Source organism: Haloarcula sp. S1AR25-4 (assembly GCF_031624555.1).
GTDB lineage: Archaea > Halobacteriota > Halobacteria > Halobacteriales > Haloarculaceae > Haloarcula > Haloarcula pellucida.
Genome location: NZ_JAMQOR010000004.1, coordinates 1 through 57,671 on the forward strand (window position 1 = coordinate 1; position 57,671 = coordinate 57,671).

Here is a 57,671-nt window from a genome sequence, read left to right on the forward strand (position 1 = left end):
GTGCTCGTTCTCCCAAACGTCTTGGCTGTCCTCATCTAACGTCTCTCTGAGGAGGTTTGCGAGTTGCATGAGCACTTCTCGCTACGGCCTCCTCGCTTCTCAAACTCGCTCAACTAGACAGTGCCATGGCTCCGTTACCGTCGGCAGGCATCTTCGAGCAGGTCGAGCATCGCCGCCCAGACCGCCTCCGAGTGCTCGCTCTCGAACAGTCGCTGCCCGTGTGCGGCCCCGTCGACGGTCAGCAGTCGTTTGGGGTCGGACGCGTCGCTGTGGAGTTCGGTCGCGACGTCGACGAAGCGTTGCTCGTCGCCCTCGCTGACGACGAACAGTTTCTGGCCGGTCAGCGACTCGGCCCGTCCAGCGCCGCCGGCCCCGGACAGCGTCACGACGCCGTCGACGCGGGTCGGTCTCTCGGCGGCGGCACCGACGACGGCCGCCCCGCCCGTACTCGCACCGACGAGAACGACGGTCGACACGTCGCGTTCCGACCGCAGGAACTCGACGGCGGCCCTGACTGCGGCGACTCGTTGCTCGCCCTCGTCGATGGCGAGCGCCAGCCACCCGTTCGCGGCCAGTCGTTCGGCCTGTGGTCGCCAACTTCCGCGGTCGAGGTTGATTTGCGGGACGAGGACGACCCCACAGGACCCCGACCCGTAGAGGGTCCCCTCGACTGTCGTTCCACCGGACGTATCGAACGAAACGTCACGCGGGCCAGTAGTCGTCGTCTCTTCGGCCCCCGTCGGCGACGTGGTGGTGTCGGTCGAAGTCTGCGTGTCGGTCGGGGCGGCGTCGTTCGATGCGTCTGTCCGCGTACAGCCAGCGGTCACACCCGTCAGCGCGACGCCGGCCGCGGCGAGCAACTGACGGCGAGATGGCGACGTGTCCATGGCGTCGGTTCGGCCAGTGCGTGAATACTTATCCTGCCGATAATGCGTGAGCCACTCCGACCCGCGAACTGTGCCGCGGGGAAGTTGAGACCGATACTCATAACGTATACGCTCAGGTGTAGCACGTTGTTTATTTCACAGCGTCGCTCGAACAGCGTGCTCGAGAGCGTCTCGGCCGGGTTTCCGAAACAGCTCCCGACGTAGTTGGAACGCTCTGAGAGACTGTGTCAACTTGTCTTTGGAGACGCCACGGTGGGGCGAGAGTCACCGTCACATCAGCGACGCGTGGCTCTCGCAGGTGTCGACGTGCTCCTCGTCGTCAGCGTATTCGCCGCCGCCGTGGACGACGTATTCGCGGTCGAATGTGTCGTCATCAAGACGGCGGTTGAGAGCGTCGTCGACGTCGACGGCGGCGAGTTCGAGGCATCACATGGCGTCGAACCCGGCGAGAACCAGATCGTCGCCGCCGCGGACAAGGCGGACCTCGAAGCGGCCGGTACCCACCCACGCGGACGGGGGGAGGACCGGATACGGCCCGCGGAGCGTGAGAGGCGCCCACGGGCTAGTCGAACGTCTATCGGAGGGGTCAGCAAGGGCGTGCCTGTCCGCCCACCAGCGGGCGCGAGTAGGACCAGTCAGAAACTGTCAGACCTATGAGCGTGCTGAGGGAGATAGAGAGCGTCAGCGTTCGCAACGCCTGGACAGTCCCGGTGCGACGGCCTCCGCGAGCTCCCGGATCATGCAGGCGAGGCAGGAAATCCATCTAGCTTATGTAATTGGGAGATCACAACGCCGCGTGTGACCGGATCCGAGACGACCACGGCGAACGGAGAGACACGGACCCGTCGGCCAACCGGTTTGAACGGCAGCACGCTCCTCAAGTCGGGCACCGTAGTCGCGTTAACAGTTGCCCTGGCTATTGGCGCCGTATTTCGTTTCCCCGCCTCGGTCGTGGTTCTCTGGGACGCGGGCGGGGAACCGGTCGTCGTGCTGTCCACCCAGGTAGCTGTCGCTTCGGTTCTGGTGGGTCAGGTGAGCCTCCTCGGCGTATTCGCCATCGCGCCACGGGTTCCCACTATCGGTGAAAGGGTAGCCCCGTTCCGCGACGCCTATCAGTGGACTGCGTTCGCACTGGTGAGTCTCGGTTTGCTCGTCCTCGCGACAATCGTCGCGTGGAATAGCGGGTTGCAGTTCGGCGGTGGACAGTCCCTCTTGACGCGAGTCGGGGCGCTGGTCGCCGCCGTCCTGCTGTACAGCGGTGCGAAAGCGTTGCCGGCACTTGAACAGAACCGATTAGTAGGGATTCGGTCGCCGTGGACGATGGCCGACGAGACGGTCTGGAGCCAGACACACGAGCACGCAGTCCCGTTTTTCAAAACCGCTGCCGCCATCGCGGTCCTCGCAGCCGCCGCTCCATCGGAGATAGTCGCTCTCGCGCTCATCGTCGCCCCACTCCTCTCGGTACTCGGGTATCTGTACTACTATTCGTATCGTCTCTATGACGGCTGACTCGCAGTTCCCGGCGGCGCTCGCGCATCGGTACCCGGACATATATCCTGGGATAGTACAACCCAGAGCCAACGACTCTCTCGAAATATCGCCGAGGGGGACATACGGCGGAGACAACCCACAGCCGCGGCCAGCCGTGATTCGAGACCGTCAGGGTGTACTGGGCTGAGGTATCTACTGCATCATCAGTGTACCACACCGTCCGTGCGGGATACCTGTCCACCGGGTCACGGTGACGTGGCAAGAGACAGCGAGTCGATAGGTTCGGCCGATACCTGACTTGCTCACCAGCCGACGGTCGGGAACCAGAGCGTCGAAGGGGGGCGGGGAGTCCGCGGGGACGTTCTCACGTCGCCGGGAGGATGTCCTCGGCGTGGAACCGGGTCGTCACCCAGTACCCACAAATCGCGATCAGACACAGAATCAAGACGAGCGACGCCACCGAGAACAGGACCAGGTTCAGGTTGGGGAACAGATTGACGAGGACAGTCAACCCGAGACCGGGAACGATGCCGACGACGCTAAACAGCTCCTGAACGCCATCAGACAGGTTTCCACCGATCCCCATCGACCCGAGGATGACGACGAGGTTCGCCCAGATGGCCGTTGGTAGCGGGAGGAGAAACGCGGGAAGTAGTGTCGCGTTCAGCTGGGCGCCGAGCTCTGCGCCGATGGAGACGAGAACGGCGATCGGAATACCGAGTGCGACCAGGGCGAACGCAAACACCTGTAGCAAGGTGACGAGAGTCGTGGACAACAGCAGCGAGTTGAACACCTGTCGCTCGTGGTACGGAGAACTGAGCAAGAGTTCGAACTGGCCGCTAGAGATCAGTTTTCCCGCCATGCGCTGGCCGGTATTCACTCCCAGCACACTCGAGAACGTCGCGAGGAGGTACGGCCCCTGTATCAGGAACAGCGCCAACGCGAAAGCGTACTCGCTGTTTAGCTCTCCGAAGTAGAGTTCCACGAGTCGCTGGACGCTCTGTCTCGTCGTCGGCGTGACCGCTCCCGGAGAACTGATGCTCACCACTGTGATGCCGCCAAACACCACGGCCAGAAACAGTGGCATGGCGAACAGCTTTAGTCGCCGGGAGTTGAGCTGCTGCCACACCAGCGCCTCGGAAAGATCGATTATCTCGGTGGTGTCACTCATAGCTCGACTCGATGTTGTTGTACAGTGATTGAACTGAGTTCTCCATCATCTTCACCTCTCGAACGTTGATCCCGTCTCGTGCGAGTCTCGTGACGAGTTCGCTCATCTCTGTCTCCGGTCGCTTGGTGACGACAACGTACGAATCTTCGATCTCCGTTTCGTATCCCTGATTCTCGAGGGCCTGACGAGCCGCATCGGTGTCGACGGCCTCGAAACCGATGGTCGGGCGTTCGAAGGCGCGGTCCCGCACCTCTTCGATGCTTCCGTCGAACACCAGCTGGCCGTCACGCATGATCAGGAGACGTTCCGCCAAGTCGTCCGCCTCGTTCAGGTCGTGGGTCGAATAGATGACAGTCCGTGTGTTGCCCAGCTGATCGAGGTAGGAGCGGATATCCTGTGCGATCATCGGATCGAGTCCGGTCGTCGCTTCGTCGAGAAACAGCACTGATGGGTCCGGAAGTAGCGCTTGTCCAATCGATGCACGCTGGGACTGCCCTCGACTCAGCTCGCCCGCGTTACGGTCCAGGAGTTCCCGGAAATCGAATCGATCCGCCAACTGTGCGATCCGATCGGAGACGTCCTCGGTCGGTAGATTCTGTACCTTGCCCCAGAACCTGAGATTCTGCCGCACCGTCAACTCCGTGTTGAGGACCGGCCGATGGGGGAGATAGCTCACTTCGCGTTTCACGCTCGGTTCTTCGTACGGATTCTGCCCGTCGACCAGGACTGTGCCCTCGTTCGGCTGCAGAATCCCGCAGCCACAGCGAAACAGCGTCGTCTTCCCGCATCCGTTCGGGCCGAGAAGGACGTTGAAGCCACGATCCAACTCGAGATTCACGTCGTCGAGGACACGCAGCGACTTGTATCCCGCCGTCACCGAAGAGTAGGAGATACCGGTCATCTGTATCTTCCCCTGCTCAGACAACTGTTCGCCAGGGTGATAGGATAACCGGACGCGGGCGGTGAGCGATCGCCGGGCCTGGCTGGTCTGTCCCTTCGTCCGTGGGTCCGTGGTGTTGCACTCATCGTTTACGTATCTCGGATTCGGAGTGTGCCGAGTGTACCGTCATCGGAGACTGTGACGAAGAACTCCTTCGATCCGCTAGCGTCCGCGAGAGCTACCTGAATCACGCCTCGCTTTTTATACATGTTTTCGATACCTTCGAGCGCCTCGATATGTGTGGTCCATCCTGACTCGATATCGGTTACCGTGATCTGTTCTTTGAGTTCCGCAGTGAGCATATCGTACACCGTCTGGAACTCACCCTGTTCGAGCAGGTCGACGACATCCGTGACGATGTCGCGCTCCCTATCCGTGGGTTCCTGCTTTCGGTTGCGGAGCCTGCCGGTGAGAGACGACACTTTGGATTTTCCCAGACGCTTTGCGTCACCGAGAGAGTCCACCAGACCCACGTCTTTGTCTTTGAAGATGTACAGCCCCTTCGGGTCCCCGTTGGCGGTGAAAAAGAGCTGAACTTTGAACGGTTCGTCGCCGAAATTCCCGTACACCTCGACGGCCCGCTCCGACGGATCCATGTCGACGTCGTCCGGTAATTCCGGGTCGACGACGATCTCATCCACGCCCGCGAACTGACCGTGGACGTCCTCGGTCTTATCCCATGCCGACACGATCTGGGTCGCCGCCGCCTGGCCGAAACTCGTGAGACTGTCGCGCACTCCGGTGTCCAGAGCCGTAATGATATCCCTGGATTTTTTCTCCAGCACTTCACTCGGTAACTCGTTTCCGTCGTTGTCTGACATGAGTGATCTCCTTGCTTACAATATATTTATTTGATCTAATTTAATACTTTCAATCTCGCAAATATAAGTACGAGCAGTAGTAGCGGGCCACAGACAATCTTCGCCGCCCGTGTCGTGGGTACGTCCCAGACGGCCGATCCCATCTCGATCCAGTTCACTCCGGTCCAGAGCAGCGCTATGAGATGGAGGAGATTCGCGAATCTCACGACCGTGAGAGACTGGATTAGCGAGGAGCGTGCCTGAACGAGTTGCACAGATTCGGGGGCCGGAACCTGCGTGATAGCGAACAGCGTCGCAGCCGTTCCGAGGAGAGAACTGACGACGTACGGGAGCATTCCGACACCCGTCAACCAGATAGTTTCTCGTAAATCGACGTCGATGAAGCGCAATGTCGCGATCACGTAGAACGCGACACCGCTCCCGAGCCACACCGTGAGCGGTAACAGGACGGCAGTCACAGTCGAGATGAGATAGAGTTCCGTGGTCGATCCGGGAATGGCGGGTACAATCCACATGACACTCGCTATCGAACTGAAGAGATTCGATACAGCAGCCAGTAGTACGATCGCTGCTGGCGTCCAAAGCTGGTCCAGTTCCCGCCGCTCGGCGATCACTTTCAGATCGAACAGGAGATCGAGAACCAGCGGGACTATATCGTTATACTGTTTTCTTGACATTTGGCTGCGTTCCTGCGATTGTGGCCGAAAGTCGGGTGATAGCCGGGTCCGCGCTCAGGTTCTGACCTTGTCGTCGGTCTCGGTCACGTCGAGATCGTTGAGCTTTCGCATGATTTCATCCTTGTTATCGGCGAGGCGGGCGACGTTCTTTTCGGTCCGGTCGCTAAGGAACACGTCGTTTTTGATGAGTTCCGTCCGGTTTTCCTGGACATATTCGAGGAACTCGTCCCGGTACTCGCCGAGCAGATCGTGGCAGGCGTGACAGATTCCGGTGTGTTCGACTGCCGGATCGACGCCCATGCGATCAAGGAGCCGTTTCGGGCCGACTTCGTGTATGAGCCAGTAGACGAGATTGTCCTGGGAATTCTGAATCACGTTGACCAGCGAATCTTCTTTCAGGTTCCCCATCGTCAGGTCGGGGCGATAGAACTGCGCGTGGCCACAGCAGACTTTGACCGACCCGTCAGGGTGAATCGAGAAGGTGTTGACGACGTCGCGACATCCGATGTCGACGTCTTTGACCGCGGAGTACCTACTGGGGTCGAGTTGGATGCCCGAGCCCATCGGCGCGGCTGCGTCTTCGAGGGTGTGTAGCTTGCCTATTTCGCCGACCGGGCGACCGATCCGTTCTTCGATCGCTGCTTCCATCCGATCCAAGTCATACTCGGGGTCCTCGCTACCGATGATACAGGCCAAAGCAACGGCGCTGAGCTCATCGTACTCCAGAGACGCCTCAATCATGTTCACGATGTTCTCGAAGTCCATGTACTCCGTGTGGAAGTCGTCGTAGCTGGTGTTGATCTCGTCAAGGCCTGCGTCGACGAGATCCTGGAGCATATCGTGGGCGTTATCCATGTCGTGAGCCCACCAGGCATTCGTGACGATCCGGGTGTTGAGACCCGCTTCAGTACATCGTTCGATCCCTTCGAGGAGCTTGTCCTTGTGAAGCGTACATTCGCCGCCCGTAAAACACACTAACTGAAGCGTGTCGAGGGTCTCGAGTTCGTCGAACACGTCCTCTCGTAAGTCGTCCGGCATTTCGAATTTCGTTTCCGGACTGCTCCCCACGCTACAGTGGTCACAGGCGAAGTTGCATTGATAGTCGAGGAACACTGAAACTGACGTTGGAATCATTGATATTTTTGTCGCTAATTGAGCGGGTTTGAATAATATTTAGTGGATTGGGTACCGGTTCCGTCTAGTAGTGCCCGGTCACAGCAGTCGTGTTCACCGCGGCCGCCACCGTCGCGGCGACGCCTGCCGCGGCGGCGGCGACGGCGACGACGACGGCTGCGACACACGCTGCAACCGCGGTACATGCGACGTGGCCATCAACGACCGGCGTCTCGGCGTTGCTGGCTTCCGCCATCGAATCGATCTGGGAGTCGATCTCGATGAGCGCCTCGACATCGTCCTTGGACAGCGTGTAATCGTCCGCCTCTTCGGCGAGTTCCTCGATGGAGACGCTGTCGATGTCTTCAATGCCCTGCATGGTGAGAACTTCCTCGAAGTCGTTCGTGCAGAGGTCGGAGTAGGAGTCCAGGACCTCGTCCGAGATGGTCTCCTCGGTCACGAGTTCGGAGATCTCCTCTTCCTCGAAGAGTCCACTGAAGTAGACGGAGGAACTCACGAGTTCGGCCTTGACTGGATCGATCTCCGTCTTGAACTCGCTGTTGTGAGCGATGCTTTGCGAGTGGTCCACATTTTCCGCTGCGGTTACTGCCGTGGGCATACATTTCCATAGTGAAAAGACATAATTAAAAACATTGTGGGTGTGGATTTCAATCTGGCATATCTGATCGGCCCGGTAGCTGATAGCGAGAGGCATCGCGACGGGACCGCGACACCTCCCCGACGATATCCCGCGTATTGTCTACCCCATCTAGCGGGTGAGCACGGCTGTACCTCCGAACTCAGCGACCCACCATGCGAACCGCGCTACGCGTTTGAGAGCGGACTGTGAAGGGGAGAGAGTACGGGCCGTCTACTGACCATGCAAGCCGGCGAGAGTCCACGCTGACAGTCCCCGGCCGACACTGGGTTCGCCTAGCTGTGCGTCGACGAGCTCGGTGAGTTGCTACTGAGTGCATCTCGTCCCGTCTGGAGTGTGTGGTCACAACTCTCCCGGATGACTTCCCTCACCGAACCTGGGTAGTCTTCGGCGACTTCTATCACGTCGTCTAGTGTCGTTTCCACGTCGCCCTGGATCTCTGCTACCGTGGCTCGAGTATCCTCGTTGAGGTCCAGATGTGTCAGAAAACACTCGTAGGTACTGTGTTCCAGTAACGCTCGCGCGAGGACCCCGGCACCGATCCGTTCGGCAGTGTCGGTCCGCGTACGAAGGTGATCGTAGACCGCTCCCCCAGAGGAAGCATGGTACTCGACCGACAGACAGGAGCCGAGCCGCTCCAGATGCTGTTGTTTTCTGTCCGCGAGAACAGCGAACAGCTCCCGTGCCTGGTCGTCAGGTTCGCTGAATGTCCACTCGGAGTACAGAGACTTTGCCCCGTAGAGACCGTTGCAGGCCAACCCGATGGCCCCCCGCTCGTCGGATGGGGATTCGAGCAGTGGCAGTAGCCACTGCTCCGATCGATGCAAGTCAAACACCTCCTCGTTTCTCGTCCGTATCTCAGTTAACTTCATATTGAATTGAATGAACCTAATTATATATTATTTTTGTGGTTTGAGTACTGCAATAAATAAACGCGGTATCGCGCGGATCGAAACGTGGTGACGCGCTCGTGGTACCCTCCTCACGGGTCACAGCCCAAGAGCCAGTCGGCGGTCTCTTCTAGCACCGCTTCGGACACCTGTGTCGTCTCCCTGTCGCTGGCTGGTGTCAGGAGGTGGTCCAATCCTTCGTAGAGCGAGAACGTGACGTTCCGTCGGTCACCGAGCGCGGCCCGCCACTGTTCGAATTCGACGTCGGCACGGACCTGCCGGTCCTCGCGTCCCTGAACGAAAAGCATCGGAACGGAGAGCGCCGCGGCCGCCTCGCAGGCGTCGTATCCCCGCAGACTCTTCCAGAAAGTCACGGGGGCGCCGAACAGCTGCTCGTCCGGACGCATCGAACCGTTCTGGGCACGTTCGAATGTGTCACGGATTGGTGAGAGCGTCCTTGTCTGACCGTCATCGGGGACGAGAGCACCGATCTGGGACAGAACCAGTTCCGAGAGCGGCCGTGCGTTCGCTGCGAGACAGCAGATCGCGTCCGTGTTCCCGTCTTCGGAGGCGATTCTGGGCGCGAGCATGCCACCGAGGCTGTGTCCGACGACCCCGCAGGGACTGACGCCTTCGGCCCGGAGTCGGTCGAGCGCTGAGACCGCATCGTCGACGACTACCCGTTCTATCGTCGTCTCTCTGGGTTGCAGTTGTTCGACGAACGTCCGCTTGTCGTATCTGAGGGTCGCAATCCCGTGACTGGCGAGTCCGAGTCCGATGTCCCGGAGTGGGTACCGCGACCCGACGCGCCCGTCCCTGTCCGCTGGCCCTGACCCGTGTACCAGCACCACGCCCGGTGGCGACTCTGTCCCGCGTGGAACCGCCAAGGTTCCCGGGAGGTCTTTCCCCTCGCCGGGGACTGATACCGACCGTTCGTCGAAGGCCGACTGGTCTACGTACGACGGACAGGTCGCCGTCTGGTCGGTGTCCTGTTCGGAACTGATGTCAGAGAGCCACAATCCAGAGATACTGCTTTCATCCTCAAAGACGACGGTTACACGGTGTATCCCCTTGCGGTGGATCACCGGCACGACCAGCGCCTCGGTCCCCGACACGAGCTTCTGTTCCGGGTCCCCGATAGCGATGAGTCGCCCAAGCTCGTCAGTTTGCTCTCGCCACGCCTGTAACAGCTGAACCGCGGTGTATTCCTGCAGCAATTCGGGCGCGAACCGAGCGAACACGGACGTGGCCTGCCCGTTGGCGATGGTTTGGACGACTTCTCTCGCGATGTCCGCCTGCGTTGGGGGCGACACGCCCGTGTATTTCTTCCCCAAATATAAATACATTATTTAGTTAAAGAGTTGCAAAAATCCAACTCCGCCCAACACTGGTCCGGGTCGCAGACTGTGCCGTTCTCGTGTCGGTTGGCAACCGGCCTCTCCGAAACGCTCAGTGACAGAGACGAACTGCGTGTGGCCGATCAACCCCCGCTGAACTGTCGGACTGATGTCGGGCTGGGCTCGTGGTCCTAGACGTCTCGCCAGTCCTCGTCGAACGTGGCTCTGTAGAGGGTTGCAGGCCGCAACGACGACCGTCAAATTCGGACAACGAGACAGTATCGTCGGCGGAGATGGTAGATAGGCGAAGGTTTGAAGCAACGTCTCAGTCGTAGAGGGACACGATGGATACGGACGCAGACGGCGGGTCAGAGGTGTCGGGCGGGCAAGGAGGGAGCCGGGCGTGCCTCCGCCGGATACTGGCGGTGTTCGGCCTCGGATTGGCGGGTATCGTCGGGCTAGTCCTCTCGGTAATGTTGTCACCTGGTAGCCTCCCGTCCGTCGAGGGCGTCCCCCAGGCGATATCCCTCGTCGCTGTCGTCGTGCAACCGGCTATCCTCACCCTCGGCGCCGCCGCTATCGGTGCGCGTTTCACCTCGCGACTCGGCTTCAAATCCCACACCGTCTCGCGTATCGACGGCGCCCATCTGTCCGCAAGTCTCCGCAAAGAGGGCCGCGTTGCACTCCCCGCCGGGGTGGCCGCCAGCACGCTCATCGTCGCGCTCTCGCACCGGCTGTCATGGCGGCGCTCTGAGCGACGCGCTACGCAGGGGTCGGCGGGAGCGCTGAAGTGGATCCCGTGCCGCGCTATACCGAGGCCGATAAAAGAGAGACGGTCAGTCGACCGAGGGTCGCTTCGGAAGCGGCAGAATCCCGAGGCCGGGACAGTCGTCGGCCCACCAGACGAGCAGTGTCGTCCCGAGCAGTGCGACTTCCAGCGAGAGGAAGAGCAGTCCCCGGGGCGTCCCGAGGAAGAAGAGGAAGCGGACGAAGTAGTAGAGCGCGTTGTCGAGGAACCCGCCCTGCCCGGAACTCTGGATGGTCACGAGCGGCCACAGGTACGCCTCCAGTCGCAAGGGGTTCCCGACGACCACCTGATACACGGCGTCGGCGGGGATGTGAGCGAGGTAGGCGACACTGAACCCGGTCCCGACGGCCCTGTGGCCGAGTTTGCCGAGAAGTACCACGAGCGCGAGCGAGAGTGCCGTCGCGGTAAAGACGGAGTGTGCGACGGAGACGCCGCTCGGGAATATCTCGAACGTCCACGCGAGCGGTTTGTCGACGAGGTCGGGAAACAGCGCGCCGAACCCGACCGCGAGCGCCGGCAGCGTCCCCGGCGACTCGCCGTATCGGAGGTGGACGTATCCCGAGTACAGCAGGTAGCCGACGGCGACGTGTTCCCATGGCCACATCGTGGTCAGGTCCGGGTCGGTGTTCGCAGTGTAGTCGTCGGCGTCGAAGCGTCACGCGTCGCGTCGTCGTATCGAGTGGGTAGTGGCGTCATTGAACGTCAGGCGACCGTAATCGGCAATCGGAGCGACTGGTAGGCCGAATCCATCGTCGGGTCGGCGGGCGCCTCTCCGCGGTACAGGTAGACGACCATCCGCAGGTCGGATCCCCGCATAGAGGGCGACACCTCGAAGTTCACGGTGCGCGTCGCCGAGTGGTCGACAGTCACGGACTGTGCGGCCACGCGGTTGCTCTCTAGGACTTGCGCGTCCGCGCCGGTCCCGTTCGTTCGCTGGATGTGGGCCACCGCCTCGTACTGCATCTGTTCGTGTTCCTTATTGGTGACGTTGACCGAAAGAGTTCGCGTCTCGCCGGCGGCGAACTGGGCGGGATACATCGACTGCGTGTCACCAGTCACGTTGTCGGTGTTCACGTAGAACTCCGTGAACCCGTCTTGCTGTGGCGGGTTGACCGCGGCGTATCCGACGCTCGACACGAGAAGGAGCAGACTCACACCGAGCGCGACGTTGAACAGCCGACGTTTGCTGTCGGCTGTCCCGAAGGCGTTGCCCGCGTCGGAGTACGTGACGTTCGAGAGGAATTCGGATATCTGTGGGGTGTAGCGCCGCTCTGCCGGCAGCCGGTAGCGCCGTATCAGCCCGCCGACCGTCAGCGAGAGCGTGAGGCCGGTGGTTCCGAACAGCAGGGGATACAGCGTGATGCCCCACGGCGTGAAGTTAGCGGCGACGGCGACCAGCGGCACGATGAACAGCGTCGTGATGACGGCGAAGACGGTCCGTTCGAGCGCGTCGATGCCGTCCTTGGTCGGGAGCGGGTTGCGCAGACCGCGTTGGTTCTCATCGAAGGTCCGCACGGCAGAGTTCCCGACGGCCGGGTAGAGAAACGAGACGAACGCGTACCCGGGTAAGACAGTTACGAGCGGAACGATGACGGCTGTCCGGAGTGCCCCGGTCACGCCGAACGCGACCGTCAGCACGGCCAGTCCCGTCGCGAAGGCGACCAGCGAGAGGTCGACGTACCAGCGATCCAGCGGTGACATTGCCAGCCTCTAGTTCCCGTGGGGCCCTTATTATTCGTCGAATAAGTCCAGCGACCCGAACAGCGAGACAGGCCACCGAGCGTCGCGCGGGCCGGCGTGCTACGCCGAACTGGCCGCGTCGCGAAGTCCGGACCCGGCACTCCAGAGGACGCCGGGGACGTGACGTGGTTCGAGTCGCGCGTTCCGGAGGTATCGCGCTGCGTCGAGGAAGGCACCCTCCTGTAAGTAGAGCTTCGTGAGGAGGAGGTCGTGGGCTTCCTGAACGCTGTAGCCGTCACGCTCTGCGGCCCGGACCAGCGAGGCGTGTTTCGCGATGAACTGCTCGTCGGCGCGTTCGACCGTCTCCGCGGGCGGAGAGCCCGTCTCGTGACGCGTCACGAGCGGTCGGTCGACGTAGCCGAGATATCCCTCTTGAATGACGCGAAGGAGGAAGTCGGGGTCCTGGAAGCGGTCGAGTTCCTCGTCGAACCCGTCGATAGCGCGTGCGACCGACGTCTCGACGAGGAGTGTCGACCCAGCGCCGGAGTGGAGGTAGTCCGCGAGGATCTCGCCCGAAAGCTCCTTTCCGCCTTCTTTCGGGCGGTCGTCGTCGTCGGCTTCCGAGAGTACCGAGGCGGCCACAGACAGCAGTCGTCCCTTGGTTCCATCGAGGTCGTACTCGAAGTCACAGTAGACCGCGACACACTCCTCGGGGGCAGACTGATAGCGGGCTAGTTGCCGTCCCAGTTTCTCCGGGTGCCACTCGTCGTCCGAGTCGAGGAACGCGACGAACTCCCCGTGGACGTGTTCGATGCCCGTGTTCCGTGCGACGTTCGCACCTCTGTTCGTCCCGTGGGTGACGACCCGGAGTCGCGGGTCGTCGTAGGTGTCGAGCAACGAGAGCGTCCCGTCGTCGGACCCGTCGTCGACGACGACCAACTCGAAGTCCTCGTAGGTCTGTTCGAGGACGCTATCGACGGCACGGGGCAGCACGTCAGAGCGATTATACGTCGGGATGACGACGCTTACCGTTGGCATACAAGACCGAATGCCCCGGGGAGTGTTTATTACCCACCAGATAAACCGGAATCCGGCGTCTCAGTACGTCGTCCCAGTGACGAGGACGTTACGTCCACCGGCGTCCTGGATACCGTCGGGCAGTTCGTTGTTCTTGATGCGCACCGAATCGGCGTCGGGGCCGATGCGGATGGACTCGTCGCCGCTGTAGGAGTCGAGGTAGTTCTCCTCGATCCAGATGTCGTCACCGTAGGCCGACACCGGGCGGTCGGAGCAACGAATGCGACACTTGTAGACGGTGTAATCCTCGCCGAGGAGGGCGATCCCGCGGCGTTTCCCGCCGCCCCACTGGTCGACGGTCAACGCTCGGAACTCGCAGTTGTCGCGCTCACATCGGATCGCGTGACGCAGATTCTCGCCGGAAGCGCTGCCAGCGATACGACAGTCCTGTACCACTACACCGCCCCCGTTCCCCAGTAACCGGAACGCGTTCGCACTACAGTCCATGTCGACGTCGACGTCGACGTCGACGATAGAGACCGGACCGGACCCCGACTTGACGACAACACCGGCGGCAGGCACGTCGGCGATGTCGATGTCAGTGTTCCTGAGGGCTGCGCTCTCGACGTCGTCGAGTATCTGCACCGCGTCCCCGTTCGGCGCCGTGAGGTCGATAGAGACGTCACGGACCACCACTCGGTCTGCGTAATCGAACCGCATCGGGATCTGTGCGAGATAGTACGGTGATCGCTGGTCCGTGACGAACTCCGTACGCTCCACCGTGGCCCGACTCGCCCCGATACGGACGTTCACCGGCCCGTTGTTCTGGAACAGTCCTCCGACGACCGAAACGGAACCGGAACCAGTGACGTACAGTCCGTTGTCGGGATAGTTACGGACGACACAGTGGTCCAGTCGGATCGAGCCGTCGTGGTTGTTGATGAGGATGCCCGTCGGACCACGCCAAAGGTCACCCGGCGTCTGGGTCTGCCAGTCGGCGCCGTCGGTGATTCGGAGTCCGTCGATGTGGCCGCTACCGTCCGAATCGGTGACGCGGAAGAGCGCCGGCCCCCACGTCCCGCTATCGTGGCGGCCGATAACGTCGATATTTTTGACGGAGAGTCCATCCGAAACGCTCACGTGGAACGCGCGAATGCCGGTGTCGTCCGCTCGCTGGTCCACGTCGAAGTTCTTGATGAGAACGTCTCGGGCCGGGTCGTAGTACGTCCCGAGTCGGAACAAGCGGTACTGCGGTCCGTCGAAGTCGTAGTAGTCCGCCGGGACCAACGTGGCGTCGTCGCCGACGAGGCCCACGTTGTCGGCCCCGGACTCTCGGACCTGCTCGTCCATGTAGTACTCGCCGGGTGGGAACTTCAGAAGCGTGTCGTCGCCGATCAGGTCGGCAAGCAGCGGGCTAACCGACTCTGAACCGCTTCGGTCCGCACCAGCATCGGCGACGTCGATAACGGTACGATACTGATCTTCGATACCTGTTGCTGTGCCGATGAGTCCAGTTACAGCGACCCCCGCACACGCAGACCGGAGAAAGGTCCGCCTACTCGTTTGCGCTGCCGCTAAGTCGTTGGGTTGCACATGGGAGGTGTAGGAAGGGGCTGTTTTAATTATGCAGATCCCCATTCGGATCTAACAGTTCATTTTTTGTCATAAATGCCATCTATCGAGGGTCTCGGGGATTCGTTCGACCGAGTAATAGGGCACTGAGAGCCATTGATGTCGCCGCAGAGACTGGTTCGAACCCGATGGTTAGTACGCCTAGATTTAGGACGCCGTCGTCGGTGGACGTGCTATCCGACGACTGAGTCGTCCCGGCCGCCGTCGTGGTGCTCTCAGTAGCCGTCTCCGTCGCTGTCTCGGTCGCTGTCTCCGTCTCCGTCGCTGTCTCGGTCACCGTTGCGGTTTCCGTCTCCGTCGCTGTCTCGGTCACCGTTGCGGTTTCCGTCTCCGTCGCTGTCTCGGTCACCGTTGCGGTTTCCGTCTCCGTCGCTGTCTCGGTCGCTGTCTCCGTCTCCGTCGCTGTCTCGGTCGCCGTTTCGGTTTCCGTCTCCGTCGCGGTTTCGCTTTCCGTCTCCGTCGACCCATCTCCGAAGAACCCGTCGTCGCCAGCGTTGTTTTCAGATTCAGTAGCCGTCTCCGTCGCTGTCGCATTTTCGGATTCAGTAGCCGTCTCCGTCGCTGTCGCATTTTCGGACTCAGTAGCCGTCTCCGTCTCTGTCGCATTTTCGGACTCAGTAGCCGTCTCCGTCGAGTCGCCACCACCGATCGACCAACCGTCGTTGTCGTCGTTGTCGTCGTTGTCGTCGGAATCCGTCTCGGTAGCCGTCTGCGTGGGCGTCTCGGTCGGCGTCGACGTTCCCAGTATACCACCGTCGTCGGTCTCTGTCTCAGTAGCAGTAGCCGTCGTTACCGACCCACCGCCATCCGTCTCGGTCGTCGTCGGCGTGGTCGAAGTAGGCTGTTCCGAGGTGGACGTGTTCGAAGCCGACTGGGTGTCCGCTGGTATCGGTGTGGTCGCCTCCGTCGGCGTCTCCGTGGCGTTGCTGGCACCCGGCATCTCCGCGCCGCCGTCAGACACCATATCCATGACGGCGATGCCGGTACCCGACGCGAACAGCAGCAGTCCGATCAGGAGGAGCCAGAACTGGCCGCCGTTCGGAATCAGGTCCGGTATGCTGAGACCGCTGAGACGGGCATCGGCCCGTTCGACGGTGCTACCGATCGGGTCCGGGAAGGCCGACACGAGGTCCACGCACTCACGCAACCCCAGTGCGCCAGTGAGGAACGCGAACGCGAGAAAGACGGCGAGGCCGACCGGCGGGACCACGACCAGCGGAACGACGCCGCTCGGGAGGAATCCCGGGAGTGGGAGGTTCAGGTTGGCGACGAGATAGCGCGGAAGCAGCAGAATCGGACCCGCAGCGAGTGCCACCGTCAGGCCGACCCGGAGTAAGCGTGCGTCGGCAAGCGGGTCGAAGTCCAACTGCCTCGCACTCCAGATGTGGAAGAGAAACATCGACGCGTACCCGACGCTCGTCGCTATCGCGGCCCCCGTCATCCCGTACCGTGGGATGAGCAGGAGGTTCAGCGAGAGGTTGATGACGGCCGATGCGCCCGTTGCGATGACCGAGTACCGCAGCGTTCCGTGCCCCTCCTCGATAGCTATCGTCGGTCGAACGGCGGCGAACCCGAGCGCGCCCGGCAAGAGGAACAGCAGCGGCGTCACCGCGGGCGCGGCCTTGGCGCCCCAGTACATCGGTACGACTGTCTCTGCGAGCGACGCGAGGCCGAGCGCCATCACGGTCGTCAACAACAGCGTGTACCGCGTCGTCCGTGACGCGAGACTCGCGATTCGATCTGTCCGGTCCTGTGACCACAATTCCGACGTCGAGTGAACGTATACTGTCTGTAGTGTCATGGGTACGAACCAGAGGAATTCAGCCAGCGTGAGCGCCGTCTTGTAGTTGCCCACCTGCGTGCTCCCGGCGAGCGACTGGAGCATGATGATGTCGACGTGATACAGCGACATCTGGAAGACGGTCAGGGCGACGGCCATCGTGTTGTACGTCAGCATCTGCTGTCGCGGCAGAGACGACGTCGTCGGCAGGAGAATCGAGCGAATCGATACGCGCCGCATCACGAGTGCAACGCCGATGACGGCGACTATCGTCGTGCCGATAATCTGCCCGGCGAGCGCACCGATGACACCGAAGCCGTAGTAGACCAACGAGAGCGAGACGGCTGCGAAGGCAACGTGATAGAGAACTTTCAGCGGTTCCGAGTACCGCTCTAGACCAAACCCCATCAGCGTCCGGCGGGCGTACCCCCAGAACTGGGCGACGACGACCATGAACACCATGAGTGTGAAGTAGGGCTCGAAGGATGGGTCGAAGTACTGGGCAACGAGTCCCAACCGGACGGCGCCGAGATAGCCCAAAGCGCCGAGCACTGCGAGGAGCGTCGCCATCTGGAAGTAGAATCCGACGACGTTGTCTTCCCAGTTGCCACTGTCTCTGTCCTCGGCGACGAACTTCCGGACGCCGTTCGCGATGCCCGAACTGACGAAGATCATGAACAGCGCGTGGATGGACATCACCGTCGTATACGCCCCGAACTTCGCCGGTCCGAGGAACCGATACAGCAGCGGCATCGTCACGAGTGTGACCATCAGAGTCAGTATTTTCCCAGAGACGACTGAGAGGACACCACTCAAGATATTTCGTCGCATATGATTTGTCGTGTGTTCGTATCAGTGTGCGCGTATCCCTCGGTAGCGCCCGTGACGGGACAGTACATGCGGAGGGTGACACGCGAGACATAGGTTCTGGATGCCTAGGTCCATCTGTTGCACCGTCGGGTGTTTATTATAGAGCCGGTAAGTGTCGGCACGCAGTCGGGCAAACTCAAGCGTAGCCGAGGTCCCGAAGTCGTTCCTCGACGACATCGGTAGCGACGTCCTCTGTCTCCGTCGTAGCGGCGTCGCCCTCGACGATGTCCTTGCGTGGCCCCTCGTCGTAGACGTGCCACGGAATCTTCGTCAGTTCCTCCGTGTGTATCCCAGACGGGTGGCCGTACTCTCGCATCGGCAGCGGGAACGCGCGTTCGCCGAACATCTCGCCGTGGTCGGCGCTCACGACGGTCTTGCCCCGAAGCGACTCTAGCAGCCGCTCGACGTGGGGGACCACGACGTCGAGGTTCTCCCGATAGGCCTCCCAGAGGATCTCGTCTTCGATGTCGACTTCCCCGTTCATCACGCGGTTGAAGAAGTCCAGCGAGTCGTTGTCGAAGTGTTCCTGTCCCGTCGGGCCGATGTAGGGGTAGTGAGGCTGGAGGAAATGGACGAGCAGTCGCTTGTTCGGGTACCGTTCGGCCGCGCGCTCGGTCGCGTCCGCGACCGTCTCCGGTCGGACGGTTCGGAACGTCTCGTCCCAACCGTCTTCCTGCCAGATCTCGACGACGTCGTGGAAGTCGACCGAGACGAACCCCCGGTCGCTCTTGCGGTAGTGTTGCGGGTTCGCCGTCACGTAGACGGTGTCGGTTAGGTCCCGTCCGTCGAGATACTGGCTCAGGAACTCGATGGTCGAACTCGATCGCGAGTGGCGGTACTCGAGCGTCCCCGGAAGGTCGACGACGTCTGCAAACGTGTCGTACCGACACGCGTCGAGGAGGAGCAGGTTGTCCCAGTCCTCCTCGAAGAAGTCGACGCGGTCCTGTCGGTCCGCGTACTGCCGATGGAGGTCGAAGTACAGCTCGTTCAAGCGTCGGACGACGAGGTGAGGTTCACGGACGCCGCGGCGAATCTGTGCCGGCAGCGAGGAACGTGGGCGTTGCATGTATTCTCGGGTAGCGGTACCGGCCCCAATATTATGCGCCTGATAGTGTCTCAGACTCACAATCACACCCAGCAGAGCCACAGACCGGGCGTAAGTGGGGGCCGGGCCGTCACAGAGACGACACTGACACTCGGGCCGAAAAACGCCAGTCAGCCACGGGGAGAACGCACACCGTTGCATCAGCCCGCCCACAGTTATCAAGAGCGATAACGCAGAGGGCGCCGGGTCGGTAGCTACTAGAACGGGAAAAGGCCAATTCTAGCCAGTAAAAAGCTCGAAAACGGCCGAGTATCAATAAGGGCTAAGCACGGAAATATCATATTTGATTTTTAGATGCTAGTTAATGAAGGCCATACGACAGTTACACCAGACCATGCCGTCAGATGAAAAACACGATTTGAGCGATTCCGAGAGACGAGACGACGACAGTCTCGCAACGACCAGACGAACGCTGATGGGTAGTCTCGGCGGATTGACGGCGCTGTTAGCGGGCCGGAACGCGGACAGAAGATCGGCGTCGAACGTCGAGAGCACGACGTCGTCCGCCGTCGCTCGCGAATTCGACGGCGACGTGGATCTCAACGGGAACGACATGCTGGACGTGGGAACCATCCGAGGCGGCGTCGAAATCGACGGGGCGTCCATCGATAGCTGGAACGTGGTGGACGTCAACGAACTGGGTGCCGAACCCGGCTCTGACACCGACCTCGGAGCGGTCATCGACGACCACTTCGACCGAGACGACATCTCCAGCGCCGTCTACTACCTGCCCGAGGGCACGTACACGTGGAACACTCCCGTGACGTCCCGGTCGTTCGAGGGGTTCGGCATCGTCGGGAAGCCACAGGCCCGAGTCGAGTGTACGAACATCGAGATGCCGTACTTCATCAGTCTCGGCACCGACACGGTGAACAACGCCGACATCTTCATCGCGCGCAACATCACGTTCGACGTACAGAAAGAGAACGTGGCCGCCTCCGCGATTATAGCCTCCGTCGACGAGCAGATCGTAATCGATAACTGTAAACTCGACGGCCAACTCGACCGTGTCGTCTCTCCGTTCTATTCCATCGTACCAACCCTCTTGACCGAGACCGGTCAGGGGTACGTCTCCATCACGATGACGGACGGGAGTTTCTATGACCCCAACCTCAACGAGCAGTCTCACCCGATGGGGCTCGCCATCGAACGCGATCACAAGGGGTACCTCATCGTCGAGAACAGCGACATCGCGGGGTTCATCAACAACGGCATCTACTCCTCCGGGCACAACGGGAAAGTCGCCATTCGAAACACATCGGTAAAGAACTGCGGCGCCGGCATGCTTCGTCTGGGCGACGGCGACTACGCCTACAAGTGCGCTCTTACCAACGACGACGCCGAGGACCGCGGGTATTCCTACGCGGCCCTCTGGGTAACCAACGCTGAACACGCCGTCGCCGACAGCATCGAAATTACCGCCAAACAGCGTACGCCCTCCGAGTTAGTCCGCGTGAACGCAGACGTCGGCCACTGTACGCTGTCGAGCATCGACATCGAGAGCCACGCAAACCAGTACATCTGTGAGTTCACCGGGACCGGTCAGGAAACCGGGCACATAGTCGCCTCGAACTGGACGATTACCGACACCGGAAGTGCCCAGTCGAACGCTCAACTCGGCCGTATCGCCCGACCGAACGTGATGTTGGAGAACTGGGACGTCACCATCGACCCGGCCGGCGACGGGAAGCGTCACGGCCTCATCATCGACGCCCCGTGGACCAACATCCAGAACTGTACGTTCAAACACACAGAGGGTGGGTTCAACCTCCTCTTAGACGAGGGCGCCGACAAACTCCGACTCAAGGACTGCGACTTCCAGCGCGGCCAACTCTTCCAGTACAGTCGAGCGACGACGGAGGACGCCATCGTCGCCGACAACCGGTTCATCGACGGCACCACATTAGCCGGTGACCAGGTGAACTGGACGACCAGAGGGCCGGGCTTCTAATCGGGGCTCGACGGAGTCACGCCCGACGGGGACAGCAGGTGTCCCAGATGGGAGGGATAGGAGTGCCTTCCTGCGGCCCGCTGGCCGCTTAATTTCGTATTTATCGATATTCCGTGAATAACAAGAACCGCGTTCGTCGTCGTATGTCACGTGTCACCAATCAACAGTGATGGCGGTGGCGAACCCGAACAGCGACAGGATGGCGACGGCGGACGGACGCGGCGTGAGGTGCTGACGCTCGCGGGACTCGTCGGACTGCCGTGGTTGGCCGGTACCGGACGCGCGCAGGACCACTCGGCGTCGCTCGGGTCCTCCATCCTCGACGGCGACCTGAACCTGAACCGGAACAGCATCCTGAACGTGGGGACTATCGGGATGACCGCCGACCGACCGGCCCTCCAGACGCCGGGAACCGGGGACGCCTGCATCGAAATCTGGGACACGGCCGCGGACGACTGGTCCGTGCGCGCGACGGAAGGGACGCCCGGCTCCCCGGGTGTCGTCGAGTTCAACGCCCCACTTAGGGGACCGACGGCCGACGGACGCACCGCCCCGGCCCTCGACGTGGAGGGCACGGTCGCCACCGGCGGCCTCTCGGTCGATAGCTGGCAGGTCGTGGACGTTCGGGAACACGGCATCGAACCCGGGTCGGACGCCGACCTCGGGGCGTTCATCCAGCGCCACGCGGCCCGTGAGGATGTCGCTGGCGTCGTCTACCACCTCCCCGACGGGACGTACACGTGGAACACGCCAGTCACGCTTCGCTCGTTCGACACCTTCGGTGTGGTGGGTGAGCCGCGGGCGCAGGTCCGCTGTACGAACCCCGAGATGCCGTACTTCCTCAGTCTCGGGACCGGAGAGCCGGGTCACGCGGGCGCGTTCGTGGCCCGCAACCTCACGTTCGACATCCAGAAGCCGAACGTGGCCGCCGCGGCGATTATCGCAGCCGTCGACGACTCGCTCGAAATCGACAACTGCTCGCTCGTCGGCGAACTCGACCGCGTCGTCCCGCCGTACTACTCCATCGCGCCCGCGTTAGTGACCGAGAAGGGACGTGGGTACGTCTCCGTGACGATGCCCGACGGCAGTTTCTACGACCCCGCCCTGAAAGAGCAAGAGCATCCGATGGGACTCGCCATCGAGCGCACTCACCGGGGCTATCTCGTCGTGGAGAACACCGACGTCGAAGGGTTCGTCAACAACGGGATCTACTCGGCCGGCCACAACGGAAAAGTCGCTATCCGGAACACGAGCGTCAAGAACTGCGGTGCGGGGATGCTCCGTCTCGGCGACGGCGACTACGCGTACAAGTGCCACCTCGTCAACGACGACGCCGAGGACCGCGGGTATTCCTACGCGGCCCTCTGGGTGACCGACGCGAATCACGCCGTCGCCGACAGCATCGAAATCGTCGCCGAACAGGCCACGCCATCGGAACTGGTCCGGGTGAACGGCGACGTCGACCACTGTGTCCTGACCAACGTCTCCGTCGAGAGCCACGCGAACCAGCACGTCTGTGCCTTCACCGGTGAGGACCCCGCCCTCGGACGGGTCGTCGCCTCGAACTGGACGGTCAGGGACACGGGAAGCGCGGCGTCGAACGCGCATCTGGGGCGGGTCGACCGCCCCAACGTCGTCTTACGCAACTGGGACGTGACCATGGACCCAGCGGGCGACGGCAAACGCCACGGCCTCGTCGTCGACGCCCCATGGGTCGACGTCGTGGGATGTTCGTTCACGCACGCCGACGGCGGGTTCGACCTCCTACTCGACGACGGCGCCGACTACCTGCGCCTCAAGGATTGCGATTTCAAGCGCGGCCAGTTGTATCAGTACGACCGGGCGACGACAGAGGGCGTCATCGTCGCAGACAACCGCTTCCTCGACGGCGTCGCTCTCTCGGGGACACAGCAGAACTGGACGGCACGGGGGGCGGAGTTCCAGTAGCGCGGGATGGGAAAGTCCGGTCTCAGAACTCGTTGCCGACTGTCTCGAGGTTGTCGCACCCGTGGTCCTTGATACCCCCACGGAGCGTGTTGTGTTTCAGGTAGACGTTGGCGCTGTCGGGATAGAGACAGTACGCCTCCTCGTCGCCGTATGATTCCGCGAATATCTCCTCGACGTGGGTTCCGTCACCGAGGTCGATAATCGGGTACTCGGCGGCGCGGTACTCGCCCTTGTAAATCGTGACGTCGTCACCGGTGTTCACGATGGCGCGGCGCTCCGAACCGCCGGACTGGTCGACGGTGACGGCACCCAAGCGAACGTTGTCACGGTCACAGCGGATGGCCGCCTTCGCCGTCTCGTCGCCGACGTTCCCGAGGAAGTCGACGTACTCGAGTAGCACCTGTCCGGTGTTGTCGCCGTCGTTGATTTCGATACCGAACCCGCCGGGCGTGTCCATCTCGATGCGGGACCCCACCAGTGTCACCTCGCCGCAACCGGGCGAGGTGACCACGGCGTTGGTCACTGCGTTCCCGGCGATGTAGACGTCGGCGTTCTCTATCCACGCGGACGTACAGGTCCCCATGACCGAGATGGCGAAACTGTTCGGGAGCGGTTCGTAGTTCCGAACCGTGACGTTCTCGACGCGGATGTCGCCGCCCTTTTCGAGGCGGATGGCCCGGTGAGACTCGTCTTGCGGACGGTTCTGGTCGACGACTACGGTGGCACCGTCGATACTGCTCCCGTCGCCGCCGATGCGGAGCGACGCGGCGTTGCTGTTCGAGAAGTGGCCGCCCTCGACGTTGATGGCGCCGTCCCCACCCGAGGCGTACAGGCCGTTGTCGGGGAACGCGCCGACGACGCAGTCCCGGAAGGTGAGCGACCCGCTGTTCGAGTTGGCGAGTAGTCCCGTCGGGCCGCGCCAGATGTTGCCCGCGTTCGGCGTCTCGTCCTCCCACGCACCGCCGTCCGGCACCTCGAAGCCCTCGACGAGGCCGCTCCCGTCGGGGTCAGAGATGGCGAACCGACCCGGGCCCCACGTCCCGCTGTCGTGCTCGCCGCTGACGGTGATGTTCCGGACTTCGAGGCCATCCTCGACGACGGTCTCGATGACGCGGATGCCGGTGTCCGGCGCCGTCTGGTCGACGTCGAACCCGTCGAAGACGAGTCGGTTACCGGGGCTGTACCCCACGCCCAGTCGGAACAGGCGGTACTGCGGCCCCTCGAAGGTGTGGTAATCCGCCGGGACGAGCGTCGCGTCGTTCCCGACGAGGCCGAACTTCTCGAAGCCGGTAAAGCGCACCTGCTCGTCGATGTAGTACTCGCCCGGGGGGAAGACGAGCAGCGTGTCGTCGTCGCGGTACTCCCTGATGACGTCGACGACCGACTCGGAGCCAGTGTCGTCGGCGCCCGCTTCGACGACGTCGATGACCGTCCCGAACTCCTCGAAGTACCCGTCGAGACGGTCCGCAGTCGTCGCCGCACTCGCGCGTCCAGTCATGGCCGAAAGAGTGCCTCCAATCGCAGTTGTCGCGATACCTTGAAGCACCTTTCGTCGGCCCAGCAACCGTCCGTCTGTCGTTTCGCAGTCCGACCGCGTCTGTTCGTCTGCGTCAGTTTCAGAGAGAGAGTCGTTTTGCACGATGAATCTGAATAGATGTCTGGACTATTCGGAGAATAGACTTTACCTGTCTGATTGCAGGTATTAAGTACTCCCTAACACAGCATTAACCTCTTGATAGTCCCTTTACTACCTCATTAATATCCTCTTAATGCAGTTTTAAACCGCCCGAGTCGGCCGATTTGGGCGTGTTCGGGATAATCTCGTCTGGGGCAAGAAACGCCGTTCGTCAGGCCGAGACACCGGACTCACGAATCGTCGGTCTCTAACTGGGCTTCGATTAACTGACTGGTGGCACGGCGGAGTCGTTGGGAAACCGCGGACGGGGAGATGCCGAGTCGGTCGGCCAGTTCCGACTGGGAGATGCCACGCGGCACGTCGAAGTAGCCGGCCTCCTGGGCCCGACAGAGCGCGTCCCACTGTTCGGGTGTGAGCCCGTTGAGGCGCCAGTCGGACCCGCCGTCGTCCCAGCACAGTCGGTGGAGTCTGAACGTGATGTCGTGGTCGGCACAGTAACTTCGAAACTGCAGGAACGTCTCACGGGACCGAAACTGTGCCCGGACGTCCCACTCGCCCACCGACCCGACGACGTCGATAGCACGAGCACCGAGTCGGGTCAACGTCGATGCGATAGTCAGCGTCTCTTCTGTGAGAGTTACCCGGTAACAGCGGCCGTCCCTGTCGCTGCTGAGGAGCACGAAGTCCGAGACGGACGCGGCCGTAGCAAGCGTCTGTTCGAACGTATCGAACTCGGCGCCGTGAACCGAGAACACGAACAACGTATCAGACCCGTCCGCGACCACTCGCTCCGGTCGGACTGTGACACCCGAAGCCTCCGCCGTCACGTCTGTCAGTGCGATATCGGGGTGTGAGAGGGTGAAATCGCCGCAGATGGTCTGTAGCGGCGCGTCGTGGTCGTCTGCGTCGTTTCTTCCCCTCGGCTGTCTCGAGTTCGACGACGGTCCGACGGCGGCCGTCTCACCGAGTTTGCCACGCGTAGTCCCGTTCTCGGGGAAGTTCGCTGCCCGGTCCTCCATACGTGGGTGCAAGTTTATGCTCGGTAAGTGAGTTTCTGCTACACACGTAGTCACCGTTTCAGCATCGTTTATTAACATAGCCACATAGCCAGAGCGTCTGGCGAATGCGATGTGATACTTTGTAAACGCGACGTTCGACGGCCACGACGCCGGACAGCCCTCGCTACCACTGACACTGGTAGTCGACATCGCCGAAAGCACCGTCCTGCACGACGCTGTGTCAGTCGTTCCGTCGCTCGGCGGTCCGGACGCGCGTCCGTTCGGGGAGTAGCTCACCGACCCGCGGGAGGTCGTGGTATCGGTCGGCGAGACGCACGCTGGCGACGGCGAGTAGTGCGCCAGCGACGACGTCCGTCGCCCAATGGATGCCGAGGTACATCGTCGAGACGACGACGAGCGCTGCGAGTCCCGTCGAGAGTGCGTACCATCCGGGATAGACGTCGCGCGTTCGGCGTGCCAGAAGCGCGACTGTCACAGACAGTGAGGTGTGGAGCGACGGGAACGCGTTCGTGTTGGTGTTGACGGTACTCGTCAGAATCTGTGACTGTGGATACGCCGTATAGAGGAGTTCCTGTACGGTGTTCGGGAGGAGGTTCCGCGGGCCGAACGCGACAAACAGCGTGTAGAAGACGAGTCCGATGCCGTAGTTGAGTGCGTAGGCGACTAGCGTCCGCTGAATCGGATCCGTGTCGGCGAGCAGCCAGTAGGCCACGACTGGGAACGTCGCGAGGAACACGTACCCGTACAGGTAGACGAACGAGAAAAAGACGGTCAACGGCGGCGTCGCGATCACCTGCACCAGTGCGACGAAGTCCCCCTCGATGGTGTAGATGAGTCCGGTGATGTTCCAGCCCAGCATCCACGATAGCTCCTGCCCGAGGTTGCGAAAGACCCTGTTCAGCGCCAGGACGCCGACGAGAAGGGACAGGTGTGGGGCTATCTCGCGGAGCCGTTGCCACGACCGCTGTGGTACCGCGGTCGCCTGCTCACGGTCGAGGAACAGCCAGCCAGCGATGGCGACCATCGCGAGGACGCCAACGAGCAGTTTGCCGAGGAACTCGAATAACACCACGGTCAGGTCACCACCAGTTCGCCCTCGTCGGTGTACCGATACCCGGCGTCTCGAAACGCCTCTCGGGCCCGGTCCGTATCGAGTCGGCCGTTCTCACCGAAGAAGGGGGTCGCCGGGTCCCGCTGGTTCCACGCCAGACTCGGTGCGAGCGAGTCGGTGCGCGCGAGCGGACTCGCCGCCGGGTCCCCGTAGCCTTCGAACACCTCGTCGGCGAAGTAGCCCTTGTCCAGTAGACGGGCGACGAGACGGCGGAACGCCGGGTCGTCGAACGGTGGCCGGCGTGCGTTGTAGCCGACGTGATAGAAGGTTCGGGTGGGCGTCACCGAGAGATTCAGCGACGGATCCCGGCCGATAGTCGGAATGCTCGACGGCGCGATACCCAGACCCGTCCCCTCGGCGTCGCCGTTCTTGATCAGCGAGATAGCGGCTTCGGAGGACGGGGCGCGTCGGAAGGTCAACCCATCGTAGGCGACGCCACCGGCGAACGGGCGGAGGTGGGTGGCCGTGGCGTCGGCGAGGAAGTGGTCCTCGAACGGGGAGAGGACGAGTCGCTCCTGTGGCTGTAGCCGGCGAAACTGTAACGGCCCACTCCCGACCGGGTCCCGGTTGGCCCAGACGACGGCCTCGGTGAGCGTCTCCTCGGTGTCGATGCCGCCGGCGAGCGCTTCGCTGGCCCTCGACTCCCAGACGTGTGCCGGGAGAACCGGCACTGTGAGCGCTTCTCGTGCGACGGCGCGACTGACCGAATCGAACGCCAGTCGGACCGTCGTGTTGTCGAGTTCCTCGACGTCGGTGAGCAGCGACGCGCGACCACTGAACCGCGGTGCCGGGACGGGGTCCTCGAGCGCGCCCATCGAGGTGTCCGAGAGGAACCGATATGTAAACGCCACGTCGTTCGCGTCTAGGTCGGTGCCGTCGTGCCACGTGGCATCCTCGCGAATCGACACGTCGAGCGTGCCGTCGACCGGCAACTCGCCCGACCACGTCCACGAATCGGCCAGCCACGGGCGAACCCGGCCGTCGATTCGCTGGCCGAGCGAGTCATAGAGGAGACTCGTCACGACGCCGTCGCCGCGAGCGGTCGCCGACAGCGGGTTCAGGTTCTTCAGCGCTCGCTTGTCCGTGAGCGTCATGCGGATGGCGTCGGCGCCGTCGCTCGTCTCGGTCCGTTCGGGCGTCCCAGTCGTCTCAGTCCGTTCGGGCGCCCCAGTCGTCTCAGTCCGTTCGGGCGTCCCAGTCGTCTCGGTAGCCGGGCGCACTGCTTGGTCCGGTCGGGTGTCGAGTTCCGCCGGGGAGAGGGTGAGATATCCCAGTTTGGAGTGGACGTCGTTGGCGTCGTACCCGAGGGCGACCGACGAGGAGAGCGCCCGGAGTTCGTCGACGAACGCGACGACAGAGAGCGGTTGGGCCCGCGAGAGTTGCTCCTGAATCGTGGCGAGCGTCTGCCGTCGCTGGTCGCCGCGCTGTCGACGCTGGAGTTCGAGGAGGCTGTCGACATCGCCGTCCTCGAAGCCGAAGGGGTTGTACCACCCGGCCGTCTCCGCGTACCGCGAGTGAAAGAGTGGCCGGAGGAAGTCCGGGTCGGTGCGTTCGGGGAACGGCGCCACGTAGACGTCGAACTGCTGGTTCACGAGGACGTCGCGCATGAGCGTCTCTCGACGCGTCGGAACGACGGTGGCGTCTACCCCGACGGCGGTTAAGTTCTCCGCGAGGAACCGAGCGATGCGAAGGGCGCGCGTGTCCGCGTCGGCCGGGAGCGATTTGATGGAGACCGAGAGCGGTTCGCCCGGTACTGACCGGTCGAGCAGCCCATCGGGGCCGTAACAGCCGCCGAGGAGACCGAACACCCCGGTCCCGATGAGGCCGAGAGCACGCCGCCGGCCGATCCGGTCGAAGGGTGGTCGCTCTGCTGGCGGATCGTCGGGCATTATGATTCGACGGCGACTGTCGGTCGTCGGGCGGTTCGTGACTCGATAGTCGCGGGGATGGACGCAGCAGCCGAGATGGAGGAGAGGAGCGGCATCGGGTAGTTACGGACTGGACGTCTCCGGACTTTATTATCGTCTAAATAAGCCCACATAGCTCGACTTAACCGGCGTCGGTCACCGACCGATGAGCGGCCAGACGAGCATCCCGACCCAGATAACCGCGCCGATCACCCAGTAGCGGTACCGTGTCGTCCGTTCGGCCGCCCAGCGGCTCCCTCCTGCGCCGATGAGCCCAAGTCCCAACAGGAGGACGAGGCGCTGGAGTAACGCGCCGTAGGAAACGACAGACAGGTCGAGGTAGGCGTAATCTACCATTATCCCGACCCCGAACCCGACGACGGCGACGGTGAACCCGTCCGTCGTTCGGAGGTGTCGACCGAACGCCAGCGCGGCGGCCGGCAGTCCCACGACGAGCAACACGTAGAACGGGGCGCCGACGACCTGCGGTTGTGCGGTGGGGAACGCGCGTTCGGCGGCTATCGCACCGACCCTGACGACAAGTGGAAGGAGCGACGTCGATGCGAACAGCGCGGCGTGATAGCGCGAGAATCGGCTCTCGCGAATCCACCGGAGCGACGCGCGAGCGTCGGCCGTCAGTCCGGAGAGCGTCCCGGCCGCGCCGAGACCGAGCAGTGGGAGGAAGAACACGAGCGGGGCCAGCGCGCTCGGCCGGTCGTGGTGGTACTGCGGCCCTAGCATCACCCGCCGTCGTGGTTCGATGACCGTAACCCACCCGTCGGCGTCGATTGCGCCGCCGTTGCCCCAGCGTTCGCGACGCATTTCCCTGACGACGCCGGTCCCGAGGAAGTCGCGCTCGAGGTGGTGTTGGGCGCGGCTGAGGCTCCCGACGTCGTGTCGCAGGCGGAACCAGTCCCAGTGTTCGTGATGGGCCTGAATCGCCGTCCACTTCTCGGTACCGTCCCCCCCTTCGTACAGTCTGAGGTGGTACCGCGACCCGAAGTACGTCCCGTCGTGAATCTGGTACGTCGCGTCGGTCCACCGACCCGACGTGTTCGTCATGACGAACGTGTATCGCTCTGACCCCGTCGACTCGCTCCAGTAGACGCCAGTGCCGTTGATGGTCACGTTCCCCTGCTCGGTCGACCCGGGTTCCCAGGTCTGGGCCGTCTTGTTCCAGTACAACCGCTCCGCGCCGCTCGGCGTGGACGTGAGCAGCTGATACACCGTCGTGGCGTCTGTCGTGACGACGGCGTTGATGGGCAGGGTCGCCTGGTTGAACGAGTGCCCACGACTCGTATACGGCCAGAGTCGGACGTGACCGTCCTCGCTTGGCCTGACGAACCCGACGTCCGAGACGGTCTTTTCCTCCGTCGGCCCCCGTTCGACGAGCGGGGTGACGGGGCCAAAGACCGACAGCACCAGCAGTGTCGCCAGCACCAGTAGGACAGAACGAGACCGCTCGCTACCCACCATCGTATCGCATCTAAGCACGATATCGTGTTATTATTTTGCCGCTAAGTCGGCGGGCGGGCGGTCGTATGGGTTAACGTACCGTTTCCATCGGCCCGGTTCGAAACCGAAATCGGTCGATGCACCGGCAAGCGTTCGACGTGTTGGTCGGTAGGACAGTCTAGAGCGGCGTCCCTGTCGTGGCGCGATCTCTTACTGTCTATATAATAAATCGGCTGTCGACACTTGATACCCGTAGTGAACGGTCTGAAATCCGGTCTGCGGTTGCTCTTCGTCTGTCTGCTGGTCGCCGCCGGAGCCACGGTGGCGACGGGGTACGCATCGTCCGACCAAGCGGCGACGGCAGAGCGGTTCGCCGAGGGCAACGGCGTCGCCGAGGAACGGGACGGCGTGACGGTGATAGCCACCGACTCGAACTCTTGGCTCGGACGGGGGAACGAGGGGCCACGGGCGAAAGCCGAGCTAATCGCCGTCGGCCCCGACGGGACGGTCCAGTACTACAACGACTCACACACCCGCTACTGGGACGTAGACCCCGTCCCCGGAACGGAGATGACCGTCGAATACGTCGCGGCCGACCACCTCACACCCGAGGAGTGCGGTGGCGAAGAAGTGTGTACTCGGAACGTCATCGAGCGAGTCAACCTCTCGACGGGCGAGACGGAGCGCATCTTCGGCCGTGTCACCGAGGGGAAACACTCGACCAGGTGGCACGACGCCGACCGCATCGACGAGGACCACGTCGTCGTCGCGGACATCGCCAAGGACAGAGTGTTCGTCGTGAACACGACGACGGGACTCACCACGTGGGCGTGGAGCGCCCAGAACGCGTTCGCGACCGACGAGTCCGGCGGTCCCTACCCCGAGGACTGGACGCACATCAACGACGTCGAGGTGCTGTCTGACGGCCGCATCATGGTCAGCGTCAGGAACCACGACCAGGTGGTGTTCCTCGACCGCGAGACCGGGATGCTGGCGAACCAGACGCTCGGGAGCGACGGCGACCACGAGACGCTGTACGAGCAGCACAACCCCGACTACATCCCACGGTCCGAGGGCGGCCCGGCGGCCCTCGTCGCCGACTCCGAGAACGGCCGTCTCGTCGAGTATCAGCGGACCGACGGCGGGTGGGAACGCACCTGGACGTGGAAAGACGGGCGCCTCCAGTGGCCCCGTGACGCCGACAGACTGCCCAACGGGCACACCCTCGTCACGGACTCGAACGGGAACCGCGTCTTCGAAGTGGACGAGGACGGCGAGGTGGTCTGGTCGATGGACGTCGCGTTCCCCTACGAGGCCGAACGGCTGAACACCGGTGACGAGAGTTCGGGTGGGCCGAGCGCCCAGCAAGCGGGTCTCCAGAGCGCGACAGCGGACGGGGACGAGGGAGCGTCCGACTCCGCTGACACCGCTGGCGTGTTCGGGGCCATCTTCGGCGCCGTCGAAGGCGTCCTCGGCAATACCGTCGTCAACGCCGTGATGTACGTCCTGCCGGCCTGGGCCGGCGGACCGGAAGTGGCCGCCGTGGTTGTGGCCGTCGGGACCGTCGTCGTCTGGGCCGGCGTCGAACTGTACTGGTCACCGTGGCGGCCCAGCATCCACCGTCACATCACCATCGAGTGGAAGAACTGAGCCATGTCGAGTGACCCCCCATCCGACGAGCGAGTCGCATCAGACGGCCGAGTCGAGTCGGGCCCACTCACCGACGGAGTGAGTCGACGCCGCAGACGCGTCTTCGGCGGCGAGGACGTGCCGTTGCTCGGAGCCGTGCTTCTCGTCGGGGCGCTGATGTACGTCACCTATCTCGCCACCCACGACTACCCCGCCTACGGGGCGGGCCTCTATCTGGAGATAGCCGACCAGATACGCACACACGGCTACGCGCTCCCGGAGCAGATTCCGGGGTACACGAAAGGCGGCGTCCCCTTCGCGTACCCGCCGCTGATGTTCTACGTCGCCGCGGTCCTGCGCGACCTGACCGGCATCGGACCCATCGCGTACGCCCGGTACGTCCCGGGAGTGTTGGTCCTGCTGTATCTGGTTCCGTACTACTTCGTCGCGCGCGAACTGCTCGCTTCGTCGCGGCGGGCGGCCGTCGCGAGCGTGCTGTTTGCCGTGACGCCGGCGGCGCTTCAGTGGCACCTCTCGGCGGGCGGTATCGTCCGTGCGATGGGGCTGTTGTTGGTCCTCACCGGCACCTACGTCGGACTCCGGCTGTTCCGCGGCGGGGACCGCCGATGGCTGGTCCCCGGCGTGGTCTGTTTCGGGCTGACGGTCCTGACCCATCCGACCTACACCGTGGTCTTCGGGCTGACGTACCTCCTGCTGTTTGTCAGTTTCGACCGGTCGATCACCGGGTTGGTAGCCGGTGCCGCCGTCGCCAGCGGCGGTCTGCTGCTCGCCGCGCCGTGGTGGGTCGAAGTGATACAACATCACGGCGTCGGCATCTTCACCGCCGCCGCCGGCACTCACTCCGGACTCGGTGGCGGCGTGGGCCGCGTCCTCTCGGAGTTCGTCTACCTCATGGACTTCGATACGGAGGCGCTGTACTACGTCGCTGCATACGCCGGAACGGGCTACGCGCTGTCTCGTCGCCAGTGGTTCCTGCCCGCGTGGCTGTTCAGCCTGGGGTACGTCGTCGGCAAGCCACGGTTCCAGTTCCTCGCGGGGTCGATGCTGACGGCCGTCCTACTCGTAGAGGTCGTCGTCCCCAGAATCCGCCGGGCCGGACTGCCGCTCGACCGCCGGCGAACCGTCAGTCTGTTCGTCGCTGGGGTACTGGTGCTGGGCGCAGTGGGACTGGGGACGGCCTTCGTCGCGAGCGCCTCGAACTCTCACAACGGGAGTACGACGATGCCGGCGTTCATGGACGGGTCGGACGAGAAAGCGATGACGTGGACCGAACAGAACACCGCACCGTCGAGTTCGTTCGTCGTGCTCGGCGACGCCGCCGAGTGGTTCCCCCTGCTCACCGACCGGACCATCCTCGTCGGCCCGTGGGGCGTCGAGTGGACCACGCCGGAGCGCTACCAGTCACAGTTGGAACTGTACGAGTCTATCTCCGAGTGCGAGGACGCGGCCTGTCTCACGAGACACCTCCAGTCGTCGGGACACTCGCCGGACTACGTCTACGTACCGAAGGGTCACTACACCGTCCGCGGCATGGATCACACCCAGAGTGACCGGATGCGGGACTCGCTGCAGGCCGCCGACCGCTACGAGATAGCCTACGAGAACGAGGGCGTGGTTATCGTCCGCGTGTCCGATTCCTGACCGGCGAGTTCGGTCGTGTGCGTCTCCTCGCCCCAGTGACCCCGATCGTATCCGACACAGAGCTTTCGGAGGCTGGACGGCCGGTGTAGAGAGTGGCGGCGTACCCCTCCAATCAGGGGGTCCTCGACCGCCACGTCGCCGACGAAACCGCAGTTATCGTGACGATAAGGTCGCTGGCTGCCGGTTAACCGCACCGACAGCCGGCACCGAGTCGGTCTTATCCGCTGAATAATAAATATCGGATGGCACATAGGGTAGGTTGTCCCGGGCCGCAATTGCCCGTACCAGAACCCCCACCCCAACGGTGCAATTCGCGCCATCCCCGCTGCAGCCATCACTGGTCCGGGACCACCCTATCTTTCTGGCGGAGGCCGACGCCTGTGAGTCAGTAGTGAGGCGTATCGCCGGGCGTCAGTCACACCCCGACCAGTAGGCGTTCCCGCCGACGACCACGTAGTCGCCCCGCCCGTCGCTGGCCGGTGAGGCGTCCGACCGGCGACGCCGACGGAGTGTCGCCCGCAACACGTCGGCTTTCACCCACGCGAACCCGGCGAGGATGGCCGTGAAGCCGACGACGGTCAGCGGCGTGAGCACTTCGTCGAGCAAGAGCCAGCCGAAGACGGCGGTCACCCCCGGCACTGCATAGGAGACGAGACTTGTCTCGGCCGCTCCGACGGCGTCGACGAGCCGGAAGTACAACAGGAACCCGACCGCGCTGGCGAAGACGCCGAGGTACACGAGGGCAACGAGGTGTTCGACGCCGGCCGAGACCGCGCCCACCTGTTCTGACGGCAACGCGGCGCTGATCGCGTGGAGGATGACAGCACCGACGGCGGTCATCCCGGCCTGCACCGACACCAGTGGGAGCGTCGTCGTGTACCGTTCGGTCAGCACCGCGCCCGCCGCGAAGACGACCGCGGCCCCGATGAGCAGGGCGATACCCAGTCCACGCGACCCCAGCGCACCCGGCGACGGGTTCGCGATGACGACCACGCCGAGGAAGCCGCTGACGGTCCCGATAATCTCGTGGGGGCGGGCCCGATAGCTCGGGAGCAGCGTCGCCGCGAACGCCGGCGTCACCACCGGCGTGAGACTGAGCAGGATAGCGCCGTAGGCGCTCGGGACGTACTGCTGCCCGAGAAACAGCAGCGTGAAGTGCGCGCCGATGAGGAGCGCCCCGCCGACGAGCATCAGTGCGACGTCGTCACGGGTCCGGGGGCGAAGCGTCCGGCCTCGGGAGACGGCATAGCCGACCAGCACCGCGGCGGCGATGTCGTGTCTCAGCGCCGCAAGCAGGACGGGCGGGAACCCCTCGAGACCCGTCTTTATGGCGACGAAAGAGAGACCCCAGAGCAGCGCGAGGGTCGCAAACAGCAAACCGATACGGCGAGTCGTTGGCGTCGTCACAGTAGAGGACGGGTATAGATGCTGGAGACGTATCAAGCTTCTATCGCTACTGTGACGCATACGCACAGACACGGCGTGGCAGGGCTTCAGGCGGGGATTCGGGTCACACGAAGCCGTCGCTCGGCGGCGTCGACGGCGGCGTCCGTCAGTCCGAACGAGCGTCGTCGAGCGCGCCGGCGGAGTGTCCCGCCATTGTGGAATGGTATCTTACCACATAAACTCGAAATTATATGGTTCGAATGACAACTTAGCGGTATGGTACTCTACGCGGTGGAGGACATAGAAGACGCACTGGCCGCCACACGTGCGTTCCTGTGGCCAATCGACCGCTCGCGGTGGCTCAGACTCGCGCTCGTCGTCTTCTTCGTCGGAGGTACCGGCGCGAACGTCAACACCGTCCAGTTCAACATGCCGTTCGATCAGGGCACACCGCCCGGTGGGGCCCCTCCGATTCAAGATATCGGACCCCGTATCTGGTTCCTCGTCGCCGCGATCGTCGCCGTGGCGCTTCTAGTCGGCCTCGCGTTCCTCCTGGTGGGGTCGATAATGGAGTTCGTCCTCGTCGAGTCGCTCCGCACCGAAACGGTCGCTATTCGACAGTCCTGGCGCGACCGATGGCGACAGGGACTCCGTCTGTTCGGATTCCGGGCCCTCGTCGGGCTGGTGGTTTTGAGCCTCGTCGCGGGCCTCCTCGCACTCGTGTTGGTTCCCGTCCTCACCGGAACGGGCGGACCCGCTGGACTGCCTGCCGGCGGAGCCTCGGTCGCCGCGTTAGTGCTGGTGCTGCCGGTGGTCGTCCTCATCTCGATTCTGGCCGGTCTGGTCGGCGAGTTCACTACGGTTTTCGTCGTGCCCATCATGGTGTTGGAAGACTGCCCCGTCCTCGGCGGATGGGCCCGTCTCTGGCGATCGATCAAAGCCAATCCGTGGCAGTACGTCGCCTACGCCGTCGTAGCGTTCGTGTTGACGCTCGTGGGCGGCCTCGTCGTCACGATAGCAGTCGCGATAGCCGCCGTCCTCCTCCTGATTCCGTTCGGTATCCTCGGCGCAATCGGATTCGTCCTATTCACGGCAGTTCCCTCCGTGGGGCTTGCGGTGCTAGCGCTCGTCGGACTGGCCTTCGGGCTCTCGGTAGTCGTCGCCGCAGCCTTCGTTCAGGTACCCGTGGTGACGTACCTGCGGTACTACGCGCTGTTCGTTCTCGGCGACGTCGACGACGAACTCGACCTCGTCCCGGAGCGCCGGGCCACAGTGCGGGCGGACGAAGCGTGACACCGTCGCTATCACCGCCTGAGAGGACACAAGACATTTGTACCAGACGCGATTGAGCGCGGGACGTGCCCTCCAGACGACGATTCCTCGCAGCACTCGGCGTCAGTGCGCTGGGCGGATTCGCAGGCTGTTCGGCGAGCGCCGACGAACCGCCAGCGCCAGCAACGCCGGATCTCAACCCCGAAAAGGACATATACGGCGCCGACGGCAACTGGTCGAGTTTCGGCTGTAACGCCGGCAACACCCGAAGCGTCCACGGAATCACCGCCGGCAAGGCGCCCGTCGACGGCGTCGACGAGGAGTGGCGGGTCCCGGTCACCGACCTGCAACGAACCGCTCCCGTCGTCGCGGGCAGTCGGGTCTATCTGCCGACCCCTGCCGGCCTCCGTGTCTACGACGCCGAGGACGGAACGGAACTGTGGCGCGAGGACGGCATCGAAGGGTCGCCAGTCGTTCGGGGCGGGACGGTGTTCGCAGCCGACAACGCCGAGAACACGGTCCGGGCCCTCGCTGCCGACAGCGGCGACGAACGGTGGTCGGCGGAGACCGACGTGCCCCCGGTCGGCCCCTCGATGTATCCCGGAACGCCGCTCATCGTCGGTGCGGGCGAGCGAGTGTTCGGACTCGACCCGGAGACGGGCGAAGAGGTGTGGTCGCGGCGGCTGTTCGGACCCGTCCTTCCCAGCCCGCCGGTGTGGAACGGCTACGCCGCCGCCGTGGCGACCGAAGCGGGTGAAGTCGCACTGCTCACGCTCACCGACGGGACCGGTGTCCAGCGCTTCCGACTCCCGGCGCCACCGGTCACTCCGCCGTCGGCGGACACGGACTCGGTGTACGTCACCTGTCGGGACGGCGTGACGTACGCGCTGGGTGGTGAGACCAGTTCCAGTGGCCAGCGTCGGTGGTCGGTCGAGACCGGGTGGGGTCCTGGCGGTATCGGTCTCGATTCGGGACTCGTCTTCGCCGGGACGTCCGGCGAACTCCACGCCGTCGACAGCGAGTCGGGGTCGGTCCGCTGGACCCACCGACTCGGAGACTGGCGACACACGGCCCCGGCTATCGGCCGGGGCACGCTGTTCGTCGGCGGTGACCGGCTATGGGCACTCGACCCCACGCCGAAATCGGGGCTGGTCGGCTCCGGTCCGGCGGTGCGCTACGAGCGCACGTTCCACGGCCGCGTCGGCCCCGGGCCGATACTCCACGACGGGACGCTGTACGTCGTCGCCGAGACGGGGCCAGACTCGACGCACCTGCTCGCGTTGTCCTGACAGGCTAGCAGTCACATACCGACGCGTGTCGTGTCGCCGCTCTCGGCTGCGGTACTGAACGGTGTCTCGTGCTGTCCTGATGGGCATAGGCGTATCCTCGTACACGGCGATAGCGTCCCGCGAAGCTAACCAACAGTCGGCCGATATCCGCCAGTCGTTGGTTAGCTGCACGAATCACGTTCGAAGCATCAGGTGTCGCTTCTCGAAGAAGACACAGAGACGCCGTCGTGCTTGCTGCGGGAACTGAGTCGAACACCGTCCGAGCGTGGGGAACCGCTCGCCGGCGGTGGGACGGCGAGCGACCGTCGCCACCGCCGGCGACTGTCACCTGCTCCCACTCGTCGTGTTAGTGCAGCAGTTTGCTGCCGAACTGCATCTCGTATGACTTCACCGTGTCGATGGCCTGTTCGCGGCTCAGTTCGTCGAAGGACTTCCCGAAGCAGTCCTGTGCGATCTCCTCTCGGGTCGTGTAGTCCGACGGACCAGTTCCGTCGGTGAACGGCTGCCGGTTGTAGATCGCCTGAACTGCCACGGCGCGGTCGGTGCTCAGTTCGTCGAAGTGCGAATCGAACTTCGCGTGGGCGATGTCGTCGGGACTGTACGCCGGGTCCGACGGTAAGTCGCCGAACTGTTCGTCGTAGGCGTTCTGGGTCTCGATGGCCTGTTCGCGGCTCAGTTCGTCGAAGGACTTCCCGTAGCAGTCCTGTGCGATCTCCTCTCGGGTCTTGATGTCCGACGGGTGGGTGCCGTCGGGGAACGGCTGGCGCTTCGCGATGGCCTCGACGGCGATAGCGCGTCGGTCGCTCAGTTCGTCGAGGTGCGCGTCGTACTTCGCGTGTGCTATCTCGTCCGGCGTGTACTCCGCCGGGTCGTCCGAATCGTCGGCGGGCTCGATAGTGATCGTCGCCGTCGCCGAGTCGTCGTCGGTGAAGACGCCGTGTTCGTAATCGCCGGTGTCGAGTCCGCTCGTATCGACGTCCTCGAACGTCACGGTCTCGGCGTCGCCGCCATCCAAGGTCACCTCTTCCGAGTCCAGCGCCTCGTCGGACTGCAGGGTGCCGTCCCCGTCGGTGTCGAGGCGGAACTCGACGTCCTGCGTGGCTGCTTCGTCACCGTCGTTAGTGATCTCGGCGGAGACGTCGACGGCGTCACCCTGCGTCGCACTGTCGGGGGCTTGCAGGTTCGACACCTCGAAGTTCGCCGGGTCTGGGTCCGGTTCCTCGACTGCGTCGACGGTAATCGATGCCCCGTCGGTATCGGTCACCGTGTAGGACTCGCCGACTTCGGTCCCGAGCGCGTCGACGCTGAGTCCGACGTCACTGGAGCCAGCGCTGTCGCCGCGGACGGTGACCGTCGCGATGGTGACGCTCCCGCTATCGGACGTATCGGCCAGCGCGGCCTGTACGTCCACGGAGCCACCGTCGCCGTCGATGGCGACGTCGGTCGTCTCCGACGACGGGTCGCCCCGGACGCTCACGTCGGTTATCGAGGCGACGCTCGGGTCGGCGAGGGTGACGCCGAAGTCGTACGCCCCGACGCCGCCGTCGGCGCTCTCGACGACCACGTCGTAGGTCGTCGAGTCGCCGGAATCGACAGTCGCACTACTCGGCGCTAGCTGGACCGCGGTCTCCAGATTCGGCGTGGATTCGTCGGACTCCTCGATAGTGATAGTCGCCGTCGCCGAGTCGTCGTCGGTGAAGACGCCGTGTTCGTAGTCGCCGGCGTCGAGCCCGCTCGTGTCGACGTCCTCGAACGTCACGGTCTCGGCGTCGCCACCGTCGAGCGTCAGTTCCTGCGAGGTCAGTGCCTCGTCGGACTGTAAGGTGCCGTCCCCGTCGGTGTCGAGGCGGAACTCGACGTCCTGCGTGGCATCTTCGTCACCGTCGTTCGTGATCTCGGCGGAGACGTCGATTGCGTCGCCCTGCGTCGCGCTGTCGGGGGCTTGCAGGTTCGACACCCCGAAGTTCGCCGGGTCAGGGTCAGGGTCCGGATCAGGGTCCGGGTCAGGGTCCGGATCAGGGTCCGGGTCAGGGTCCGGATCAGGGTCAGGGTCGGGGAGTGCCCTGACGTTGAGCGACGCGTCCGCGCTCTCGCTCACGGTGTAGGACTCGCCGGCTTCGGTTCCGAGTGCGTCGACGCTGAGTCCGACGTCGCTGCTGCCGGCACTGTCGCCGCGGACGGTCACCGTCGCGATAGTCACCGTCCCGGTCTGTTTCGTGTCTGCGAGCGCGACCATCACGTCGACTTCGGACCCGTCGCCGGCGATAGCGACGTCGGTCGTCTGGTCGGAGGGGTTCCCCTCGACGGTCACGTCCGTTATCGAGGCGACGCTCGGGTCGGCGAGACTGACCGTGAAGTCGTACGCCCCGACGCCGCCGTTTGCGGGCGTCACGACCACGTCGTAGGTCGTCGTCTCGCCGACGTCGACGTTCCGACTACTCGGGGAGAGGCGGACGTTCGTTTCGGGTGCCGGGTCGGCGTCGGCGGACTCGATGGTGATCGTCGCCGTCGCCGAGTCGTCGTCGGTGAAGACGCCGTGTTCGTAGTCGCCGGCGTCGAGCCCGCTCGTATCGACGTCCTCGAAGGTGACTGTATCGCTGTCGCCACCGTCGAGCGTCAGTTCCTTCGAGGTCAGCGCCTCGTCGGACTGCAGGGTGCCGTCCCCGTCGGTGTCGAGGCGGAACTCGACGTCCTGCGTGGCTGCTTCGTCACCGTCGTTCGTGACTTCGGCGGAGACGTCGATTGCGTCGCCCTGCGTCGCGCTGTCGGGGGCTTGCAGGTTCGACACCTCGAAGTTCGCCGGGTCTGGGTCCGGTTCCTCGACTGCGTCGACGGTGATCGAGGCGTCGGTCGCCTCGTTCACGGTGTAGGACTCGCCGGCTTCGGTCCCCAGTGCCGAGACGGTCAGACCGACGTCGCTGCTGCCGGCCGCGTCACCGCTGACGGTGACCGTCGCGATGGTGACGCTCCCGCTATCGGACGTATCGGCCAGCGCGGCCTTCACGTCGACGGCGGACCCGTCACCGGCGATGTCGACCTCGGTCGTCTGGTCGGAGGGGTCCCCCCCGACGGTCACGTCCGTTATCGAGGCGACGCTCGGGTCGGCGAGACTGACCGTGAAGTCGTACGCCCCGACGCCGCCGTCGGCGCTCTCGACGACCACGTCGTAGGTCGTCGTGTCGCCGACCTCGACCGTCGCGCTACTGGGCTGGAGACTGACCGTGGTTCCGGGTCCCTCTTGCTGTTGTGGCACCGCGATCTGCAGCGCGCCGCTCGGGCCGACGCCGACGGCGGCACCGCCGATACCGACCGTCACGACGAGGGCCGCTATCGCGACGACGAGCACGCTCTTCGTCTCCAGCACCGCGGGGATGCTCGCTCGCACACTAGTTCACCTCCGTGAACAACTTTTGTACGTCGACCACGTCGACGGTGCCGTCGCCGTTGAAGTCGAAGTTCTCGGGGTTGTTCTGGACGGTGTCGCTCTCCAGATTGGCGAACAGGGCCTGCACGTCGACGACGTCGACCGCTCCGTCGCCGTTGACGTCCTCGTAGAGGCCGTCGTCGTCCGGGTCGGACGGTGCGTTGGCGAAGTCGCCGACGGGTGGCAGACTCGCATCTTCAACGGTGAGCGTGGCCGTCGCGGAGTCGTTCTCGGTGTACACGCCGTGGGTGTACTCGCCGGGGTCGAGACCGCTCGTGTCGACGTCCTCGAACGTCACCGTCGTGGACGCACCGGGGTCGAGAGTCACGTCCTGACTCGCCAGCGCCGTCCCGTCGACGCGGAACTCGACGGTCTGCGTGGCGGTCCGTTCGCCCGTGTTCTCGACGGTCGCCGAGACGTCGACGACGTCACCTTGGGTGACCGTCACGTCGGTCGGGCTCAGGTTCGAGACCGCGAAGTTCGCGGGTTCGGGCGGCGCTTCGACGGTCACGGACGCCCCGTTCGTGTCAGTCACGTCGTAGCCGGTGCCGCTCTCGTCGAAGACCAGCACCGCGTCGTTGCCGTCGGACGGTGCGAGAGTCAGCCCGGCGGTCCCGGCGCTCTCGCCTTGGACGGTCACTTCGGCGACCGTGACGCTGCCGGTGTCCGCGGTGTCCCGGAACGCGTACTCGACGTCCACCGACGACCCGTCGTCGGCGACGTCGATTTCGGAGCTTCCGGACCCGAGGACCGTGGCACTCGTTATCGTCGCGACGCTCGTGTCGTCGACGGCGACGCTGAACTCGGCGGCTCCGACGCCGCCGTCCACGCCGTCCACGACGACGTCGTAGGTGACTGCCTGCCCGGTGGTGACCGTCTGGTCACTGGGCTGGAGACTCACCGTCGTCTCCGGTGCCGGTTCGGGTGGCTCCTCGATGGTTATCGTCGCCGTCGCAGTGTCGTCGGGTGTCGCCACGCCGTGGGTGACGGTCCCGGTCGAGAGGCCGCTGGTGTCGATATCCGTGAACTCGACGGTGGTCGAGGCCCCCGCGTCCAACTGCACGTCCTGCGACGCGACGGCGCTCTCGTCGGCAATGGAGTCGTCGCCGTCAGTGTCGACGCGGAACTCGACGGCCTTCGTGGCGGTCTCTCCGCCGGTGTTCTCGACGGTCGCGGAGACGTCGATGGCGTCGCCCTGCGTCACGCTGGCGGGCGCCTGCAGGTTCGACACCTCGAAGTTCGCCGGGTCGGGTGCCGGTTGGTCACCGACGACGTCCAGCGTCGCGTCGTTCGTGCCGGTCACGTCGTAGCCGGTGCCGCCCTCGTCGAAGACTAGCACATCGTCGTTGCCCGACGCAGGTGCGAGACTGACGCCGGTCGAGCCGTCACTGACGCCCTGAACGGTCACTTCGGCTATCGTGACGCTGCCGGTATCTGCCGTGTCCCGGAACGCGTACTCGACGTCGACGGACGATCCGTCGGCGGCGATATCCGTGTTGGTCGCCCCGGAGCCGAGGACCGTGACGTCGGTAATCTCCGCGACGCTCGGGTCGTCGACCGCCACGCTGAACTCGGCGGCCCCGACGCCGCCGTCAGCGCTGTCCACGACGACCTCGAACGTGGTGGTCTGACCGACATCGACGCTCGTGTCCGCCGGAACGAGACTCACGGTCGTCCCGCCGGCGGCCGCTGCGAGCGGGGCCGCTGCGGAGACGACCACCAACAGCGCGACCGCCGTGACGACGAGGTGCCATCCGCGGCCGGTGTCCGATAGTCGGTCGACAGTCATCGGTTACGCCGTCACCTCGCTGAAGAGCGCTTGCGCGTCGCCGACGTTGATCACGCCGTCGCCGTTGAAGTCGTACGATGCGACGTAGTTCTGGACGGCCGCCGAGTCGCGGTTGCTGAACAGCGCCTGTGCGTCCCCGACGTCGACCGAACCGTCGCCGTTGACGTCCTCGTAGAGGCCGTCGTCGTCCGGGTCACCGGGGAGCAGGCCGTCGCCGTTGACGTCCGGCGGGGTGAACTCTATCTCCGCCGTCTCGTTGTCTGCGGCCGTGAACACGCCGTACTGGCGCGGGCCGAAGTCGGCGTCCGACGGCACGGAGAAGGTGAACGTCACCGGGTCCGTCGCGCCGGCCGCAATCGTCTCCTGTTTGGTGACGACGGTCTCTAAGTCACCGTCGCCGTCGGCGTCGATGCGGAACTCGACGGGCTGGGTGCTCTCGACGCTCCCGTCGTTGGTGACGTTCGCCGTGACCGTCATAGTGCTCCCGACGGCCGCTTTATCGGGCGCACTGAGGTCGGAGACGAGGAACTGGACCGCCTGCACGTCGAGGGATGCACCGTTGGTGCCGGTCACGTCGTATCCCTGCCCGCTCTCGTCGAACACGAGCACCTCGCTGTTGGTGTCGGTCGGTTCGAGAGAGAGGTTCGCGGTGCCCGCGTTCACGCCTTCGACGGAAACCGTCGCGACGACGACACTGCCCGTGTCGGCGGTGTCCGCGAACGCGTATTCGAGGTCGACCCACGAGCCGTCGGCGGCGATTTCTATCTCTTCGGTCGCGCTATCGTCGGCGACGCTCGCGCCGGTGATTTCGGCGGCGGTCGTGTTGTCGACAGCGATGCGGAGTTCGGCGGCCCCGACGCCGCCCTGTGCGTCGTCCACGACGACGTCGTACGTCGTCCCGATGCCGACCGCAGTGGTCTGGTCGGTGGGTTGGAGGCTCACCGTCGTCTGCTTGGTCGGCGGTTCTTCGATGGTGATCGTCGCCGTCGCGGTATCGTCGGGCGTCACGACGCCGTGGGTGACCGTCCCGGTCGAGAAGCCGCTGGTGTCGATATCCGTGAACTCGACGGTGGTCGAGGCTCCGGCGTCCAACTGCACGTCCTGTGAGGCGACCGCGCTCTCGTCGGCAATGGAGTCGTCGCCGTCAGTGTCGACGCGGAACTCGACGGCCTTCGTGTCGGCCTGCCCGCCGGTGTTCTCGACGTCGGCCGAGACGTCGATAGTGTCGCCCTGCGTCGCGCTGGCGGGCGCCTGCAGGTTCGACACCTGGAAGTTCGCCGCATCGGGTGGCTGGACGGTGACGTTGACGAGGTCCGAATCGGACGCGCCGTCGTCGTCGGTGACGGTGAGGTCGAACGTCAGCGTCGTCTCCGAGTTCACGTCCGGCGCAGTGAACGTCGGGGTGGCCGTGTCCGCGCCGCTCAACGTGACCCCGCTACTGGTCGTCTCCGTCCACGAGTAGTTCAGGGTCCCATCGGGGTCGGTCGAGTTGGTTCCGTCGAGCGTGACCGTATCGCCCGACGTGACGGTCTGGTCCGCACCCGCGTCCGCGGTGGGCGGGACGTTAACCTCTTCGACGGTGAGCGTCGCACTCCCGACGTTGTTCAACGTGTACCCGGACCCGTTCTCGTCGAAGACGACGAGGTTGCCGGTCTGGCTGTTCTGGACGACGTTCACGTCAGTCGAACCGGCCGCGGCCCCCTGCAAGGTCACCTCGACCATAGTGACCGCACCGGTGTCGGGGCTGTCGGCGAAGGCGTACTTGACGTCTGCTGCCGCCCCGCCGCCGGTGATGTTGTTGTCGGTGACGCCAGGGGTGTGTAACACTGTCACGTCCGTGATGGTCGCGACGCCCGGGTCGCTGAGTTCGACGCCGAGTTCCGCGGCACCGACGCCGTCGTCAGCGTTGGCGACCCCTATCTGGACAGTCGTGTTCTCGTCCGGGGCGATGGTGTTGTCGCTGTCTGTAATCGATACCGTCAGGTCTGTGGTCGTCGCCGCGCTAGCGAGGCCAGCGGTCGTCCCGAGGACGACGATGGTCGCTAACAGCAGGCTCAGGACCTGCGACCGCGATGGGTTCGTGAGTCCGTGTGATGTCATTGTGTCGGGTTTCGCGTCGTTTCGTTCCGGAGCCGATGCGTGATTTCGTGGTGCGAGTGAGACGCCGACCCGGCGGAGACGGTCTGCCTCTGGAGTGGTGCCGGGTCGGGGTGGAGCCGAGGCTGATCAGGCCTCCAGTCCGTTGGCGAACAGCGCCTGTGCGTCCCCGACGTTCACCGAGCCGTCCTCGTTGAAGTCGAACGCCTCCACGTTGTCCTGCACGACCGGGTCGTCGGAGTTCGCGAACAGCGCCTGTGCGTCCCCGACGTTCACCGAGCCGTCACCGTTGACGTCCTCGTACTTGCCGTCGCCGTCCGGGTCCGTCGGCGCGTTCTCGAAGTCACCGATGGGACCGGGCCCGTCGGCGAGTTGGAGGATAACGTAGTCCGAGGTCGGACCAGTGTCGCCGTTGGGCTCCTCCACGTAGGCGACGAAGTAGTTCTGACCGCCCTCGGCGGTGGAGTTCGTCAGCGTGACGTCCACCGTCGCCGTGCCGGTCGAGTCGGTCGTCGTCGAGTAGTACTGGACGTCGACCGCCTTGTTGGCCTCGTAGTCCTCGATTTCGTAGGGGTCGGGGACGTTCGAGAGGTTCAGTTCGCCCTCGATGCGGAGGAGCGTCACGTCCGCGTTCGCGGGCGCACCGGAGATGCTGACGGTCTGGTTCGCGTCGAACACCGTCGCCGCGGTGTGCCGGTCGGACAGCGTCGTCGCGGACAGCGAGACGTTGTCGACGCCGATGCTCGGCGGCGACTCGTCGGTGTCGTTCAGCACCGTGGCTTGTGACCCGCCGGCACTGCCGTCGCCGACGAGCGTCGCTTCGTGCATCCCGGTCGACTCCGCACCGACCGAGACGGTGCCACCGGACAGTTCGAGCCCGGAGACCGGCCCCGCGGCCTGCGAACCGAGGGTGGTGCTACTGATGCTGGTCGGGTCGTTGTCGATGGAGAACGCCATCGTCTCGCTCGGTTCGAAGCCCGAGAGCGTGACGATCAGCGTGTCGTAGCCCGCGCTGTTGTTCTGCCCGTTGTGGAAGTTCGTGTACTCGACGTTCTCCACGGTGACGTCGCCGCTGTCGAGGGTGAACTCCTTGCCGACGTCGTCACCGGCGGTGTTGAACGGATCGAACACCATGTCCGGCAGGACCGTGTCGTTCAGGTCCACACGGAGCGTCGTGATGCTCGTGTCACCGGTGTTGGTGACTTGATACGACCCGGCGCCGTAGGTGCTCGCCTCGATACCGCTGTTCGGCGTCAGCGCCACGCTGGCACTGGTGTTGCCGGAGACTGCGGTCGCGTCGTACTCCAGCGCCACCGTCTGTGAGACGGCCCCGTTCGAACTGGGACCGTCCTGCACAGCGGCCTGATAGTAGTTCAGGTTCGTCGTGTCGAGCGTGACCGGGACCGTGGCCTGCCCGGTCGAGTCGAGCGTGACCGTCTGGTTGCTGACGACTTCGGCGTTGTCGGCCTCGTAGGCGTCCACGTCGTAGCCGTCCGACGGCGGTTCGCTCGCTTCGATGGTGAGCAGGTTCACCGTCGCGCCCGCGGGTCCGCTCAGCGTGAGGTTCTGCTGCTGGTCGCTGACCGTCGCGGCCTCGTGGGCCGGGAAGTCGGTCGGGCCGAGCGTGACGCCGTCGACGCCGAGCGTGGGTGCAGCCGAAGACCCGGCGCTCACGGTAGCCTGTGACCCGCCTGCGGAGCCGTCGGTGTACAGGTCGTTCGAGACGGTCCCGCTACTCGACGAGACCGTGACCGCGGAGCCCGAGAGTTCGAGGCCCGAGACCGATCCGGCGCCGCCGGTCGTGGAGGCGCCCTTGATGGTCGTCGGGTCGATGTCCGTCGAGAACGTCACCGTCTCGCCGGCCTCGAAGTCGGTGAACTCCAGCGTCAGGACGTCGTAGCCTTCGCTGTCGTTCACGCCGTTGTGCGGTTGGCTGAACACCGTCGCGGAGTCGGTCGTGACCACGCCGACGCCGTCGCCGGACTCGCTGTCGATGACGACGCCTTTGGCCGTCGAGTCACCAGCGGTGCCGTTGGGGTCGAACACCGCGTCGGGAATCGCGCTCTCGCTCAGGTCGATTTGGACCGAGGAGATGTTGTCATCACCGGTGTTCGTGACGCTGAACGACCCACCGGAGTAGGTGCTCGCGTCGATACCACCGTTCTCGGTGACCGTCACGTCGGCGCTGGTCCCGGTCGGTGCCGGTTCGACCTCTGTGACCTTGATAGCGGATATCTTCGCGTTGTCGTAGGTCGCCTCGAAGTCGATGTCGAGTTGACCGTCCGTGACCTCGACCGTGTAGGTCTTCTCGGTCGCGTTGAGCGTGCCGACCTCGGCGAAGATGTCGAAGTTCGTGAACTTCTGGTCGTTCTCGATGCTCGCGTTGAACAGCCGGTCGTTCTCGTTCGTGCCGTCGCTGGGCCCCGAGGAGTCCGGCGAGTCGTTCGGCGAGACGCCCTGATAGATTTCGGCGAACTTCAGCGTGACCTGATAGGTCCCGTTCTGGACCGGCACGTCGTAGCCGAACGGGTCACCGTAGCGTTCGGTCGTGTACAGCAGGTCGTCGTCGGTGTTGTTTATCTCCGTCGTGGAGTCGATGCTGTAGGTGCTGCCGGCGGTGAAGTTCTTGTCAGCGGCGTACACCGTGCCGTCGGTGGCCGTGTACTGGTTGCCGCCGGAGTTCACCGCGAACACGACATCGCCGGTCGCGGTGTCGGTGTCCTGCACCGTGACGTTCACGAGGTCCGTGTCGTAGTCCTGGCCGTCCGAGACGTTCACTTCGAAGGTGAGCGTCTCGTCACTGCTGACCTCCGGCGCGGTGAACGTCGGTTCCTGTGCGTCGTTGGCGCTCAGGCTCACGTCGGGGCCTGCCGTCTGGGTCCAGGTGTACCCGAGTTGGTCGCCGTCCGGGTCGGAGGACCCGGTGGCGTTAAGCGTGACCGACGTGCCTTCGTCGACCGTCTGGTCGTCGCCCGCGTCGGCAATCGGTGCCTGGTTCGCGGGCGGCGTCACGTACTCGGCGGAGACGTCGGTCCACGTCGCCGGGAACGTCGAACTTGCGCCGTTGGACGTCGAGATGACACCGACCGCGAGGCCGCTACCGTCCGAGGTGTCGAGCCAGCTCGCCGGAATCGCCGCCGTTCCGATGTCCGTCGTCTGGTTGTTGACCTCGTAGGATGCGTTCAGCGCGACTTCGTCTTCGCCGTTACCGGGAAGCGGGTCGAGCGTCGGATCGACCGTCAGGTACAGCGTCGTGTCGTTGCCCGTGACGGCGCTGTCACTGACGACGTTCGGCGAGGTCTGATGGGTGAACGAATCGTCTTCCTCCTGGGCGAACTCGATGCCGCCGTTGCCGCCGTCGGCCGCGACGACGAGTTTCGAGTAGTTCGACTGGTCACCGGTCCCGACGAATATCCCGGCGGACTGGAAGTTCTCCGGGTTCTCCGGGAAGGAGGCGACAGTCGTCTCGACCGTGAACGGTTCGTCCGGCGGGTTCACGCCGAACTGGAACGCGTACTGCTGGGTGTTCGTCGACGAGTACGCGTCACCTTGGGGTACCTCTTCGACCGTCAGGACCTCCGCGGCCCCGCCGACGGTCATCTTCGAGGTGTTGTAGAGGTCCTGATAGTCGTCCTGACCGTTCGTCATCAGGCCCGTCCAGCCCTGCCCGGAGTCGTCGTTGAGCGCCGCGTTCTCGCCGAACAGGCTCAGTTCCGAGAGGTCGTGCTGGACCGGGAGAGTCGTCGTGGTCCCATCGTCCGGGTCGACGGCGAACGGGTCGGACGTGTCGGGCTGGCCGTCGTTGTCGTCGTCCGGGTCGTTGACGTTCGACGTCTTGTCGTCGTCGAAGTCGGCCGGCGTCGACGCCGACGAGCAGGGGTCCGACCCCGCGTCTAGCTCGTCGGCGTTGTCGTAGCCGTCGCCGTCTTCGTCGAGCGTCGCGTCGTCGGCACCCGTACACTCGGTTCCGCCGTCAGTGCCATTGTAGTCGACCGGTTCGAAGATAGTGACGTCGTTGCCACCGTGGTTGGCCGTCCAGAACGTCCCGGGGAACTTCTCGTCGTCACCGACCGCGTCGAGACCCAGCGGACCGCCGGTGTTGCCTATCGTCTCGACGTTGGTGGCGGTCGTGCCGTCGGAACTCAGTTCGACGCGCTCGACGTCACCGCCGAGTTCGACCTGCAGGAGGTCGCCGTCCATCGCCCCGCCGAAGTTCGAGGCGGTGTACTCGTCGGTCGCACCGGTCGGGCCGAACAGGACCTTGTTCCCGTTCGTGTCTTCGAGCGTGTTCGCACTTCCCGCGGGCGCTCCCGGGTCGGGCGAGTTGCTCGTCGGCGGGATGTAGTCGGCCTCCACCGGGTTCACCATGCTCGACGGGACCGGGGAGTTCGACGCGTTGATGTCGAAGATGACGTTCCCGCTTGCGTCGTAGATGTCCGCCTGCGTGGGGTTCGCGCGGATGGGCGCCGCGTGCCCGCCGTAGTCACCCTCGTCCACCTTGATGAGTTGGTCGCTCGTCGAGAAGCTCCCGTCCTCGTTGGGGTGGTTCGTCACGTTCGCAGCGTCCGCGACGATGTTGCCGTTCTCGTCGGCTGGCTGGCCGCCCCAGCCACCGTTCGGCCCGTGGTCGCCTGCATAGACCTGACCGCTCTCGGTCACGACGAGGTCGTAGGGGTTCCGATAGCCGGGCGAGTAAATCTGGACCGGCCCGCCCTCGACGAGTTTCGCCTGATTGATGCCGTCGTTCCCGCCGAACGGCAGGTCGTCGCCGTCCGTCGCGTCGTCGTTCTGAATCGTCGGGATGGCGTAGTAGAACGACAGGTCGGGGTACGACTGGGTGCTTCCCTGTGGGTCGTAGTTCTGGAGGTTCTTCGCCGTGTAGTTGGCCTCGATCTGTGCGAGGTCTATCTCGAGGATGGCGGCCGACAGCGCGTACTCCGGCGTGTGGCCGAAGTTGTCGCCCGGTGCGCCCTTGTTGGTGTGGCCGCCCTGCGCGATGTACAGGGTGTCTCCGTCGTTGGAGAGGTCGACGCCGTTCGGCGAGTGGTTCTCCTCGGAGCGCGGTAGCCCGAGGACCATCACGTCGTGGTCGACGTTCGAGATGTTCTCGTTGGTGTACGACAGCGTGAGGCGTGAGAGCGCCCCGGAGTTCGTGTCCGTGTCGTCGTCGTCAGTACCGACGTCTATCGATGGGTCACTCGACGTGACGTAGACGACTGGTTGGGAGGCCGTCCCCCCGACCGTGAGGCCGGTCACCTGCCGGTTGTTCTCACCGGTGTTGTAGTTCCCGAAGTCGTCGTGGTTCGGGATGTCGTTGATGGCGTCTATCTGCTCTACGTCGGTCGCCTGATAACTGTTCTCGCCGGTTCGGTTGACTTCGACCGCGTACACCGTCCCGCCCTGCGTCGAGACGTACAGGCGGTCGTCGGGTCCGAACTCCAACGCCGTCGGGTTGCCTGCGCTGAAACCCTGTAGCGTGCTCTTGGAGAAGTCAGGGTCGGCGGAGCTAACGCCCTCGCCGGTCAGGTTGACCGTGACGGGCGAGTTGGTCCCGCTGTGACTGACCTCCATCGTCGCCTCGTGGATGGCGACCTGATCCGGCGAGTAGGTCACGTTGACCGTCGTCGACTCTTCGGGCGCGAGCGTGACGCTGCCCGAGAAGTCGTGCGAGAACTGACTTGTGTTCGCCCCAGTCAGCGTGACGCTGTCGATGGTGATGTCCGGGTGCGAACTGTTGCTCGCGTTCCCGAGGTTCGTCAGCGTCACCGTGTCGGTCTCGCTGTTCCCCGTCACGACGCTGCCGTAGTCGACGCTGTCGGGCGACGCGCCGAGTTCGTCCGGTTGCGGTTCCGTCGGGACGATTTCGACGGCCGAAATCTTCGCGTTGTCCACCTCGGTGACGAAGTCGACGTCGAGCGTCCCGTCGCTGGGCGTCACCGTGTACGACTTCATCGTGCCGACGTCGTGGCCGACGTCAGCGTAGATGTCGTAGTTGTTCAGCACCTGCTCGCCCTCGATGGTCACGTCGAACTCACGGGCACCCGAGGAGGTCGCGAATATCTCGGCGAAGTACAACCGGACCTCGTAGCTCTGTCCGGCAGTCACGTCGAAGTCCCACTGCTGGTCCCCGTAGCGTTCGGTCTGGAACACTTCGGACGGCGTGCTGTCCGGGACAGTGCTATCGAGCGTTATCGTATCGCTCGTGCTGAACGTACTCGTACTCCCGCTGACTGTCACCCCCGTCGTCGACCCGGGTGGTGTCCAGTCGGCGCCGCCGTCGATCGCGGCCACCGTCGACCCACCCGCGTTCACGCGGTACAGTGAGCTATCACTCGCAACCTGATACTGGACTGGGTTCGCTTCCGGTGCAGTCACGAACGCCCCGGCGGTGCCGCCGGCGACGATCGACAGTACTGTGAGTACTGATAGTGTGACTGCCAGCGTTTGCCGTTTGAGACTTCTGTCTGGCATCGAAGCTACCGTCGAAGGATAGCTATCTTAGAATAGGCCGCCTGAAAACCAGTCAGAGACCGGTTTCATAGGGTTAGAGCGCTGATAATTACACATCACGAATCCGTGTATCCCACTCTCGTGTAACGAAATCGGTTGCTTACAGGCGGGTTACGCAGCACAACGTGGCGTCTCGCTACCACTCTTGCCCAGTCACTAGTCACGTAGTTGCCACTCTATCACCGTCCTGCGGTCAGCGACGGCTGGCTTCGTGGCGTCGGTGGGACGTGCAACGGCGGGTGTGGGGTGGCCGGTCGGCGAATGAGCCCCGGACGACGTGTCGCCGATTCCCCCGCGACACCCGAGTATGCCCACAGCGGCACGGCTATATATCATCTGAGCGAACAAAATCCCATGGAATACGAGATACCCCACAAACCGTCGTACGCCCAGTTGAACCTCTCACTCGAACCGGGGGAGTCGGTCCGAGCGGAAGGCGGTGCGATGGTCAGCCACACTGCCGGCATCGACATCGAGACGAAGGCCGAAGGGGGACTCCTGAAGTCACTCTCTCGGTCGGTGCTGGGCGGTGAATCGTTTTTTATGAACACGTTCACCGCCTCACAGGACAGCACGCTTCGTCTCGCACCGGCACTACCGGGCGATATCCAGCACCACGAACTCGACGACGAGACGCTGTTCGTCCAGTCGACGTCGTTCGTCGCCTCGGACCCGGCGATAGACGTCGACACGGAGTTCGGGGGCGGCAAGACGTTCTTCGGTGGCGAAGGCCTGTTCCTGCTGACGCTATCGGGAACCGGGCCCGCGTTCATCTCCAGTTACGGCGCCATCGACGAACTCACCGTCGAACCCGGTGACGCCGTCGTCGTCGACACCGGCCACATCGTGGCGTTCGAGGAATCGCTCGACTTCGACGTTCGGAAGGTCGGCGGCCTCAAGTCGACACTGTTCAGCGGGGAGGGCCTCGTCTGTGAGTTCCGCGGCGAGGGGACCGTCTGGACCCAGACGCGAAGCCCGGACGCCTTCCTCTCGTGGTTGATTCCGAAGTTGCCGACCCCCAGCAGCAGTTAGTAGCGTCGCTATCCGCCGCGTTTGTACGGTCGGTCGTCGAACCGGTATCGAAATGAACGTCGGTAGTCGTCGAGAGTGGGATCTAGCTAACCAACAACCGCGCGAATAGAGGGGGCGCTGTTGGTTAGCTCCGGGAAAGTCACTCCCGCTACACTCGGGTTCGAACCGCAAGTCGACGTTCGACCATCCCAGTGCACTCCCACGTTCGACGACATCTCGAACACATCGATACAGGTGTCACCCCCTCCCCATAATCGGCCGCGCTGGATACACTTCGATAGAGGGGTGTGTATCACTGATTGGCCGGGTAGGCACCCCCCTGCAAGCGCCGTTCTGCGAGTGCGGTTCGTCCCGGTTCGTAGGACGAGAGAGACGTCGAATTGGAGGAGAAGAGGCCATTTAATGCGAGAATACATATCGATAGGGGTGTGTCGGTGGGGTCGACGGGTAGCGCAACCACATCGGCGAGCGCGTGGTTCGATTCGTCGGTGAACACTTCGATAGAGGTGTGTGCGGCGGGCCGAGGGCTACCCCTCGTTTCGTAACTGCGCTTTCACGACAGACGCCACCTCGTCCTGAGACACCATCTCGATTCTGGAGTCCTCGCGAAGCGTCTCCAGAATCGTCGCCGGCGATTCGCCGAACTGGAACTCGAGGAACATCCCCGAACTCGGGCCGTGGCTCCGACGTTCGAAGTCGACGAGCGAGTACGTCGTCAGCTCTTTCATCTTGTTGACGTACGTCTCCTGATGGTACTGGTCGGCGTCAATCGAGTCCGTCAGGAACTGGTAGACCTTGTAGCCGGTCGTACTGCGTGCCGCACCGCTGTTGGACTCCGCCGCGACGGCGGCCGTCGCGTAGAGACAGAGTTTCTTCTGGGTGCTGATTCCGCGGACGACTTCGAGAACCCGGTTCTTCTCGACCTTGTCCTGTGCCTCGCGGACGTGTGCTTCGTTGACGCGTTCGTCGCCCTCCCGTTCGGCCAGTTCGCCGGCGACGCGCATCAGGTCGATGGCCTTCCGGGCGTCGCCGTGAGTCTGTGCCGCGAACGCGGCCGCAAGCGGGATGACGTCGTCGTCGAGGACGTCGTCGTAAAAGGCGTCCTGCCGTCTGCGGAGAATCGCCTGCAACTGGTTCGCGTCGTAGTCCCCGAAGTGGACGTCCTCGGGCGTGAACGAACTGAGCGCCCGACTCCCGACCGACTCCATCATCTTCGTGTCGTTCGATATCGCGACGACGGAGATGAACGTCTCCAGTTCGCCGTCTGCGCCCGCGCGCGAGAGTTGATACAGGAGGCGTGAGAACGCGGGATCTTGCTTGTCCCGCCGACCGACGAGCATATCGAGTTCGTCGAGGACGAACACCAGCGAATCGAAGTTCTCGTCGACGATGCGGAACAGTTCGTCCCACTTCTCCTTGGTCGCTACACCGTGTTTCGGGACCTGTACCTCCACGCCGGCCTCGTCCGCAGCGCGGGAGACGAGTTCGTACACGGCGACGCCAAGCGTGTCCAGATCCTGGCAGTTGACCTCTATCGTCCCGAACCGGATGTCCCGCGGTTCACAGATCTGGCTGATGTTCTTACAGACGGCCTTCGTGATGAGCGACTTGCCCGTTCCCGAGGGGCCATACAGGAAGAGATTCGGGGGCCGGTTGTCGCCGAGTGCGACCCGGAGCATCTTCGTGACCTCCTGTAACTGCTCGTCCCGGCCGACGATACGGTCTTCCTCGACGACGTAGTTCGGGTCGAGCAACGTCCGCTCCCGAATCAACCCCTCCTGTTCGTCGAACTCGAGGAGCATCTCCTCGATAGACTGGGACTCGGACTGGGCTTCGAACTCCGTCTCGGACTCCGTTGTCTGCCCCTCGGTGTCGACGGGAGTCTGGTCGGCGTCGCTTGCAGACGGTGACACTCCCGAGGACTGGCCGTCCCGTGTCACGTCGTCGGCCGAGGACTCCGGCCGATCTCGGGAGTGTTCGGAGTCGTCTGTGTCCATACGTGACCCAAACACGGGTGTACCAAAAGTGTTGGCACCTCCATCGAAGTGTGTTCTACCTGTGGAACGGTTCTATCTCGGATATTCACCGAGTTAGTCAGGCGTGGCTAAGAGAGAGGAGAACGGCTGACGAAGTGTTTCGGACGCCGAAGAGAGATGACAGTAGGGACAGACACACCCCTCTATCGAAGTGTTCGAGCGAGCGGTGGGGAGGGGGGTAGCAAAGCGTAGCCGAGGTAACTCGAGAACAGCGTTGGACGTGGAGAGAGGATCTGTTCGCGGAATTTGCAAGAGAGGGTTCCACACGCCCACTGCCGACGTTTGCTGCCGATTCGGTGTTCCCTTCTTCTTCTAGTCTAGCTAGAACACTAGACACACACACCCCTCTATCGATGTGTTCGAAGTGTTCGAACACTCTTCTACGAACCGGGCTATCGACGCTACGGGCATCGGTCGTCACACTTCGCAAAATCACCCATTTCACCGCTCGAAACGGGTGATATCGGACAACGAAGCACCGCTCGATAGATCTCTCTCTATCTCGACCGCCGTGTCGTCTATCGTACCGACGGATGGAACACATCGATAGAGGGGTGTCTGTCTCACGGTCTCGTTCGAGGCCCGGCGTCACCTCTCGACGGACACCCCCAAGATACACACCCCGTCCGGATGGCGCGAAAACACATCGATAGAGGGGTGTGTACCCGTCTTCGGGACCTACCGAATCCGACCGCTCTCTCACGGGTTGCTGGCCGCGGCAGTGCTGAAACGCGATCCGACGAGGAACCAGTTACTCACATCGGCGTCGGCCACTGGTTTCTCTCGTCTCGACCTCTTCGCACGAAGCGCTGCTGTGGGAACGGCTTCAGGGCCCCGTCGCTTTCGCGTTTCGGCTGCCCATCTCCCCACTCGTGTCCGCTCACGTCCCGTCCATCTATCACTCGTGTCCACTCATCTATCCACTTGCGTCCACTCACGTCCACCCCACCTACCTACTCGCACCTACCCACTCGACAACGGAGAATCGCCACTCGCTGCACCGACACTCCGTTATTTCTCCCTCAAAGTCCCGGCGAAAACGCTATCCTATCCTCGATATTCTTGTTAGAGCCGTTTACTCGAAAAACGGCTCCGACGACGCCTATTTGACCGACGACGAATGCAAACGACCGTCTATCTCGCCCCGTCGAGGAACGGATCACCGATCGACGGAGCGAGTGATAGATATCCATCCGTATTCAGGTAGAGACGACAAAGCGAGAACACGACTACCGACATATTCGCCACGGGTGACAGCGACGTCGTCCCCCGTCTGCTCAGTCGCGACCGGCAACGGTTGGAGACCTGGACTCTCGGCTCACCGTCACCGTTTCTTGAACCGTCCCGGACGTGTACTAACGTCAGAGTATAAGACAGTGGTGTCCGTACACAGAGTCAGCGGTGACCGGAGACACTCAGAATGACGTACACGCTCGAAATCAGTGACGAACTCAGGGAACGACTCGAAAGCCACCTAGAGGAAGACGAATCGCTGGAGGAGTTAATCGAGGAACTGGTCTCGATGTACGAGACAGAGGGGACGTTTCTGCAAGAGGGGTATTCGGAGTAGCGCTCCGCTACGATTCGTAGGTCGCTGTCACGGGCGACCAGTCGTCGGAGACACGGCGGTGACAGCTACGGGGCCGACAGACGCGTCTCCTGCGCTCGGTGAGTCGCCAGCATCCGCTCATACTGGTGGCTGTAAGTTCGTACAGATATTCGCCACCCCGGGGTGGCGAATTACTTCAGTTTGTTACAGCCACCAGTATCAGTCGTCGACGACGGACGACGTACCGTTCACGACGTACCAGCCGGATATTGCGAGCAGCGAACCGAACAACCCGGCGACGACGTCTGCGACCTCGAACGCCCGTCCCGGAACGTAGTTCTGGAGCTGTCCGCTGACGAGACTGAGGAGCGTCGAGACACAGACCGCTAGCACAGCGGCCTCCCGATCGGACCACCGGCCAGCGGCGACTGCGTCGGCAACTACCACCGCGTACGCGCCGTGGCCGACGAGATGCAAGAACTTGTCCGGACCGACCCGCTCCCACTCTGGCCGACGCTCGATCGGGGAGGGAACGAACGCGGCGAGACAGAGCACGAGCGTCGAGACGACAACCAGTGTCCACCGAGAGTCAGCGTACCGAGAGCGCATACTGTATTTCTGTTCCGAATTGGTTTGAACTTACTGGGGGCGGGGCGGGTCTTTGTACCGCTGTTCGGCGTGGCGTTAGTCGTTACTGTGTGGTGAGAATTGGCGGTCTACTCATGAGCGTCCACAACCAAGACATCGGTATGTACGAGAACATCCTCGTCCCGACCGACGGAAGTGACGACGCAGAACGTGGCATCGAACACGCCATGGACCTCGCCGAAGACCACGGTGCCCACCTACACGTCCTGTTCGTCGTCGACGAAACCGTCTACGGAACGACGCCGGCATTCAGTAGCTACGAAGCGTTCCTCGAAGAGATCGCGGACGAAGCCGAAGACCTCGTCGAAGACGTCGTCGAAACAGCCACAGAACGTGGCATCGAATCCACCACGTCCGTGCTTCGCGGACTGCCACACGAGGTGATTCTGGAGTACGCCGACGACCATGACATCGACCTCGTGGTGATGGGAAAGCGGGGCGCGGCAGGCGTCGAAGCGCCCCACATGGGATCGGTCACCGACCGAGTCATCCGGGCGGCGGCGGTGCCGGTCGTTCCGATCTGAGGAACCAGCAGCACTCGCGGTCCGTTCGCGGTAGAACACAGCCGAGAGAGAGCGGTTCAGAACTACGTGCTCGCACCCTGTGTGGTCGAGGCAGCTGTATCGAGCAGTTCCACTACTTCTGACGGCATCGATACCATCGGCCAGTGACCTGTTTCGAGTTCGACGAGGTCCCATCCTCGTTCGTCTACCACACCGCGGATCGTTTCGAGAGTCTCGTCCGGCAGTCCATTCTTGGTACAGAGAACGTACGTCGACGGGAGGACGCTAGCCGCTTGATTTCGAACTTCGACCGACTGTGCGAACGTCTCGACTGGCTGTGGAACCGCCTTCGATCGCAGCCAGCGAGCGTCCGACTCGGAGATTCCGACCCAGCCATCGGGCTCTCGTGGCATGGGCCACCGCCAGCCCGCTCCCTGTTCCTCAGCCTCGGCTTCGACGACCTCCCGATACTCCGGGGGGCCCAGATCGAAGACCGATGTGGCCTCGTCATTCAGCGGCGTCATCGCGTCGAGATACACGACGTGTGTGACCCGCTCCGGCACGCGGTCGATGACCCCCGTCACCACGAGTCCGGCATAACTGTGCCCGACGAGGACCACGTCCGTGAGGTCCTCGTATTCGAGAACGTTCACGACATCCGTGATGTGGGTCTCCAGATCGATATCGGGCCGCGAAAGGTGTTCTCGCTCGCCAAGGCCGGTAAGCGTCAGCGTGTACACGTCGTGGTCCACTGATCGCAATGGATGAGTGACGTACTTCCAACACCAACCACCTAACCACGCACCGTGGACGAGGAGAACGGTCGCCATGGAGCTATTTACGGGCACGATCGGTATAAAGACACTCGGGTTGCGTCCGAGCGTCGGCGATCCTGAATCGCCACCCGTCACGTCCGCGCCCGCCGAGTATCACCTGTGACGT

The 57,671-nt window shown here is 63.5% G+C and carries 39 protein-coding genes and 1 pseudogene; 11 read left to right on the forward strand and 29 right to left on the reverse strand.

All coding sequences use genetic code 11. The features are described 5' to 3' along the window. Positions 1–134 precede the first annotated feature (134 nt). Together NDI85_RS17005 and NDI85_RS17010 are read right to left on the reverse strand one after the other, a co-directional pair. Positions 135–887: an alpha/beta hydrolase gene (locus NDI85_RS17005; protein ID WP_310916432.1), complete on the reverse strand. Its 753-nt coding sequence runs from the start codon at positions 885–887 to the stop codon at positions 135–137. 135 nt (positions 888–1,022) lie between these two features. Then, a pseudogene (locus tag NDI85_RS17010) lies at positions 1,023–1,262 on the reverse strand (IS1595 family transposase); the annotation flags it as partial. Between NDI85_RS17010 and NDI85_RS17015 the strand changes: the two are divergent. Both NDI85_RS17015 and NDI85_RS17020 read left to right on the forward strand, forming a co-directional pair. Beyond that, the gene (locus NDI85_RS17015; RefSeq protein WP_310916433.1) at positions 1,194–1,544 is read left to right on the forward strand and encodes a hypothetical protein; all 351 of its coding nucleotides are present in this window, start codon (positions 1,194–1,196) and stop codon (positions 1,542–1,544) included. The pseudogene NDI85_RS17010 and the gene NDI85_RS17015 overlap by 69 nt on opposite strands. A gap of 375 nt (positions 1,545–1,919) precedes the next feature. Further along, the gene (locus tag NDI85_RS17020) at positions 1,920–2,396 is read left to right on the forward strand and encodes an SdpI family protein (protein WP_310916434.1); all 477 of its coding nucleotides are present in this window, start codon (positions 1,920–1,922) and stop codon (positions 2,394–2,396) included. A gap of 346 nt (positions 2,397–2,742) precedes the next feature. Here the strand turns inward: NDI85_RS17020 and NDI85_RS17025 are convergent, their stop codons facing one another. The 14 genes from NDI85_RS17025 to NDI85_RS17090 form a co-directional block, all read right to left on the reverse strand. Then, positions 2,743–3,549 (reverse strand): hypothetical protein, encoded by an 807-nt coding sequence (locus NDI85_RS17025; RefSeq protein ID WP_188997067.1) that lies wholly within the window; start codon positions 3,547–3,549, stop codon positions 2,743–2,745. Continuing rightward, positions 3,542–4,450: an ABC transporter ATP-binding protein gene (locus NDI85_RS17030; protein ID WP_188997069.1), complete on the reverse strand. Its 909-nt coding sequence runs from the start codon at positions 4,448–4,450 to the stop codon at positions 3,542–3,544. The genes NDI85_RS17025 and NDI85_RS17030 overlap by 8 nt, the downstream gene beginning before the upstream one ends. 128 nt (positions 4,451–4,578) lie before the next feature. Next, a complete protein-coding gene (locus NDI85_RS17035) occupies positions 4,579–5,310 on the reverse strand; it encodes a hypothetical protein (protein ID WP_310916435.1) in 732 nt (243 codons plus the stop codon). A 35-nt stretch (positions 5,311–5,345) separates the two neighbouring features. After that, positions 5,346–5,987 (reverse strand): YIP1 family protein, encoded by a 642-nt coding sequence (locus NDI85_RS17040; protein ID WP_310916436.1) that lies wholly within the window; start codon positions 5,985–5,987, stop codon positions 5,346–5,348. Between the two features lie 54 nt (positions 5,988–6,041). Then, positions 6,042–7,100 (reverse strand): radical SAM protein, encoded by a 1,059-nt coding sequence (locus NDI85_RS17045; RefSeq protein ID WP_310916437.1) that lies wholly within the window; start codon positions 7,098–7,100, stop codon positions 6,042–6,044. An 85-nt stretch (positions 7,101–7,185) separates the two neighbouring features. Then, positions 7,186–7,719 carry a hypothetical protein gene (locus tag NDI85_RS17050; RefSeq protein ID WP_310916438.1) on the reverse strand — a complete coding sequence of 178 codons (534 nt, stop codon included), beginning with the start codon at positions 7,717–7,719 and terminating at the stop codon, positions 7,186–7,188. A gap of 314 nt (positions 7,720–8,033) precedes the next feature. Further along, positions 8,034–8,630, reverse strand: a complete 597-nt coding sequence (locus NDI85_RS17055) for a hypothetical protein (protein ID WP_310916439.1) — start codon at positions 8,628–8,630, stop codon at positions 8,034–8,036. A gap of 110 nt (positions 8,631–8,740) precedes the next feature. Continuing rightward, on the reverse strand, positions 8,741–9,961 hold the full coding sequence (locus NDI85_RS17060; protein WP_310916440.1) for an alpha/beta fold hydrolase: 1,221 nt from the start codon (positions 9,959–9,961) through the stop codon (positions 8,741–8,743). A gap of 860 nt (positions 9,962–10,821) precedes the next feature. Continuing rightward, complete coding sequence (locus tag NDI85_RS17065; RefSeq protein ID WP_188997071.1) at positions 10,822–11,397, reverse strand: metal-dependent hydrolase; 576 nt, start codon at positions 11,395–11,397, stop codon at positions 10,822–10,824. 98 nt (positions 11,398–11,495) lie between these two features. Further along, positions 11,496–12,494, reverse strand: coding sequence for a DUF1616 domain-containing protein (locus tag NDI85_RS17070; RefSeq protein ID WP_310916441.1), 999 nt, complete (start codon positions 12,492–12,494; stop codon positions 11,496–11,498). A gap of 99 nt (positions 12,495–12,593) precedes the next feature. Continuing rightward, a complete protein-coding gene (locus NDI85_RS17075) occupies positions 12,594–13,511 on the reverse strand; it encodes a glycosyltransferase (RefSeq protein WP_188997075.1) in 918 nt (305 codons plus the stop codon). Between the two features lie 60 nt (positions 13,512–13,571). Further along, positions 13,572–14,840, reverse strand: a complete 1,269-nt coding sequence (locus NDI85_RS17080; protein WP_310916442.1) for a hypothetical protein — start codon at positions 14,838–14,840, stop codon at positions 13,572–13,574. Positions 14,841–15,165: 325 nt separating this feature from the next. Then, positions 15,166–17,733 (reverse strand): flippase, encoded by a 2,568-nt coding sequence (locus NDI85_RS17085; protein ID WP_310916443.1) that lies wholly within the window; start codon positions 17,731–17,733, stop codon positions 15,166–15,168. A 175-nt stretch (positions 17,734–17,908) separates the two neighbouring features. Then, the gene (locus NDI85_RS17090; RefSeq protein ID WP_188997080.1) at positions 17,909–18,838 is read right to left on the reverse strand and encodes a hypothetical protein; all 930 of its coding nucleotides are present in this window, start codon (positions 18,836–18,838) and stop codon (positions 17,909–17,911) included. 454 nt (positions 18,839–19,292) lie between these two features. Here NDI85_RS17090 and NDI85_RS17095 point away from each other — a divergent pair, with 454 nt between their 5' ends. After that, positions 19,293–20,828 (forward strand): glycosyl hydrolase family 28-related protein, encoded by a 1,536-nt coding sequence (locus tag NDI85_RS17095; RefSeq protein ID WP_310916444.1) that lies wholly within the window; start codon positions 19,293–19,295, stop codon positions 20,826–20,828. Positions 20,829–20,978: 150 nt separating this feature from the next. Then, on the forward strand, positions 20,979–22,775 hold the full coding sequence (locus tag NDI85_RS17100) for a hypothetical protein (RefSeq protein ID WP_310916445.1): 1,797 nt from the start codon (positions 20,979–20,981) through the stop codon (positions 22,773–22,775). Positions 22,776–22,797: 22 nt separating this feature from the next. On the opposite strand, the gene NDI85_RS17105 is transcribed toward NDI85_RS17100, so the two are convergent. The 5 genes from NDI85_RS17105 to NDI85_RS17125 all read right to left on the reverse strand — a co-directional run bounded on the left by NDI85_RS17105 (position 22,798) and on the right by NDI85_RS17125 (position 29,924). Further along, entirely contained in the window at positions 22,798–24,273 is a 1,476-nt protein-coding gene (locus tag NDI85_RS17105) for a hypothetical protein (RefSeq protein WP_310916446.1), read from the reverse strand. Positions 24,274–24,641: 368 nt separating this feature from the next. Then, positions 24,642–25,430 (reverse strand): helix-turn-helix domain-containing protein, encoded by a 789-nt coding sequence (locus NDI85_RS17110; protein ID WP_310916447.1) that lies wholly within the window; start codon positions 25,428–25,430, stop codon positions 24,642–24,644. A 220-nt stretch (positions 25,431–25,650) separates the two neighbouring features. Next, positions 25,651–26,502 carry a phosphatase PAP2 family protein gene (locus tag NDI85_RS17115; RefSeq protein ID WP_310916448.1) on the reverse strand — a complete coding sequence of 284 codons (852 nt, stop codon included), beginning with the start codon at positions 26,500–26,502 and terminating at the stop codon, positions 25,651–25,653. A 2-nt stretch (positions 26,503–26,504) separates the two neighbouring features. Further along, complete coding sequence (locus tag NDI85_RS17120) at positions 26,505–28,430, reverse strand: ABC transporter substrate-binding protein (RefSeq protein ID WP_310916449.1); 1,926 nt, start codon at positions 28,428–28,430, stop codon at positions 26,505–26,507. Positions 28,431–28,604: 174 nt separating this feature from the next. Then, on the reverse strand, positions 28,605–29,924 hold the full coding sequence (locus NDI85_RS17125; protein WP_188997097.1) for a hypothetical protein: 1,320 nt from the start codon (positions 29,922–29,924) through the stop codon (positions 28,605–28,607). Between the two features lie 234 nt (positions 29,925–30,158). Here NDI85_RS17125 and NDI85_RS17130 point away from each other — a divergent pair, with 234 nt between their 5' ends. After that, on the forward strand, positions 30,159–31,553 hold the full coding sequence (locus tag NDI85_RS17130) for an aryl-sulfate sulfotransferase (protein ID WP_310916450.1): 1,395 nt from the start codon (positions 30,159–30,161) through the stop codon (positions 31,551–31,553). Between the two features lie 3 nt (positions 31,554–31,556). Beyond that, positions 31,557–33,194 (forward strand): glycosyltransferase family 39 protein, encoded by a 1,638-nt coding sequence (locus NDI85_RS17135; protein ID WP_188997099.1) that lies wholly within the window; start codon positions 31,557–31,559, stop codon positions 33,192–33,194. A gap of 411 nt (positions 33,195–33,605) precedes the next feature. On the opposite strand, the gene NDI85_RS17140 is transcribed toward NDI85_RS17135, so the two are convergent. Beyond that, the gene (locus NDI85_RS17140; RefSeq protein WP_310916451.1) at positions 33,606–34,601 is read right to left on the reverse strand and encodes a DMT family transporter; all 996 of its coding nucleotides are present in this window, start codon (positions 34,599–34,601) and stop codon (positions 33,606–33,608) included. Positions 34,602–34,856: 255 nt separating this feature from the next. Here NDI85_RS17140 and NDI85_RS17145 point away from each other — a divergent pair, with 255 nt between their 5' ends. Next, positions 34,857–35,873 carry a hypothetical protein gene (locus NDI85_RS17145; protein ID WP_310916452.1) on the forward strand — a complete coding sequence of 339 codons (1,017 nt, stop codon included), beginning with the start codon at positions 34,857–34,859 and terminating at the stop codon, positions 35,871–35,873. A 65-nt stretch (positions 35,874–35,938) separates the two neighbouring features. Beyond that, a complete protein-coding gene (locus tag NDI85_RS17150; RefSeq protein WP_310916453.1) occupies positions 35,939–37,141 on the forward strand; it encodes a PQQ-binding-like beta-propeller repeat protein in 1,203 nt (400 codons plus the stop codon). A 346-nt stretch (positions 37,142–37,487) separates the two neighbouring features. Here NDI85_RS17150 and NDI85_RS17155 read toward each other — a convergent pair whose 3' ends face one another. From NDI85_RS17155 to NDI85_RS17170, 4 genes are all read right to left on the reverse strand, one after another. Beyond that, positions 37,488–40,526, reverse strand: coding sequence for a hypothetical protein (locus NDI85_RS17155; RefSeq protein WP_310916454.1), 3,039 nt, complete (start codon positions 40,524–40,526; stop codon positions 37,488–37,490). Between the two features lies 1 nt (position 40,527). Next, the gene (locus NDI85_RS17160; protein WP_310916455.1) at positions 40,528–42,354 is read right to left on the reverse strand and encodes a CARDB domain-containing protein; all 1,827 of its coding nucleotides are present in this window, start codon (positions 42,352–42,354) and stop codon (positions 40,528–40,530) included. Positions 42,355–42,357: 3 nt separating this feature from the next. Continuing rightward, the gene (locus NDI85_RS17165) at positions 42,358–44,454 is read right to left on the reverse strand and encodes a PKD domain-containing protein (RefSeq protein ID WP_310916456.1); all 2,097 of its coding nucleotides are present in this window, start codon (positions 44,452–44,454) and stop codon (positions 42,358–42,360) included. Between the two features lie 126 nt (positions 44,455–44,580). After that, positions 44,581–50,922 (reverse strand): malectin domain-containing carbohydrate-binding protein, encoded by a 6,342-nt coding sequence (locus tag NDI85_RS17170; RefSeq protein ID WP_310916457.1) that lies wholly within the window; start codon positions 50,920–50,922, stop codon positions 44,581–44,583. A gap of 393 nt (positions 50,923–51,315) precedes the next feature. Between NDI85_RS17170 and NDI85_RS17175 the strand changes: the two genes are divergently transcribed. Then, on the forward strand, positions 51,316–51,993 hold the full coding sequence (locus tag NDI85_RS17175; protein ID WP_310916458.1) for a TIGR00266 family protein: 678 nt from the start codon (positions 51,316–51,318) through the stop codon (positions 51,991–51,993). A 527-nt stretch (positions 51,994–52,520) separates the two neighbouring features. Here NDI85_RS17175 and NDI85_RS17180 read toward each other — a convergent pair. After that, positions 52,521–53,795 (reverse strand): orc1/cdc6 family replication initiation protein, encoded by a 1,275-nt coding sequence (locus tag NDI85_RS17180; RefSeq protein WP_229783130.1) that lies wholly within the window; start codon positions 53,793–53,795, stop codon positions 52,521–52,523. A gap of 1,654 nt (positions 53,796–55,449) precedes the next feature. Between NDI85_RS17180 and NDI85_RS17185 the strand changes: the two genes are divergently transcribed. Continuing rightward, positions 55,450–55,599, forward strand: coding sequence for a hypothetical protein (locus NDI85_RS17185; RefSeq protein ID WP_166973553.1), 150 nt, complete (start codon positions 55,450–55,452; stop codon positions 55,597–55,599). A gap of 198 nt (positions 55,600–55,797) precedes the next feature. On the opposite strand, the gene NDI85_RS17190 is transcribed toward NDI85_RS17185, so the two are convergent. Then, entirely contained in the window at positions 55,798–56,187 is a 390-nt protein-coding gene (locus NDI85_RS17190; RefSeq protein WP_310916459.1) for a VanZ family protein, read from the reverse strand. Between the two features lie 113 nt (positions 56,188–56,300). Here NDI85_RS17190 and NDI85_RS17195 point away from each other — a divergent pair, with 113 nt between their 5' ends. Further along, positions 56,301–56,750: a universal stress protein gene (locus tag NDI85_RS17195; protein ID WP_310916460.1), complete on the forward strand. Its 450-nt coding sequence runs from the start codon at positions 56,301–56,303 to the stop codon at positions 56,748–56,750. A 62-nt stretch (positions 56,751–56,812) separates the two neighbouring features. Here NDI85_RS17195 and NDI85_RS17200 read toward each other — a convergent pair whose 3' ends face one another. After that, positions 56,813–57,559 (reverse strand): alpha/beta hydrolase, encoded by a 747-nt coding sequence (locus NDI85_RS17200; protein ID WP_310916461.1) that lies wholly within the window; start codon positions 57,557–57,559, stop codon positions 56,813–56,815. Positions 57,560–57,671: the final 112 nt, after the last annotated feature.

Coding starts and splice junctions, on each gene's coding strand:
- NDI85_RS17005 (WP_310916432.1), bottom strand. CDS start 887: ATGGACACGTCGCCATCTCGCCGTCAGTTGCTCGCCGCGGCCGGCGTC.
- NDI85_RS17025 (WP_188997067.1), bottom strand. CDS start 3,549: ATGAGTGACACCACCGAGATAATCGATCTTTCCGAGGCGCTGGTGTGG.
- NDI85_RS17030 (WP_188997069.1), bottom strand. CDS start 4,450: ATGACCGGTATCTCCTACTCTTCGGTGACGGCGGGATACAAGTCGCTG.
- NDI85_RS17035 (WP_310916435.1), bottom strand. CDS start 5,310: ATGTCAGACAACGACGGAAACGAGTTACCGAGTGAAGTGCTGGAGAAA.
- NDI85_RS17040 (WP_310916436.1), bottom strand. CDS start 5,987: ATGTCAAGAAAACAGTATAACGATATAGTCCCGCTGGTTCTCGATCTC.
- NDI85_RS17050 (WP_310916438.1), bottom strand. CDS start 7,719: ATGCCCACGGCAGTAACCGCAGCGGAAAATGTGGACCACTCGCAAAGC.
- NDI85_RS17055 (WP_310916439.1), bottom strand. CDS start 8,630: ATGAAGTTAACTGAGATACGGACGAGAAACGAGGAGGTGTTTGACTTG.
- NDI85_RS17065 (WP_188997071.1), bottom strand. CDS start 11,397: ATGTGGCCATGGGAACACGTCGCCGTCGGCTACCTGCTGTACTCGGGA.
- NDI85_RS17070 (WP_310916441.1), bottom strand. CDS start 12,494: ATGTCACCGCTGGATCGCTGGTACGTCGACCTCTCGCTGGTCGCCTTC.
- NDI85_RS17075 (WP_188997075.1), bottom strand. CDS start 13,511: ATGCCAACGGTAAGCGTCGTCATCCCGACGTATAATCGCTCTGACGTG.
- NDI85_RS17080 (WP_310916442.1), bottom strand. CDS start 14,840: ATGGACGAGCAGGTCCGAGAGTCCGGGGCCGACAACGTGGGCCTCGTC.
- NDI85_RS17085 (WP_310916443.1), bottom strand. CDS start 17,733: ATGCGACGAAATATCTTGAGTGGTGTCCTCTCAGTCGTCTCTGGGAAA.
- NDI85_RS17090 (WP_188997080.1), bottom strand. CDS start 18,838: ATGCAACGCCCACGTTCCTCGCTGCCGGCACAGATTCGCCGCGGCGTC.
- NDI85_RS17095 (WP_310916444.1), top strand. CDS start 19,293: ATGGGTAGTCTCGGCGGATTGACGGCGCTGTTAGCGGGCCGGAACGCG.
- NDI85_RS17105 (WP_310916446.1), bottom strand. CDS start 24,273: ATGACTGGACGCGCGAGTGCGGCGACGACTGCGGACCGTCTCGACGGG.
- NDI85_RS17110 (WP_310916447.1), bottom strand. CDS start 25,430: ATGGAGGACCGGGCAGCGAACTTCCCCGAGAACGGGACTACGCGTGGC.
- NDI85_RS17120 (WP_310916449.1), bottom strand. CDS start 28,430: ATGCCCGACGATCCGCCAGCAGAGCGACCACCCTTCGACCGGATCGGC.
- NDI85_RS17125 (WP_188997097.1), bottom strand. CDS start 29,924: ATGGTGGGTAGCGAGCGGTCTCGTTCTGTCCTACTGGTGCTGGCGACA.
- NDI85_RS17135 (WP_188997099.1), top strand. CDS start 31,557: ATGTCGAGTGACCCCCCATCCGACGAGCGAGTCGCATCAGACGGCCGA.
- NDI85_RS17145 (WP_310916452.1), top strand. CDS start 34,857: ATGGTACTCTACGCGGTGGAGGACATAGAAGACGCACTGGCCGCCACA.
- NDI85_RS17160 (WP_310916455.1), bottom strand. CDS start 42,354: ATGACTGTCGACCGACTATCGGACACCGGCCGCGGATGGCACCTCGTC.
- NDI85_RS17165 (WP_310916456.1), bottom strand. CDS start 44,454: ATGACATCACACGGACTCACGAACCCATCGCGGTCGCAGGTCCTGAGC.
- NDI85_RS17170 (WP_310916457.1), bottom strand. CDS start 50,922: ATGCCAGACAGAAGTCTCAAACGGCAAACGCTGGCAGTCACACTATCA.
- NDI85_RS17175 (WP_310916458.1), top strand. CDS start 51,316: ATGGAATACGAGATACCCCACAAACCGTCGTACGCCCAGTTGAACCTC.
- NDI85_RS17180 (WP_229783130.1), bottom strand. CDS start 53,795: ATGCTCCTCGAGTTCGACGAACAGGAGGGGTTGATTCGGGAGCGGACG.
- NDI85_RS17185 (WP_166973553.1), top strand. CDS start 55,450: ATGACGTACACGCTCGAAATCAGTGACGAACTCAGGGAACGACTCGAA.
- NDI85_RS17190 (WP_310916459.1), bottom strand. CDS start 56,187: ATGCGCTCTCGGTACGCTGACTCTCGGTGGACACTGGTTGTCGTCTCG.
- NDI85_RS17195 (WP_310916460.1), top strand. CDS start 56,301: ATGAGCGTCCACAACCAAGACATCGGTATGTACGAGAACATCCTCGTC.
- NDI85_RS17200 (WP_310916461.1), bottom strand. CDS start 57,559: ATGGCGACCGTTCTCCTCGTCCACGGTGCGTGGTTAGGTGGTTGGTGT.